Source organism: Delftia sp. PX-1, from assembly GCF_055797465.1.
On sequence record NZ_CP184763.1, the window covers coordinates 2512987 to 2568195 of the forward strand.

The 55209-nt window shown below is 68.6% G+C and carries 53 protein-coding genes (2 of these 53 cut by a window edge); 24 read left to right on the forward strand and 29 right to left on the reverse strand.

Features of this window, described 5'->3' with window-relative positions; genetic code table 11:
- A protein-coding gene (locus tag ACN20X_RS11530) for a Bug family tripartite tricarboxylate transporter substrate binding protein (protein WP_016453921.1) crosses the window boundary here: on the forward strand, positions 1–170 show its 3' end. The gene continues 835 nt to the left of window position 1, outside the view; the window shows 170 of its 1005 coding nt (coding positions 836–1005); its start codon lies beyond the left edge, outside the window; the stop codon is at positions 168–170.
- A 13-nt stretch (positions 171–183) separates the two neighbouring features.
- Complete coding sequence (locus tag ACN20X_RS11535; RefSeq protein WP_473210622.1) at positions 184–1305, forward strand: CaiB/BaiF CoA transferase family protein; 1122 nt, start codon at positions 184–186, stop codon at positions 1303–1305.
- Positions 1306–1319: 14 nt separating this feature from the next.
- On the opposite strand, the gene ACN20X_RS11540 is transcribed toward ACN20X_RS11535, so the two are convergent.
- Complete coding sequence (locus ACN20X_RS11540) at positions 1320–2975, reverse strand: GDYXXLXY domain-containing protein (RefSeq protein ID WP_473210623.1); 1656 nt, start codon at positions 2973–2975, stop codon at positions 1320–1322.
- The gene (locus tag ACN20X_RS11545) at positions 2972–3943 is read right to left on the reverse strand and encodes a DUF2157 domain-containing protein (protein ID WP_016453918.1); all 972 of its coding nucleotides are present in this window, start codon (positions 3941–3943) and stop codon (positions 2972–2974) included. Before ACN20X_RS11545 ends, ACN20X_RS11540 begins: the two co-directional genes overlap by 4 nt.
- Before the next feature lie 192 nt (positions 3944–4135).
- Between ACN20X_RS11545 and ACN20X_RS11550 the strand changes: the two genes are divergently transcribed.
- From ACN20X_RS11550 to ACN20X_RS11575, 6 genes are all read left to right on the forward strand, one after another.
- The gene (locus tag ACN20X_RS11550; RefSeq protein ID WP_034368158.1) at positions 4136–4711 is read left to right on the forward strand and encodes a hypothetical protein; all 576 of its coding nucleotides are present in this window, start codon (positions 4136–4138) and stop codon (positions 4709–4711) included.
- A gap of 136 nt (positions 4712–4847) precedes the next feature.
- A complete protein-coding gene (ccoG, locus tag ACN20X_RS11555) occupies positions 4848–6317 on the forward strand; it encodes a cytochrome c oxidase accessory protein CcoG (RefSeq protein WP_016450216.1) in 1470 nt (489 codons plus the stop codon).
- A gap of 297 nt (positions 6318–6614) precedes the next feature.
- The gene (locus ACN20X_RS11560) at positions 6615–6998 is read left to right on the forward strand and encodes a type II toxin-antitoxin system RelE/ParE family toxin (protein ID WP_016450217.1); all 384 of its coding nucleotides are present in this window, start codon (positions 6615–6617) and stop codon (positions 6996–6998) included.
- The gene (locus ACN20X_RS11565; RefSeq protein ID WP_016450218.1) at positions 6982–7284 is read left to right on the forward strand and encodes a helix-turn-helix domain-containing protein; all 303 of its coding nucleotides are present in this window, start codon (positions 6982–6984) and stop codon (positions 7282–7284) included. The genes ACN20X_RS11560 and ACN20X_RS11565 overlap by 17 nt, the downstream gene beginning before the upstream one ends.
- Positions 7285–7401: 117 nt before the next feature.
- Positions 7402–9264, forward strand: a complete 1863-nt coding sequence (gene ilvD / locus ACN20X_RS11570) for a dihydroxy-acid dehydratase (RefSeq protein WP_203399743.1) — start codon at positions 7402–7404, stop codon at positions 9262–9264.
- A gap of 82 nt (positions 9265–9346) precedes the next feature.
- Positions 9347–10339, forward strand: a complete 993-nt coding sequence (locus tag ACN20X_RS11575) for a Bug family tripartite tricarboxylate transporter substrate binding protein (protein ID WP_012204371.1) — start codon at positions 9347–9349, stop codon at positions 10337–10339.
- Between the two features lie 235 nt (positions 10340–10574).
- On the opposite strand, the gene ACN20X_RS11580 is transcribed toward ACN20X_RS11575, so the two are convergent.
- The 5 genes from ACN20X_RS11580 to ACN20X_RS11600 all read right to left on the reverse strand — a co-directional run bounded on the left by ACN20X_RS11580 (position 10575) and on the right by ACN20X_RS11600 (position 17763).
- Complete coding sequence (locus tag ACN20X_RS11580; protein ID WP_473210624.1) at positions 10575–12737, reverse strand: TonB-dependent receptor family protein; 2163 nt, start codon at positions 12735–12737, stop codon at positions 10575–10577.
- Positions 12738–12985: 248 nt separating this feature from the next.
- Positions 12986–14431 (reverse strand): aminotransferase-like domain-containing protein, encoded by a 1446-nt coding sequence (locus ACN20X_RS11585; protein WP_473210625.1) that lies wholly within the window; start codon positions 14429–14431, stop codon positions 12986–12988.
- Positions 14432–14456: 25 nt separating this feature from the next.
- On the reverse strand, positions 14457–15329 hold the full coding sequence (locus tag ACN20X_RS11590; protein ID WP_016450446.1) for a hypothetical protein: 873 nt from the start codon (positions 15327–15329) through the stop codon (positions 14457–14459).
- A 112-nt stretch (positions 15330–15441) separates the two neighbouring features.
- Entirely contained in the window at positions 15442–16830 is a 1389-nt protein-coding gene (trhP, locus tag ACN20X_RS11595; RefSeq protein WP_016453913.1) for a prephenate-dependent tRNA uridine(34) hydroxylase TrhP, read from the reverse strand.
- Positions 16831–16851: 21 nt separating this feature from the next.
- The gene (locus tag ACN20X_RS11600) at positions 16852–17763 is read right to left on the reverse strand and encodes a LysR family transcriptional regulator (protein ID WP_016453912.1); all 912 of its coding nucleotides are present in this window, start codon (positions 17761–17763) and stop codon (positions 16852–16854) included.
- A gap of 145 nt (positions 17764–17908) precedes the next feature.
- Between ACN20X_RS11600 and ACN20X_RS11605 the strand changes: the two genes are divergently transcribed.
- Positions 17909–18697: a TSUP family transporter gene (locus ACN20X_RS11605; RefSeq protein ID WP_473210809.1), complete on the forward strand. Its 789-nt coding sequence runs from the start codon at positions 17909–17911 to the stop codon at positions 18695–18697.
- Between the two features lie 11 nt (positions 18698–18708).
- On the opposite strand, the gene prfH is transcribed toward ACN20X_RS11605, so the two are convergent.
- The 11 genes from prfH to ACN20X_RS11660 form a co-directional block, all read right to left on the reverse strand.
- Entirely contained in the window at positions 18709–19308 is a 600-nt protein-coding gene (gene prfH / locus ACN20X_RS11610; protein ID WP_017406060.1) for a peptide chain release factor H, read from the reverse strand.
- Positions 19299–20585: an RNA ligase RtcB family protein gene (locus tag ACN20X_RS11615; protein WP_473210626.1), complete on the reverse strand. Its 1287-nt coding sequence runs from the start codon at positions 20583–20585 to the stop codon at positions 19299–19301. Before ACN20X_RS11615 ends, prfH begins: the two co-directional genes overlap by 10 nt.
- Before the next feature lie 399 nt (positions 20586–20984).
- The gene (tolA, locus tag ACN20X_RS11620; protein ID WP_473210627.1) at positions 20985–22127 is read right to left on the reverse strand and encodes a cell envelope integrity protein TolA; all 1143 of its coding nucleotides are present in this window, start codon (positions 22125–22127) and stop codon (positions 20985–20987) included.
- Between the two features lie 24 nt (positions 22128–22151).
- Entirely contained in the window at positions 22152–22577 is a 426-nt protein-coding gene (locus ACN20X_RS11625) for a biopolymer transporter ExbD (protein WP_016453907.1), read from the reverse strand.
- Between the two features lie 30 nt (positions 22578–22607).
- A complete protein-coding gene (tolQ, locus tag ACN20X_RS11630; RefSeq protein ID WP_016450454.1) occupies positions 22608–23312 on the reverse strand; it encodes a protein TolQ in 705 nt (234 codons plus the stop codon).
- Positions 23309–23725, reverse strand: coding sequence for a tol-pal system-associated acyl-CoA thioesterase (gene ybgC, locus ACN20X_RS11635; RefSeq protein ID WP_133074236.1), 417 nt, complete (start codon positions 23723–23725; stop codon positions 23309–23311). The genes tolQ and ybgC overlap by 4 nt, the downstream gene beginning before the upstream one ends.
- Before the next feature lie 12 nt (positions 23726–23737).
- On the reverse strand, positions 23738–24922 hold the full coding sequence (locus ACN20X_RS11640) for a pyridoxal phosphate-dependent aminotransferase (protein ID WP_016453905.1): 1185 nt from the start codon (positions 24920–24922) through the stop codon (positions 23738–23740).
- Positions 24923–25037: 115 nt separating this feature from the next.
- Positions 25038–25628 (reverse strand): transcription antitermination factor NusB, encoded by a 591-nt coding sequence (gene nusB / locus ACN20X_RS11645; protein ID WP_016453904.1) that lies wholly within the window; start codon positions 25626–25628, stop codon positions 25038–25040.
- Entirely contained in the window at positions 25625–26095 is a 471-nt protein-coding gene (gene ribH, locus ACN20X_RS11650; protein WP_016450458.1) for a 6,7-dimethyl-8-ribityllumazine synthase, read from the reverse strand. The genes nusB and ribH overlap by 4 nt, the downstream gene beginning before the upstream one ends.
- Before the next feature lie 3 nt (positions 26096–26098).
- Complete coding sequence (ribBA, locus tag ACN20X_RS11655) at positions 26099–27220, reverse strand: bifunctional 3,4-dihydroxy-2-butanone-4-phosphate synthase/GTP cyclohydrolase II (protein ID WP_473210628.1); 1122 nt, start codon at positions 27218–27220, stop codon at positions 26099–26101.
- A gap of 212 nt (positions 27221–27432) precedes the next feature.
- Entirely contained in the window at positions 27433–27747 is a 315-nt protein-coding gene (locus ACN20X_RS11660) for a 2Fe-2S iron-sulfur cluster-binding protein (RefSeq protein WP_013803407.1), read from the reverse strand.
- Positions 27748–27902: 155 nt separating this feature from the next.
- Here ACN20X_RS11660 and ACN20X_RS11665 point away from each other — a divergent pair, with 155 nt between their 5' ends.
- The 3 genes from ACN20X_RS11665 to gshA all read left to right on the forward strand — a co-directional run bounded on the left by ACN20X_RS11665 (position 27903) and on the right by gshA (position 31611).
- A complete protein-coding gene (locus tag ACN20X_RS11665) occupies positions 27903–28328 on the forward strand; it encodes a hypothetical protein (RefSeq protein ID WP_016453902.1) in 426 nt (141 codons plus the stop codon).
- Positions 28329–28903: 575 nt separating this feature from the next.
- Entirely contained in the window at positions 28904–29815 is a 912-nt protein-coding gene (locus tag ACN20X_RS11670; protein ID WP_473210629.1) for an SDR family NAD(P)-dependent oxidoreductase, read from the forward strand.
- 266 nt (positions 29816–30081) lie between these two features.
- Complete coding sequence (gene gshA / locus ACN20X_RS11675) at positions 30082–31611, forward strand: glutamate--cysteine ligase (protein ID WP_034348046.1); 1530 nt, start codon at positions 30082–30084, stop codon at positions 31609–31611.
- Between the two features lie 7 nt (positions 31612–31618).
- On the opposite strand, the gene ACN20X_RS11680 is transcribed toward gshA, so the two are convergent.
- The gene (locus tag ACN20X_RS11680; protein WP_016450464.1) at positions 31619–31831 is read right to left on the reverse strand and encodes an oxidoreductase-like domain-containing protein; all 213 of its coding nucleotides are present in this window, start codon (positions 31829–31831) and stop codon (positions 31619–31621) included.
- A 2-nt stretch (positions 31832–31833) separates the two neighbouring features.
- The gene (locus tag ACN20X_RS11685; RefSeq protein WP_013803403.1) at positions 31834–32076 is read right to left on the reverse strand and encodes a hypothetical protein; all 243 of its coding nucleotides are present in this window, start codon (positions 32074–32076) and stop codon (positions 31834–31836) included.
- Between the two features lie 168 nt (positions 32077–32244).
- Here ACN20X_RS11685 and ylqF point away from each other — a divergent pair, with 168 nt between their 5' ends.
- Together ylqF and ACN20X_RS11695 are read left to right on the forward strand one after the other, a co-directional pair.
- Positions 32245–33198: a ribosome biogenesis GTPase YlqF gene (ylqF, locus tag ACN20X_RS11690; protein ID WP_016453899.1), complete on the forward strand. Its 954-nt coding sequence runs from the start codon at positions 32245–32247 to the stop codon at positions 33196–33198.
- A gap of 126 nt (positions 33199–33324) precedes the next feature.
- Positions 33325–35613 (forward strand): putative bifunctional diguanylate cyclase/phosphodiesterase, encoded by a 2289-nt coding sequence (locus ACN20X_RS11695; RefSeq protein WP_026062425.1) that lies wholly within the window; start codon positions 33325–33327, stop codon positions 35611–35613.
- A gap of 42 nt (positions 35614–35655) precedes the next feature.
- Here ACN20X_RS11695 and ACN20X_RS11700 read toward each other — a convergent pair whose 3' ends face one another.
- Positions 35656–36864: a M20 aminoacylase family protein gene (locus tag ACN20X_RS11700; RefSeq protein WP_160855472.1), complete on the reverse strand. Its 1209-nt coding sequence runs from the start codon at positions 36862–36864 to the stop codon at positions 35656–35658.
- 233 nt (positions 36865–37097) lie between these two features.
- On the opposite strand from ACN20X_RS11700, the gene ACN20X_RS11705 reads away from it, so the two are divergent.
- On the forward strand, positions 37098–38090 hold the full coding sequence (locus ACN20X_RS11705) for a DHH family phosphoesterase (protein WP_473210630.1): 993 nt from the start codon (positions 37098–37100) through the stop codon (positions 38088–38090).
- On the opposite strand, the gene ACN20X_RS11710 is transcribed toward ACN20X_RS11705, so the two are convergent.
- Positions 38030–38899, reverse strand: coding sequence for a pseudouridine synthase (locus ACN20X_RS11710; protein ID WP_473210631.1), 870 nt, complete (start codon positions 38897–38899; stop codon positions 38030–38032). The two genes, ACN20X_RS11705 and ACN20X_RS11710, sit on opposite strands and share 61 nt — an antisense overlap.
- A gap of 228 nt (positions 38900–39127) precedes the next feature.
- Here ACN20X_RS11710 and ACN20X_RS11715 point away from each other — a divergent pair, with 228 nt between their 5' ends.
- The gene (locus ACN20X_RS11715; protein ID WP_126311692.1) at positions 39128–40126 is read left to right on the forward strand and encodes a diaminopimelate dehydrogenase; all 999 of its coding nucleotides are present in this window, start codon (positions 39128–39130) and stop codon (positions 40124–40126) included.
- Here ACN20X_RS11715 and ACN20X_RS11720 read toward each other — a convergent pair.
- Positions 40123–41496: an MFS transporter gene (locus ACN20X_RS11720; RefSeq protein ID WP_016453893.1), complete on the reverse strand. Its 1374-nt coding sequence runs from the start codon at positions 41494–41496 to the stop codon at positions 40123–40125. The two genes, ACN20X_RS11715 and ACN20X_RS11720, sit on opposite strands and share 4 nt — an antisense overlap.
- 90 nt (positions 41497–41586) lie before the next feature.
- On the opposite strand from ACN20X_RS11720, the gene ACN20X_RS11725 reads away from it, so the two are divergent.
- On the forward strand, positions 41587–41934 hold the full coding sequence (locus tag ACN20X_RS11725; RefSeq protein WP_012204400.1) for a MoaF-related domain-containing protein: 348 nt from the start codon (positions 41587–41589) through the stop codon (positions 41932–41934).
- A gap of 355 nt (positions 41935–42289) precedes the next feature.
- Positions 42290–43741: a cardiolipin synthase gene (gene cls / locus ACN20X_RS11730; RefSeq protein WP_016453891.1), complete on the forward strand. Its 1452-nt coding sequence runs from the start codon at positions 42290–42292 to the stop codon at positions 43739–43741.
- 64 nt (positions 43742–43805) lie between these two features.
- Here cls and ACN20X_RS11735 read toward each other — a convergent pair whose 3' ends face one another.
- Entirely contained in the window at positions 43806–44648 is an 843-nt protein-coding gene (locus ACN20X_RS11735) for an META and DUF4377 domain-containing protein (RefSeq protein ID WP_016450473.1), read from the reverse strand.
- A 330-nt stretch (positions 44649–44978) separates the two neighbouring features.
- Between ACN20X_RS11735 and ACN20X_RS11740 the strand changes: the two genes are divergently transcribed.
- On the forward strand, positions 44979–45557 hold the full coding sequence (locus tag ACN20X_RS11740; RefSeq protein WP_016453889.1) for a DUF2242 domain-containing protein: 579 nt from the start codon (positions 44979–44981) through the stop codon (positions 45555–45557).
- 24 nt (positions 45558–45581) lie between these two features.
- On the opposite strand, the gene ACN20X_RS11745 is transcribed toward ACN20X_RS11740, so the two are convergent.
- From ACN20X_RS11745 to ACN20X_RS11765, 5 genes are all read right to left on the reverse strand, one after another.
- A complete protein-coding gene (locus tag ACN20X_RS11745; RefSeq protein WP_016450475.1) occupies positions 45582–46463 on the reverse strand; it encodes a peptidoglycan DD-metalloendopeptidase family protein in 882 nt (293 codons plus the stop codon).
- A gap of 94 nt (positions 46464–46557) precedes the next feature.
- The gene (locus tag ACN20X_RS11750; protein WP_473210632.1) at positions 46558–48684 is read right to left on the reverse strand and encodes a DUF3300 domain-containing protein; all 2127 of its coding nucleotides are present in this window, start codon (positions 48682–48684) and stop codon (positions 46558–46560) included.
- A 161-nt stretch (positions 48685–48845) separates the two neighbouring features.
- A complete protein-coding gene (locus ACN20X_RS11755; RefSeq protein ID WP_392451312.1) occupies positions 48846–49163 on the reverse strand; it encodes a DUF2322 family protein in 318 nt (105 codons plus the stop codon).
- Positions 49164–49219: 56 nt separating this feature from the next.
- Positions 49220–49936, reverse strand: a complete 717-nt coding sequence (locus ACN20X_RS11760; RefSeq protein ID WP_047325724.1) for a class I SAM-dependent methyltransferase — start codon at positions 49934–49936, stop codon at positions 49220–49222.
- Positions 49937–50063: 127 nt separating this feature from the next.
- Complete coding sequence (locus ACN20X_RS11765; protein WP_473210633.1) at positions 50064–51872, reverse strand: glutamine--tRNA ligase/YqeY domain fusion protein; 1809 nt, start codon at positions 51870–51872, stop codon at positions 50064–50066.
- 230 nt (positions 51873–52102) lie between these two features.
- Between ACN20X_RS11765 and ACN20X_RS11770 the strand changes: the two genes are divergently transcribed.
- The 5 genes from ACN20X_RS11770 to ACN20X_RS11790 form a co-directional block, all read left to right on the forward strand.
- Positions 52103–52462 (forward strand): hypothetical protein, encoded by a 360-nt coding sequence (locus ACN20X_RS11770; protein WP_016450550.1) that lies wholly within the window; start codon positions 52103–52105, stop codon positions 52460–52462.
- Between the two features lie 125 nt (positions 52463–52587).
- On the forward strand, positions 52588–53031 hold the full coding sequence (aroQ, locus tag ACN20X_RS11775) for a type II 3-dehydroquinate dehydratase (protein WP_016450549.1): 444 nt from the start codon (positions 52588–52590) through the stop codon (positions 53029–53031).
- Positions 53028–53912: an alpha/beta fold hydrolase gene (locus ACN20X_RS11780; RefSeq protein WP_070081006.1), complete on the forward strand. Its 885-nt coding sequence runs from the start codon at positions 53028–53030 to the stop codon at positions 53910–53912. The genes aroQ and ACN20X_RS11780 overlap by 4 nt, the downstream gene beginning before the upstream one ends.
- Entirely contained in the window at positions 53905–54315 is a 411-nt protein-coding gene (gene arfB / locus ACN20X_RS11785) for an alternative ribosome rescue aminoacyl-tRNA hydrolase ArfB (RefSeq protein ID WP_473210634.1), read from the forward strand. The genes ACN20X_RS11780 and arfB overlap by 8 nt, the downstream gene beginning before the upstream one ends.
- Before the next feature lie 72 nt (positions 54316–54387).
- Positions 54388–55209 carry the 5' portion of a dioxygenase family protein gene (locus ACN20X_RS11790; RefSeq protein ID WP_473210635.1) on the forward strand. The gene runs 126 nt beyond the window's last position, so the window shows 822 of its 948 coding nt (coding positions 1–822); its start codon is at positions 54388–54390; the stop codon falls past the right edge of the window.

Sequence of the window (55209 nt, forward strand, 5' to 3'; positions counted from 1 at the left end):
ACGCGGTCTTCCGCAAGGCCCTGGGCAGCGAGCGCATCCGCAAGACCTTTGCCGACCAGGGGCTGGAGCCGGCATCGGATCTGTCGCCAGCAGGGCTGTCGACCTTCATCGCGCAGGAAGTGACCAAGTGGAAGGCCGTGGTCGATGCCTCCGGCGCGAAGCTCGACTGACGAGAGTATCCCCATGAACACAAATAGACGCGCGGGAGCGCTCCAGGGCATCCGTGTCCTCGACCTCTCCCGCATTCTTGGCGGCCCGCTGTGCGGCCAGATCCTGGGCGACCACGGCGCCGACGTGCTCAAGGTGGAGCCGCCGCAGGGCGACGATACGCGCGCCTGGGGGCCGCCGTTCCAGGACGGAGTGTCCTCCTACTACCGGGGCCTGAACCGCAACAAGCGGCTGCAGTTCCTGGACCTGTCCCAGCCCGAAGGCCAGCAGGCCGTGCTGGCGCTGATGGAGCAGGCCGACGTGGTGGTGGAGAACTTCAAGATCGGCACCATGGAAAAGTGGGGCATTGGCTGGGAGCAGGTGCGCGAGCGCTTTCCGCGCCTCATCTGGTGCCGCGTCAGCGGCTTCGGAGCCGATGGTCCGCTGGGTGCCTGGCCCGGCTATGACGCGGCCATCCAGGCCATGACGGGGCTGATGAGCGTCAACGGCGAGGCCGGCGGCGATCCGCTGCGCGTGGGCCTGCCCGTGGTGGACATGGTCACGGGCATGAACGGCGTCATCGGCGTGCTGCTGGCGCTGCAGGAGCGCCAGCGCAGCGGCCTGGGCCAGCTGGTCGATGTCTCGCTGTACGACAGCGGCATCTCGCTGCTGCACCCGCATGCGGGCAACTGGTTCATGAGCGGCAGGACGCCAGGGCGATCGGGCAACGCCCATCCCAACATCTATCCCTACGACAGCTTTGCCACGGGCACCACGCCGGTCTTCCTGGCCGTGGGCAACGACCGCCAGTTCCGCCTGCTGTGCGAGCATCTGGGATGCCCGCAACTGGTGGCCGACGAGCGCTTTGCCACGGCCGGCCAGCGCTCGCACCACCGCGATGCGCTCAAGCCGCTGCTGGAGCAGGCCCTGCAGTCCTGCGACGGCCCCGCGCTGGCCGATGCGCTGATGGCCATCGGCGTGCCCGCCGCGCCCGTGCTGGGCGTGGACGCGGCGCTCAACCACCCGCATACCCTGCACCGCGAGATGGTGGTGGAGATGGAGGGCGGCTACCGGGGCCTGGGCGCGCCCGTCAAGCTCAGCCGCACGCCGGCCAGCTACCGGCATGCGCCGCTGGCCGAGGGCGACAGTTTCGAGTGATTTGCGTGGTGCGCTCAGGGGACGATGGGGCGCAGTTGCGCGTCCGCCATGCCCACCAGCAGCGCGCGCCCGTCGGGCTCCACGCGGAACTCGCCGTAGCGGGCCTGCTCCCAGCGCTGGCCATCGCCTTCGCGGAAGTACCAGGCATCGGTCACCAGCGTCCACCGGCCGCCGCGCGGGGTGAGTTCAAAGCGCTGCTCGCCGGGCGCCAGCGGCTCGCTGGCCGTGCCGGTGCGCAGCCACTGCACCACGCCCTGCTCATCGAGCTTGCCGATGGCGTAGAGGCGTCCGCTGCGCAGATTCTCTTTCTCCACGTCCCTGTCCTCGGAAGGCAGGCGGAAGTTCAGGCGCATGTAGTCGCCCTGCATCAGGGAGCGCGGGTCCACCGGCGCCAATTCCACGAACACCTTGCGGCCCTGGGCGATGGTGCGCTCCTTCTGCGCAATGCCGATATTGGCCACCGCCAGCGTGCAGGCCGCCGTCAGCACCACCAGCCACGGCGCCCAGCGCTGCAGGAGCGCGGCGCCCGATGCGGCGGCGGTCTCCGCGCTGCCCGGCAGGACTGCGGCGCGCGGCCCTGCCCAGGCCAGCAGGCCCAGCAAGGCGCCGCAGCCGGCCAGCACCATGGCCTTCGTCGCCAATGGCCAGGCCAGCTGGTAGTAGAAGCTGCCCACGATCCAGGCCGCAGCCAGGGCGGCCGCTGCGGCCTGCCGCCAGCGGCCGCTGGTGCCGGTCACCGCCAGCGCCAGCAAGCAGGCGCCCAGCCAGGGCAGAAAGGCACTCAGCACGGCCAGCACCACGGCAGCCACGGCGGCGCGCGGCTGCCGCAGCGTGGGCCATGCGCGCTGGGCGAACCAGGCGGCTGCCAGGGCCAGCACGGCCGAGCCGGCCTGCGTCAGAACGCCCATGGAGATGTTCGGGGCGGCTTCCTGCGCCAGCTCGCCCGCCAGGCCGCCGCCCAGCACGCCGGCCACCATGAAGCTCCTGCCGGACAGAAAGGCCAGGCCAGCCAGCACCGCCAGCAGCCAGCCCGTGGCAAAGGGCTCCAGCGCCGCCGCCATGCGGGTCTGTGCTGCAGACTGCCCCAGAGCGCGCCACTGGGCTGCCAGCAGCAGCATCCAGAGCAGCAGCGCCGCATGCACGATGACCCAGGTCGGCAGGCCTGCGTACAGGGTGGATGGATCGTTGTCCGGCCAGAGCATGGTGCAAAACAGCAGCGCGCAGGCGGCGCCCAGCAGCACGCGCAGCCAGGGCCTTGCAATGGCGGCCGTGCAGGCCAGCGCAATGGCCAGGCCTATCGCGGCCGCAGCCTGCCCCGACAGGTCGCGCGCCAGGCCAAAGCCCAGCAGGCCGGCGCCGGTCAGCATGGCAGGCAGGGCCAACTGCTCCAGGAAGACGGGCAGCTCCTCGGCCCGCAGCACGGCCACCGCTGCGGCCAGCATCATGGCGCCGATCACATAGGTGCCGGCGCCGCGCTCTATCCAGTCGGACAGGGCAAACGCAAACAGAATCAGCAAGGGAAGAAGGGCCAGCCAGGCGCCCAGCGCCGTGAGCAGCACCACCGCCCAATGGCGGTCGTTGGCGGCAGGGCGGCGGTCCTGCAAGGCGGCAGGCGGCAGGATGCCCTGGTCCACGGCCTGGCGCAGCAGGGTGTCGTGCTCGTGGCTCATTGAAGGCCTCCTTCCGCGTTGCGTGACATTCGAAGCACCAGGCTGACCGTGGCCGCCAGCAGGCACGCAGCGCCCAGGCCGACGAGCAGCAGCATGCCCGTGAAGTCCGCCCCCAGTTTTTCCAGCAGCAGATAGACCAGGCCGCACACCAGCAGCACGTTCAGGCCCAGCGCCGCACCGCTGAGCAAAAAGATATCGAAATGCCTGCGCAGGCCCGCCAGCGCCGCCGCGCCTGCCAGCAGCACCAGCCCCAGCGGGTACTGCGGCGCCACCGTGCTGTGGAACAGCCCGCTGATGGCAGTGGAGGTGATCATCGCCAGCGCCAGTGCGCCCGCGCCGCGCAAGGCCCACAGCCCCGCGCCCGTGAAGCGCCGCAGGGCCGGTGCCATGACCGCGGTGACGGCAAGGGCGGCGCCCAGGGCCACGGCATGCACGCCCAGGTCGCGCGACTCCACCTCCCAGAACTGCGGCGTATGGGCCTGCGCCCATAGCGCAATGCCCGTCATGGCAACCACCACCCAGGGCACCCAGACGCCATCGCTGCGCGCCGCCAGGGCCAGCGGCAGGGTCAGCGCTGCCCACAGCGCAAACAGCTGCCAGGGGTCCGCTCCCGTCTGGTAGGTCTGCCCGAAAAAGGCGAACAGCGCACCCGTGCCCAGCAACGCCAGCACGGACAGCGGCACGCGCGCCGCCGCGCGCCATGCCGCGCCAAGACACATCACGAGCACGAAGCCCTGCAGCAGGGCAAAGCGCTGCATGCGGCCCATGCTCTCCCAATTGGCGGCAATCCACAGCACGATGCCCAGCCCGCCCAGCGCCGCGCCCAGCAAGGCCACCACGGGCCACAGGCGGGTTCTGAGGGCGGCCGGTTCCTGCTCGAATCCCGCCAGTGCAAACAGCTGCACGGCGGCCTTGCGGTCCAGGCCATGCTGGCGGACAAGCTCATGCAATAAGGGGCGCAGGTTCATGGTGTGGATGTTCCTTGGCTTGAAGATGCGGATGCCCGACTTTGCCAGAACCTGTCCGGGATGGATTGCAACGCGGCAGCCCGGTGCCGGTGCAACCTGCTATCTTCCTCCCACTCTCCGGAACACTGCCGCCATGCATCCTGCGCCTGCCCCTTTTTGCCGACCTCGCATGTGCCCCGCCAAGCCGCTGGCATGCCCTTTGAACGCAACGGCGTTGCTGGCGCCATGAAGCGCGGCGCCGACCTCGACGATTTCGACGACCCGGTCGAATGGACGCCGGTCACACGCCCTGCCGCCATCGCGCTGACGGCTTTCGGCGCCTGGATCATCTGGGGCCACTTCTTCAGCGAGGACCGCTGGCTGATGCTGCTGGACAACGCCAACCTCGCGCTGCACGAGGCCGGGCACCCGCTGGTGGCCCTGTTCTCGCAGCATCTCTCGGTCTACGGCGGCACGCTGTTCCAGTTGCTGTTCCCCGCCCTGTTCATGCGCCATTTCCGCAGGCAGGGCCAGCGCACGGGCTGGATCGCCTCGCTGATGTGGCTGGGCGAGAACCTGATGAACGTGGCCCGCTACATGAAGGACGCGCGCGCCCAGGTCCTGCCGCTGGTGGGCGGCGGCGACCATGACTGGACGGAGATCTTCAGCCGCTGGGGCGTGCTCCAGGCCGATGTGCGCATCGGCACGCTGACGTCGCTGCTGGGGCTGTGCCTGGTGGCGTGGGGGTTGCGGCTGGCGGTGCCGCGTCTTCGTGCTCCCCAGGCCTGAAGCTCCATCTGATACGGTCGAATTCACCGCATCTGCTGCTACCCGCGGAGCAGGGCGCTGGGCATAGTCCAGGCAGTCCCCGGCAATTCATGACAAGCCCGCATCACGGGCGCACCGGCCGGGGCGAAGGCCCCGCATGTCAGAACGACCGAAACCGCTTCCCGATGAAACCGCCGCAGCCCCCCGGCCGCGGCCCGCGCCGCGCAAGGTGATTCCCATCGCCGACGCCAGCGCGGATTCCCCGCTGTTCGAGTCTCGCCGCAAGATCCAGCCGCGCTCCATCTCGGGGCGCTTCGCCAACTGGCGCTGGGCCATGGTCTGGCTCACGCAGCTGTTCTTCTATGGCATTCCCTGGCTGCAGATCCACGGCCGGCAGGCCCTGCTGTTCGACCTGGAGCAGCGGCGCTTCTACATCTTCGGCTGGCTGCTGTATCCGCAGGATTTCATCTACCTGGCCGTGCTGCTCATCGTCTCGGCGCTGGCGCTGTTCCTGTTCACCACGGTGGCGGGTCGGCTGTGGTGCGGCTTTTCCTGCCCGCAGACGGTCTACACCGAGCTGTTCATGTGGGTGGAGCGCCGGCTGGAGGGCGACCGCAGCGCACGCCTGCGCCTGGATGCCAGCGGCTGGGGTCCGGAGAAGATCGCGCGGCGTGGCGGCAAGCATGCGCTGTGGCTGCTGATTGCGCTGTGGACGGGGCTGACCTTCGTGGGCTACTTCGTGCCCATCCGCAGCCTGCTGCCCGAGGTGCTGGCGCTGACCGGCGCGTGGCAGATCTTCTGGGTGCTGTTCTATGCGCTGGCCACCTACGGCAACGCGGGCTTCCTGCGCGAGCAGGTCTGCAAGCACATGTGCCCCTATGCGCGCTTCCAGAGCGCCATGTTCGACAAGGACACCCTGGTCGTCACCTACGACACCGCACGCGGCGAATCGCGCGGCCCGCGCCACAAGGGCGTGGACTACCGGGCCCAGGGCCTGGGCGACTGCATCGACTGCACGCTGTGCGTGCAGGTCTGCCCGGTGGGCATAGACATACGCGACGGCCTGCAGTACGAGTGCATCGGCTGCGGCCTGTGCATCGACGCCTGCAACAGCGTCATGGACCGCATGCACTACCCGCGCGGGCTGATCCGCCTGTCCACGCAGAACGGCGTGGCCCGGGGCTGGCGCCAGAGCGAGCTGGTGCGCCGCATCTTCCGCCCGCGCGTGCTCATCTACGGCACGGCGCTGGTGGCCATCTCCACGGCCATGGTGGCCAGCCTGGCGCTGCGCACGCCGCTGAAGGTGGACGTGGTGCGCGACCGGGGCACGCTGTCGCGCATCGTGGCCGGCGGCCAGATCGAGAACATCTACCGCGTGCAGATCGGCAATGCCACGGAGCAGGACCAGCGCTATGTGCTGTCGGCCTCGGGCATCGAAGGCCTGCGCGTGGCTTCGGAGACCGAGGTGGACGTGGGTGCGGCCCAGGACCGCTGGGTCGTGGTGCGGCTGCAGGCGCCCTATGGCGCGGCCGGCCCTGGCTCGCACGGCGTGGAGATCACGGCCACGGCGGTGGGTGATCCGGCGCTTTCCAAGCAGGCGCACAGCACGTTCCTGGTGCCGCGCTGAGGGGCCGGTTGGATGGATTGATTCACGAGTACAGCGCAGTTGTTGTGCACGATGCCTGGTCCGCTGCAGCGCGGGCTGGCATCGGTTTTGAGGCCCCGGAAGTTTGTTCCGGGGCCTTTTTTTATCGTGTCTTCCCGACAAGGCGGACAAGCGGGCTGGCAGTCAGGCCAAGGAGAAACGACAGGGGCTTGAATGAGGCAGGCACGAGGCAGCACTTCAAATTCGCAGGCTCTACCCTGTGGTGATATGTATGAAGGTGAAATACATACCCGTAACGGGTATAGTTGGGAGGCTGGCATGGCGCGCGTTCTCAAACGCAAGGACTTTTCCCGATGGCAGGCGAGCGAGAAACTGCCCGATACCGCGCTGTGCAAGGCGGTCAGGGAGATGGAAAGAGGGCTGATCGACGCGGACCTGGGGGGCTTTCTCTACAAGAAGCGGGTGGCGCGTCCAGGCGCTGGCAAGAGTGGGGGTTATCGAACGCTGTTGTCGGCACGAATCGGCAACCGATACATCTTCCTGCATGGTTTCACCAAGAACGACAAGGCGAACATCACACAGGAAGAACAGAGGGCTTTGAGGTTTGCAGGCAAGCTGTTTCTGGACCTGTCCACCCAGGCCTTGTCGGCGGCCTTGCAGTCAGGCGTTTTGTTGGAGGTGCATTGTGAGCAAGATCATTGAATCCCTGCGCGGCGATCTGGCTGCGCTGTACGAGGCGGGCGCCATCGACAAGGTGACGATGCGCGAGTTCGACGCGATCTGTCCTCCCCCGGTGCGGGAGTTCGAGGCGGCCGACATCAAACAGCTGCGCGAGACTTTGAAGTTCAGCCAACCGGTGTTTGCGCTGCATTTGCACACCACGGCTTCCACGGTGCGCAAATGGGAGCAGGGCGAAACCCGTCCCGCCGGACCGGCGCTCAAGCTGCTCAACGTCATCGCCGACAAAGGCCTTCAGGCCATCCTCTAAGCCGGGGCGACACAAGGGTGGTATGCGGGCGACTCCCGGGCGACACGATCTGGTGTAAATGCTCATAGGGAAATCCGCAGACCCCGCTATGGTGGGCGGCTGTTTTCCGTCCCGCGTATGAACAAGAAACCTGCCTCCCCCGACAACGTCTTTTCCGAGTCCAGCGCCTCCGCATCGCTGGCCGCCTCCACCACCACAGCCGGCATCACCAGCACCACCGGCGGCAGCCCGGCAGCGGCCACGCCCAAGCCCACGCCTTTTCGCTCCGCCCTGATCCGCTCCGGCACCATCCGTGCCACCACGCGCAGCTTCCTGCATGCCCTGGGCCAGGACGACGAAGACATGGAGCGCCCGCACATCGGCGTGTTCCACACGGGCGGGGAGATGAGCCCCTGCAACCTCAACCTGCGCGACCAGGCCCAGCATGCCAAGACCGGCATCTATGCCGGGGGCGGTACGCCGCATGAATGCCCGGTGGTGTCGGTCAGCGACGGGCTGACCATGGCGCATTCGGGCATGCGGTTCTCGCTGGTCTCGCGCGAGCTGATCGCCGACAGCGTGGAGGCCTCGGTGCGCGGCCACCAGTGGGATGGCATCTTCGCCATCGGCGCCTGCGACAAGAACCTGCCGGGGCTGATGATGGGCATGGTGCGCTGCAATGTGCCCAGCGTCTTCGTGCATGGCGGCTCGGCCCTGCCGGGACAGGCGCCCGGCGTGCACGGGCGCGACCTGAATGTGGTCGATACCTACGAGACCATCGGCCAGGTGCTGGCCGGCACCGCCACGGCGCAGGACCTGGAGGCCATGAGCCGCGCCTGCCTGCCCACGGCCGGCGCCTGCGCAGGCCAGTTCACGGCCAACACCATGGGCATGGTGAGCGAGGCGCTGGGCCTGGCGCCCATCGGCTCCAGCATGGTGCCCGCCGTGTTCAGCGAGCGCGCACCGCTGATGCGCCGCGCCGCGCGCCAGCTCATGCAGGCCGTGTGGGCCAGCGCCGAAGGCGGCGGCCCGCTGCCGCGCGACATCATCACGCGCCGGGCGCTGGAGAATGCCTGCGCCGTGGTCAGCGCCACGGGCGGATCGACCAATGCCGCCCTGCACCTGCCGGCCATCGCGCATGAGGCCGGCATCCGCTTCCACCTGGACGACGTGGCCGAAATCTTCGCGCGCACGCCGCTGATCGCCGACCTGCGCCCCGGCGGGCGCTTCCTGGCGCGCGACGTGTACTACATCGGCGGTGCCGGCGTGATCCTGCGCACGCTGATGGAGCAGGGCTTTGTCCACGGCGATGCGCTCACCTTCACGGGCCGCACCCTGGCCGAAGAACTGGCCGATGCCGCGCCGCCCGATGGCGAGGTGGTGCGCACGCCCGGCAACCCCATCACGCGCGACGGTGGCCTGACCGTGCTCAAGGGCAACCTCTGCCCCGATGGCGCGTTGCTGAAGACGGCCGGCCTCAAGACCCTGGTGCACCGGGGCCCCGCGCGCGTCTTCGAGTCCGAGGAACAGGCCCAGGCCGCCGTGCAGGCCATGCAGTACACGGCCGGCGATGTCATCGTCATCCGCAACGAAGGCCCGCGCGGCAGCCCCGGCATGCGCGAGATGCTGGGCATCACGGCACTGCTGTATGGCCAGGGCATGGGCGACAAGGTGGCCCTGCTGACCGATGGGCGCTTCTCCGGTGCCACGCGCGGCCTGTGCATCGGCTACGCAGGCCCCGAGGCCGCCGACAACGGCCCCATTGCCGCACTGCGCGACGGCGACCTCATCGCCATCGACGCCCGCGCCGATGCGCGCAGCATCACGGTGGAAATCGGCGAGGCCGAACTGGCCGCACGTCTGGAACAATCGGCCGCCGCGCGCCGCCAGATGCCGCCGCTGGGCGGCGTGCTGGAAAAATACGCGCTCACCGTGCGCCCGGCCCACCAGGGCGCGGTCACGCATTCGGGCCAGGTGGTCTGGCTGCGCGACGACAGTTGAAGCCGCCGGGCTGGCACGCATTTCCCCCGCTGTTCCCCCACTGTTTTTTTTCAGAGTTTCAATTTCAACCGGAGACATACGCATGAACATCGACCGCCGCCAATGGCTGGGCACCGCTGGAGCGGGTGCGCTGCTGGCCAGCCTGGGCCAGCAGGCCTGGGCGCAGGCCCAGGGCCCCATCGAGACCCTGAACATCATCACCGGCTTCGCGGCCGGAGGCACCTCGGACGCCATCTGCCGCCGCGTGGGCACCAAGCTGTCGGGCTATGCCAAGACCGCCGTGGTGGAAAACCGCACCGGCGCGGGCGGTCAGATCGCCATCAGCTACGTCAAGGGCCGGCCCGCAGACGGCGCCACCCTGCTGCAGACGCCCACGTCCATGCTGTCCATCTACCCGCACATCTACAAGAAGCTGCCCTATGACCCGGTGGCCGACCTGGCGCCGGTCACCGTGGGCTGCATATTCGACTTCGGCTTCGCCGTCGGCCCCGCCGTGCCCGCCAGCGTGACCACCGTGCCCGAATTCTTCGCCTGGGCCAAGGCCAACCCCGCAGGCGCCAACTTCGGCTCGCCTGCGCCCGGCTCCACGCCGCACTTCATCGGCGCCCTGCTGGGCCAGCATGCCGGTGTGGACTTCAAGCACGCCGGCTACCGCGGCACCCAGCCGGCGCTGCTGGACATGCTGGGCGGCAACGTCTCCGCCGTCTGCGGCCCCGTGGGCGACATGCTGCAGCACCTGGCCGGCGGCAAGATGCGCATCCTGGGCGTCAGCGGCGCCAAGCGCAGCCGCTTCGCACCCCAGGTGCCCACGCTGGTGGAGCAGGGCTACAAGGACATGGCGCACAGCGAATGGTTCGCCTTCTTCGTGCCAGCCAAGACCCCCGCCGAGACCGTGCAGCGCCTGAACGGCCACATGCGCAAGGCCCTGGCCACGCCCGACGTGGTGGACAGCCTGGCCACCTTCGGCCTGGACGCCCAATCCTCCACCCCCGCCGAACTGGCCGCGCTGCTGCAGTCCGAACTCGCCAAATGGGGACCCATCGTCAAGCGCGTGGGATTCACAGCAGAGGGCTAAAAAGAACAAAACGGGCCGAGCGAAGCGAAGGCCCGCTCCATGCCCACTCCCCACTCCCCGTATGTCAGCGCAGGTTGCCCGCAGCGAAGCGGAGGGTCGCGGACATTCGGGTCGCCTGCTTTGATCTGACCTTTCTTGGCGAATCAAGAAAGGGCAGTCGGCCGCCGGGCCGAGACCCGGCCTCAGAAAAATACCACCCGGCAGGGTCAAAAACAGACCCACGTAAACCAAAGCCTCAGAACGGCAACGTCCCCTGCACATACAACGTCCGAGGCATCCCCACATACTTGCCCCCGTTGTTGTCCGTAGACCGCGTGTAGTACCTGCGATCAAACAGATTCTTGACCCCCACGGCCACCCGCAGATTGCCCAGCGACTTGCCAAAGTCATAGCCCGCACGCAGGCCCACGGTCGCAAACCCGGGAATATCGCCCAGCCGCCCCGCAGCATCTTCCTGCGTCACATACTGCGTGCCCGACCCCGGAGAGCGCTGCTTCGATTGCGCGGCCAGGTCCGCATTCAGCGTCCACTGCCCCAGCGCATAGCGCGCCCACAGCTGGCCCGTGTGGCGCGAGTACAGCGGCAGGTCGCGCCCCGCGAAATCGCCGGCGCGCGAGACGGCCTCGGTGTAGGTATAGGACACACCCGCCGTCAGCCCCTTGAGCGCGGCATTCCACTGGCCCAGGTCGTAGCGCAGCGAGGACTCGATGCCGCGGTGGCGCGTGGCGCCCAGGTCGGTCCAGATGCCGTCCACGCCCACGCGGGTCAGCAGCAGTTCCTTGTCGAAGTCGATGTTGAACAGCGTCAGCTCGGCGTTCAGCGCCGGGCTGTTGTAGTGCGTGCCCACCTCATAGGTCTTGGCCGATTCGGGATGCAGGCCGCGCTCGGTCTGGGCCAGCTGCGCATACTGCTGCGGTCCGAAGGACTTGCCCGCGTTGGCGAACAGCGACCACTGCGCATTCATGCGGTAGAGCACGGACAGCGTGGGCAGGAGCTCGCGTGCCTCGGCCTTGGGGAACAGCTGGCTGGTGACGGTGCTGCCGTCGGCGCCCAGGTTGCTGACGTTGTTGAAGGAGTTGATGCGTTCGTAGCGCACGCCGGGGGTGATGGTCCAGTTGCCGATGTCGATGCGGTCATCGATGTAGAAGGCATGGGCCGTGGTGCCGCCCTGGCTGGTCTGGTAGGGCGTGATCGGCAGGGCCATGGCGTTGGCCATGGTGGCGGGGTTGTAGTAGGCGGTGCGCAGCGCGACCTCGGAGCTGCTTTCCTTGAGGTAGCGGTAGCCCACGCTGACTTCCTGCACCACGGAGCCGGTCTCGAACAGGCGCGAGTAGCGCGGCTCGATGCCGAAGTAGTGGTAGCTGCGCGGCGCGGCGGTCAGGCGGCGCTGGTTGGCGTTGTCCTGCTCGATGTGGCTGCCGCGGAACGAGTCCACGTAGTAGCCCAGCAGCTCGAAGTTGTTGCGCCCGTCCTTGTGGTTGTACTTGAACGAGGCATCGGTGCGGCGGCCGTCGAAGCTGTCGTAGGAGCGCGTGGACTGGAACGGGTCGGCCGCGTACTGCGCCGTGGTCAGGCCGCCGGGCATGCGGCCCGAGCCCTCGAAGTGGTGCAGCGAGACGGCGATGTCGTCCTGGGCCGAGATGCGGTAGGCGCCCTTGAGCAGGATGTCGTCGATATCGGTCTTGTCATTGCCTGCGCGCCAGCCGTCGCCATGCGTGCCCGAGTACAGCAGGGCCAGGCCCAGGCCGGATTCGCTGGTGCCGCCCACGAAGAGGCTGGGCGTGGTCTTGGCATTGCCGCCGTGGCTGTAGAACTCGGTGCCCACCGAGGCCTCGGCCGCGAAGGTCTTGGGAATGGCGCGCGTGACGAAGTTGATGATGCCGCCCACGTTCTGGGGGCCGTAGCGCACCGAGCCCGCGCCGCGGATCACGTCCACCGACTCCAGGTTGCCCAGCGAGACGGGCGCCAGCGACAGCTGGGGCTGGCCGTAGGGCGCGTAGGAGACGGGCACGCCGTCCATCAGCACATACGAGCGCGGCGACAGGCGTGCCGTCAGGCCGCGCACGCCGATGTTCAGCGACACATCGCTGCCGCCCGTGCCGTTGCTGTCCTGCACCTGCACGCCGGGCACCAGGCGCAGCACGTCGCGCAGGCTGGAGGCGCCGGTTTCCTCGATGCGCGCCCGCTCGACGATGGTGCGCGCGCCGGCATGGTCCAGCACTTTTTCCTCGCTGGGGTTGTCCAGCCAGTTGCCCGTGACGGTGATGGTGGACAGGCCGGCCTCGGGTGCGGTGGTGGTGGGCGATGGTGCCTGTGCCGACGCCTGCAGCGACAGCAGGGCGGCGGCGACAGCGGCCGCGCAGCGTGTGAGCGTGGCGCAGTGATTGCTGGAAACCATGGAAAACTTCCTTTGTGCCTCTGGGAATGGTGCAGCGCTGAAGGGTCGGCTGGCAGGCTGCAGGACGCGTGGCGGCGGGCGAGGCGGAAGCAGGAGACAAGGACCGGTCAGCATGCATGGCGGCAATGCCGGTTCGGTGCGCGAGTCTAAATGAGAATCATCCAGCCGGCACCAGGCTGGCAGCAGCTGCGCGGGGTCGCGTTGCCCGGGCGCTACAGCGCAGCAGGTGCCGCCAGCGCAGCGGGCGCTTACCCTGCTGCTTTTGCTGCTGGAAGGGACTGCATTGCGCGGGCCAGCTCGCCCAGCGTGGCCAGGGCCTGCCCGGTCTCGTCGCTCCAGTCATGGCCGTAGTTCAGCCGCAGGCAATGGCCGAAGGCCTGCGAGGCCGAGAAGATCGGCCCCGGCGCCACGCTGATGCCGCGCGCCAGCGCTGCGCGGTGCAGGGCCAGCGCATCGCAGTACGGCGGCAGCTCTATCCACATGAAGTAGCCGCCCTCGGGCCGCGTGGCCCGCGTGCCTTGTGGAAAGTGGTGGGCAATGGCCGATGCCATGTGGTCCCGCTGCAGGGCCAGGCTCTGGCGCAGGCGGCGCAGGTGGCGGTCCACGCCACCGCTTTCCAGGTAGTCGGCCAGCGCCTGCTGGCTGGGGGCATTGGTGGCCAGCGTGGTGGTGAGCTTTTGCCGCGCCACGGCGCGCGTGAAGCGGCCCGGAGCGGTCCAGCCCACGCGCCAGCCGGGCGCCAGGCACTTGGAGAACGAGGCGCAGTGCAGCACCCAGCCCTCGATGTCGAAGGCCTTGGCCGGTGGCGGGCGGTGTTCGCCAAAGTACAGCTCGCCGTAGACATCGTCCTCGATCAGCGGCAGCTGGTGGCGCGTGGCCAGTTCCACCAGGGCCTTCTTGCGCGCCTCGGGCATCAGGCTGCCCAGCGGATTCTGGAAGCTGGTCATCAACCAGATGGCCTGGGGCCGGTGGCGCTGCACGGCGGTCTCCAGCGCGGCCAGGTCCATGCCTTCGCCGGGATGCGTGGGCACCTCGATGGCGGACAGCCCCATGCGCTCCAGAGCCTGCAGCGCGCCATAGAAGCAGGGAGATTCGATGACCACGGCGCCACCGGGCCGCGTGACGGCGGCCAGACACAGGTTCAGTGCCTCCAGCGCGCCATTGGTGATGACCAGGTCGGACGGTGACAGTGCCAGACCGTCGGCCAGGTAGCGCCGCGCGATCTGGCGTCGCAATGCCATGCTGCCGGGCGTGAGGTCGTCGAGGGCGCTGTGCGGATCGGCCTGGCGCGCGGCGCGGGCCAGGGCCTGGCCCAGGCGCTGCAGCGGGAACAGGCGTGGCGAGGGAAAGGCCGAGCCCAGCGGCACGACATCGCGGTCCATGGACGATTCCAGAACCTCGAACACCCGCTCGCTCACATCGACCACGGCAAAGCGCTCGCCCGGGGGGGCCGACAGCTGCGTGGGCTCGGGCGGGGCGCTGTGCGGCCGCGCCGCGACGAAGTAGCCCGAGCGCTCGCGCGCGCGCACCAGGCCGCGTGCCTCCAGCAGATAGTAGGCCTGGAACACCGTGGAGGCGCTGACGCCGCGCCGCTCGCTGGTGTGACGCACGGAGGGCAGCTTGTCGCCCGCGCGCAGCACGCCCGCGGCGATGGAGGCCTCGATATCGTCGGCCAGTTCCTGGTAGCGCGTCATGCCTGGGGAGGTCGCGGCCCGGGGATCAGCCCTGTTCGGCCAGCAGTTCCTGCAAGGCCTTGATCTGCTGGCGCAGGCGCTCGTTCTCGGCTTCAAGTTCGTTCACGCGCTGCTGCAGTTCCTCGGGCGAGGCGGTCACGGCCGCACCTTCGCCGTCGGCAGCGTCGGCTTCGGGCTTGGCGGCCTTGGGCTTTTTCTTCGCATCGCGCACGCGCTTGGCGGCCTGCTTGAGTTCGTCGGCGCCGGCGGCGGCCACGGCCTGCTGCTCATCCACGGGCAGGCTGGCGACCACGGCGGCGGTGCTCAGCGAGATGTCGCCCGAGCGCACGGCTGCCACCACTTCGGGCGCGGCCTTTTGCTGGATGGTCTCGATCAGCTTGACCTGGCTGCTGGACAGGCGGGCCACGCGGGCCAGGGCCTCGCGCGTGTCCAGGGCCTCATCGGGCACCTTGGCCACGCTGGCCAGGGCGGCGGCGACCACGGGGTCGGTCTCGCCTTCCCAGGGCGCTTCGCCTTCGGGCTGGGCCGGCGCCTCGGCCTTGGCCGCCATCACGGCGGCGGCAGCGGCCGAGCGGCGGGCCGCAATGATCTCGCGCTTGCGCAGCGCCAGCACGCCGCGCTGGAAGTCGGACACGCTGCGGCGGCCCAGGTGCTGGTCGATCATCCACAGGTGCACGTCATCCATGTTCTTGAACTGCGTGGCCTGGATGGTGTTGAAGGGCAGGCCGTGCTTTTGGCAGATGGCGTAGCGGTTGTGGCCGTCGATGAGCAGGTCGTTCCAGAGCACGAGCGCATCGCGGCAGCCCTCGGCCAGGATGCTGCGCTCCAGCGCGTCGAGTTCATCGGGGGTCAGCGGGTCGATGTAGGCCTTGAGTTCTTCGTTGACGACGATGTCCATGGCAGTGCAGAAATGAGGAATGAAAGAAAAAGGCGCCCGCTCCAGGCCATTGCGGCAATGGACCTGGACGGCCGCCAAGAAGAAAAACTGGAAGCAGGGGCGAAGCCCGCCCTCAGAGCAGGCGCGAGATCAGCGCGCCTTCAGCCGGGCCTTCCAGGGGGATGCGCACGCGCACCGGGTTGCCCTGGGCCACCTGCACGGGCTCGCCGTCGAGGTTGAACATCTTCTCCAGCAGCACCTGGCGGTTGCCCTGGGGGTGGATGATCTCCAGCGTGTCGCCCACCGAGAAGCGGTTCTTGGTCTCCACCTCCGCCATGCCGTCGGCATAGCTGCGCACTTCGCCCACGAAGTGGCTGCGCTGCAGCACCGAGTGGCCGGTCTCGTAGTTCTGGTAGTCCTGCGAGGGACGGCGCTCCAGCAGGCCGCCCGTGTAGCCACGGTTGGCCAGGCCTTCGAGTTCGGTGATCAGGTGGGGGTTGAAGGGGCGGCCGGCCACGGCATCGTCGATGGCGCGGCGGTAGACCTGGGCCGTGCGGGCCACGTAGTACAGGCTCTTGGTGCGGCCCTCGATCTTGAGCGAGTCCACGCCGATCTTCACCAGGCGCTCCACATGCTCCACGGCGCGCAGGTCCTTGGAGTTCATGATGTAGGTGCCGTGCTCGTCTTCCATGATGGGCATCAGCTCGCCGGGGCGGCCCTTTTCCTCCAGCAGGTAGACCTGCTCGGCCTTGGGGTGGCGCGCGCCGTCGCCGCAGGTGCTGGTGAACTGGCTGTCGGCCTCCTCGCGGGCCTTCTCGAAGCTGAAGTCCTGCTCCATGGTCTGGGCCAGGGCCTCGCCGGTATTGGGGTCCACGGCCGCGTCATGCGTCTTGTAGTCCCAGCGGCAGGCATTGGTGCAGGTGCCCTGGTTGGGATCGCGCCGGTTGAAGTAGCCCGACAGCAGGCAGCGGCCCGAGTAGGCGATGCACAGGGCGCCGTGCACGAAGACCTCGATCTCCATGTCCGGGCATTCCTGGCGGATCTTCTCGATCTCGTCCAGCGACAGCTCGCGCGACAGGATGATGCGCGAGACGCCGGCCTTCTGCCAGAACTTCACCGTGGCCCAGTTGGTGGTGTTGGCCTGCACCGAGAGATGGACCTCGGTCTCGGGCCACTTTTCCTTGACCATCATGATCAGGCCGGGGTCGGCCATGATCAGCGCGTCGGGCTTGCACTCGATCACGGGCTCGATGTCGCGGATATAGGTGCGCACCTTGTCGTTGTGGGCGATCAGGTTGCTGGTGACGAAGAATTTCTTGCCCCGCGCATGCGCCTCGGAGATGCCCTGGGCGATCTGTTCGAGGCGGAATTCGTTGTTGCGTGCGCGCAGGCTGTAGCGGGGTTGCCCGGCGTAGATGGCGTCGGCGCCAAAGTCGTAGGCCGCGCGCATCTTGTCGAGCGAGCCGGCCGGCAGCAGCAGTTCGGGGGCTTTGAGGGTCATGATCCCCGTATTGTCCTGCATAGCGCTTTCCAACATGGTTCGCTAAGGCTCAGGCGAGCCAAGCCCTTGCAGATGCTCCAGCAACTGCCTGGCATGGGCGGGCAACTGGTCTTCCCGGGCCGTGCACAGCAGCAGCTGGCGCCGGGCCCAGGCATCGCTCAAGGGCACGGCGCGGGCGCCGCTGGCCGGGGCCAGGCGCTGCGCGGCTGCCGCCGGCATGACGGCCACGCCCACGCCCTGGCCCACCAGCTGGCAGATGCTGTCCAGGTGCTGCAGCTGGGCACGCCAGCGCAACTGCCCTTCCGACGGCCCCCCCAGCAAGGCGGCCTGCTGGCGCACCAGCATCTGCAGGGCGGCATCGTGCGGCAGGCCCACCCAGTCTTCGGCCAGCAGCTCCTGCAAGGCCAGGCGCGTGCGCCGGGCCAGGCGGTGGCCGCGCGGCAGCACGGCCACCAGCGGGTCGGGGCGCCAGGGCGTGGCCTGCAGGCCGGTGGTGTCCTGCGCATCGCTGGCCACGCCGATGTCGCACAGGCCCTGGCGCAGCCGGTCCAGCACTTCGGCGCTGCCGCATTCCTGCAGCTCCAGCGCCACGCGCGGGTGGCTGCGCAGAAAGCCCGCCACGGCCAGCGGCAGGTGCTCGCCCACGGCCGAGGTGTTGCCGCAGACGCGCACATGGCCGGCCAGCCCCGCGCCGTATTCGGCCATGTCGCCGCGCAGGCGCTGCATCTGGGCCAGCACGCTGCGCGCATGCTGGCCCAGCGTGTGGCCGGCCGCCGTGGGCCGTACGCCGCGCGCCTGGCGAGCGAGCAGGGCGCAGCCCAGTTGCGCCTCCATGCCGCGCACGCGCTCGCTGGCCGAGGCCAGCGTCATGTGCGCGCGCCCGGCCGCCGCGGTGAGCGTGCCGCAGTCGAGGATGTGGACGAACAGCTGCAGGTCGGTGAGGTCGAATCGCATGGCCTGTGGTGCTGAAGGATCAGGCCATGCCTGAGCCTTGGTTTGAAGATTCCCGATTGTGATCCCTTTGTTGGTGCACGAGCATGGCGCCATGAGGTTCAGGAAGGGCCTGAGCCAAGTCGGTGGAAAGTGCAGGGTGGCCGTGATGTGGGATGCGTGGTGGGTGCTGGCGGCGGCGGTGGCCGTGTTCGGGCTGGCCGGTGTCGTCAAGGGGGTGGTGGGCCTGGGCCTGCCCACGGTGTCCATGGCGCTGCTGGCGCTGTTCATGCCGGCCGGGCAGGCGGCGGCCTGGCTGCTGGTGCCGTCCCTGGTGACCAATGTGGTGCAGATGCGGCCCCTGCCATCGCTGTGGCCGCTGCTGCGGCGCCTGGGCTGGATGCAGCTGGGCATTGTCGCGGGCACGGTGGGCGGCATGCTGTGGTGGGGCCCGGTGGGCGAGGCCGCCGTGGCGCGCACGGCGCTGGGCGTGGCCCTGGTTGCGTATGCCCTGTGGGGCCTGTGGGGCCTGTGGGGCCTGTGGGGGCCGGGCCTGCAGTTGCCGCAGAGGCATCAGGCCTGGCTGGGCCTGTTGTGTGGTCTGCTGACGGGCGGGATCACGGCGCTGACCGGCGTGTTCGTGGTGCCGGCCGTGGCCTTTTTGCAATCGCTGGCGCTGGGCCGGCAGGCGCTGATGCAGGCCATGGGCCTGTGCTTCACGGTGTCCACGCTGGCGCTGGGCGCGGGCATGGCGCTGGCGCAGGGGCCGGGCCATGCCGCTTCGTCCTGGACGGGATGGGGTGCCACAGCCCTGGTTTCCGCGCTGATGCTGCTGCCCGCCCTGGCCGGCATGGCCTGGGGCGAGCGGCTGCGCCAGTCGCTGTCGCCCCAGGTCTTCAAGCGCGTGCTGATGCTGGGCCTGCTGGCCCTGGGCATCTACATGTGCGCCAGGGGCTAGCCCCGGGGCGTTCAGGCGCGGAACACCTTCACGGGGCTGCCGCGCTCCACCTCCCAGTGCAGCTGGCTGCGCGTGCGCCGGGCCTGGCCCTCGCCCTGCGCGTTGAGGCGCGCCAGCTTCAGGGCCAGCAGCTCGCGCGCCAGCCGCTTGTTGGCGTGCTGGCTGCGCTCGCTCATGACCTTCACCGAGATCCCGCTGGGCACATGCAGGGCATGGACGGCGGAGTCCGTGGTGTTGACATGCTGGCCGCCCTTGCCCGAGGCCTTGCAGGCCTGGAAGACGATTTCGCCGTCTGCCGGCAATTGCCGGGGCGGCTCGCACTGTTGCACGGCCACGAACCAGTTCCTGCGCGGGTGGTGGGGGCGCAGGGGACTGTCGAAGACCCACTGGATGGTGCCCAGCCAGGCGCCCAGCGTGCCGTGAAGCAGGCCGGTGTCGCCCTCGCAGCGCAGCAGCACGGACCTGTAGCCGGCCGGCGTGGGCGTTTCTTCCAGCACGTCCACGGTGATGCCGCTGGCAGCGCAGTCGCGCAGCAGCTCGCGCAGGGTCAGGCGCACGGCATGCTCGCACTCGGCGGGGCCGTGGGATGCGGTCAGCTGGATCAGCAGCATTGCATGGCTCCCTTCTTGTAGGTCAGCAGGGGGCGCAGCCGCGCCACCAGCTGCACCAGGCCGGCTTCCTGCAGGCTGGCGACGACGGAGTCCACGTCCTTGTAGGCCTGGGGGGCCTCCTCGTAGACCAGTTCGCGGTCGGCGCAGACCACGGCGCTGCCGAATTTTGTGCGCAGCAGTTCGTCCAGCGTGAAGCGCGGGCGCAGGCGGCCCATGCAATCGGTACGTGCCCACTTGCGGCCCGCGCCGTGCGCCAGCGAGTGCAGTGCCTCGTCACGCCCGGCCACGGGCCGCACAAGGTAGCTGTAGTCGCCGCGCGAACCCGGGATCACCACCAGACCCTGGTCGGCCGGCGTGGCGCCCTTGCGGTGCAAAAAGCCGTCTTCGCCGCGCCAGTGGTGGGCGATCACGTGGTTGTGGGTGATGTCCAGCAGGGCCTGGCCGCGCGTGCGCAGGGCGCGCAGCAGGCGTGCCGCAATGCTGGCGCGGTTCAGTTGGGCGAAGGCGATGGCGGCCGCGTGCTGGCGCAGGTACTGCGTGGCGGCATCGCTGCTGGCGGCCAGGCCGTCGTGGCTGAAGGCCTCCACATGGGCGCGCAGGATGGCGCCGCCCAGCCCGCGCGAGCCGCTGTGCACCATGAGGTGCACGCGCTTCCTGTCGAGCGCGCCGTCCTCGTACAGCGTGTCCACCACCTGCAGTTCGGCAAAGTGGTTGCCGCCGCCAATGGTGCCCAGGCTGTCCTGCAGATACGCCAGGTCGGCCACGCCGCTGGCCTGGGCGACGTGCTCCAGCTGCTGCATGTCCACGGCATCCAGCAGTTCCTGGGGCAGGGGGCCGTCGATGTTGCCCACCGCCTTTTCCAGCTTGGGGGCCGAGGTCTTGTGCGCTGCCAGCTCCGTGCTGTACAGCGACATGCCGCAGCCGATGTCGCCGCCGACCAGGGCCGGGTAGAAGCGGCCCACGGAAAAGAAGGCCGCCCCTACCGGGTAGCCCCGGCCCGGGTGCAGGTCCGGCAGGCCCACGGCTGCGCGCATGCCGGCCAGGTTGCGGGCCGTCGTTTGAAGTTGTTGGATGGCGGCGTCTTCAATCCAGACGCCGCGGTTGGCGAACACCTGAAGATGGATGTCCGGCCCCCCTGAGTCGCTGCGCGCCTTCCCCCCTCTCGCTTCGCGGGAGGAGACGACACCCTCGGTGCGGGGCGGCCCTTCCTCGGTGTCTCTGGCTTGAGTGATTGCGGGTGCCGCGTTTGCGCCACGGAATACTATGGAATTGCCCATGAATGGCTTTCGATCGAGTGCTTGGGGCACATTCCGGCAGATGCGGAATGCGCAATGGGCAGTCGCCGCAAGCTCGATGGACAGGCATCAGGAAAAGCGCACGCGCAGCCGAAAGCCGGGCCTCTTGCGGGGCCGGAAATCAGGTCTGCAGCGTGGCCTGGAGGCGCTAGGGCTTCAAGCGTGCACGACTGCAAAGGGACGTGTCGAATGGGACATGGGTTCTCTCCTTTGCGATGGTGGACGGGTGCCGCGAATGCGGCAAAGACGGGGATGCTAGGGACAAGCGGCCGGTGCCGCAAGCGAAGTCGCAGGCGCGTGGCGGATTGCATACAACGCAAGATGGAAAAAGCCCCGCCGGCAGGTACCGGCGGGGCTTTTTGATGAAGGGCCCGTGTCCGTTCAGTCCTGCGGGCGGAAGTCGATGACCAGATCCGAGGGCACGCGGCCATCGATGTCGCGCGGCAGCGTCTCGGTCTTTTGCAGCGCGCGGATGACGGCATCGTCCCAGGCCTTGTTGCCGCTGGATTTGGCGATGGTGGCACTCGTAATGGTGCCGTCGGGTGCTGCGCGCACGCGCACCTCGGCACGCGGGTTACCGCTGATGGCGTCCGGGTAGACGATGTTGGGCCTGACGCGCGCGGCCACCTTGGCACCATAGCCGGCCGAGGGGCCTCCGGCGGAGCTGCCCGAGCCGCCGCTCTTGCTGCCACCGGCGCCTTCGCCGGCCGAGCCGCCGCTGCCGGCCAGGCCCTGCATGCGGCGGATGTTCTCCAGGCGGCGTGCCTCGGCTTCCTTGGCCTCGCGCGCTTCCTTGGCGGCCTGTTCCTTCTTGCGCTTGTCCTCGGCGGCCTTCTTCTCGGCTTCTGCCTTGGCGGCCTTTTCTTTCTCCGCCTTCTCGGCTTTCTCGCGCTCGGCCTTGTCCTTGGCAGCTTTTTCCTTGTCCGCCTTTTCCTTTTCGGCCTTGTCCTTCTTTTGCTGCTCCAGGCGTTCCTTGCGGTCCTGCTCGGCCTTGTCCTTTTTCTGCTGCTCGAGCTTGTCGCGGCGGTCCTTCTCGGCTTTTTCCGCCTTCTCGCGCTCGGCCTTGTCCTTGGCCGCCTTGTCGGCCTTTTCCTTGTCCAGGCGCTCCTGGCGTTCCTTTTCGCGCTGCTCGCGGGCGGCCTGTTCGGCGCGCTCCTTCTTTTGCTGCTCGATCTTGCGCTTCTTCTCCAGCGCGATCTCGGCCTCGCGGTCGTCGTCCACGGCCTGCGGCTTGGGAGGTGGGGGCGGCGCAATCACGGGCGCGGGCGGCGGCGGTGGCGGCTGGGGAACGGGCTCGGGCGCAGGTGGCGGGGGAGGCGCGGGCACGGGCAGGGCAGGGGCCGGCGCGGCCGTGGACCAGAACTCGGCCTCGACCATGGGCTCGTCGGCCTGCTTCGGGGGGCGCACGGTCCACAGCATGGCGGCCACGAGCAGCCCGTGCGCGGCCACGGCCATGGCCCACGAACGGGTGCGGCCGCGCGTGCGCGGCGGTGCGAACTGGTCGTGGTCTTGCAGGTTGGGCATGGAGTCGAAGGCGGGCGGCGCTGCTTACTGGGAGGACTTGACGCCGAAGGCCACGCGCTTGACGCCGGCCGATTGCAGGGCCGACATGGCGGCCATCACGGTCTCGAAGGGCAGCTTCTTGTCGGCCGAGATCAGCACGGCGCTGTCGTCGCTTTGCTGGTCCTGCCAGCTCCTGGCGACCGCGCCCAGTTCCTGGATCGTGACGGTCTTGTCGGTGCTGCCGGCCTTGATGCGGATGCCGCCGTCCTTGTCGATCATCACGTCGGCGCGCTTCGGGGGCGTGCGCGCGGCCTTGCCGGCGCTGGGCACGTTGATGGAGCCCGGCGTGAGCATGGGCGCCGTCACCATGAAGATGATGAGCAGCACCAGCATCACGTCGATGAAGGGCACCATGTTGATCTCGTTGACGGTGCGGCGGCTGCGGCCGCCGCGCGAGGCTACTGCGGGCATGTGCTCACTCCTTGCAAACTGTGCGCGACTTCAATGGCCGGACGGGGTGCTGGAGCCGGTCGCACCCACGTTGCGCTGCAGGATGTTGGAGAACTCTTCGATGAAGGTTTCCTGCTGGCTGGCCACGCGGTCGATCTGGTGGGCGTAGCGGTTGTAGGCCGTGACGGCCGGGATGGCGGCGAACAGGCCCATGGCCGTGGCCACCAGCGCCTCGGCAATGCCGGGGGCCACGGTGGCCAGCGTGATCTGCTCCATGTTGGCAAAGCCGGTGAAGGCGTGCATCACGCCCCAGACGGTGCCGAACAGGCCCACGTAGGGAGAGACCGAGCCCACGGTGCCCAGGAAGGACAGGCCCGATTCGACCTCGTCCATCTCGCGCTGGAAGCTGGCGCGCATGGCGCGGCGCGTGCCGTCCATCAACTGGTTCACATCGGCGATGCGGCGCTCGCGCAGCTTCTGGTACTCGCGCATGCCGCTGGCGAAGATGCGTTCCATGGGGCCGCCCTGCTTGGCATGGTGGGCCGCCGAGGCATAGAGGTCGTTGAGGCTGGTGCCCGACCAGAAGTCCTGCTCGAAGCCGTCGTTGAGCGTGCGCACGCGCTTCAAGGTCTGCGACTTGCGGAAGATGGTGGCCCAACTGGCCACCGAGGCGCCCACAAGGATCAGCATGACCAGCTGCACGACCCAGCTGGCCTGCAGCACGAGGCTGAGTATGGACATGTCATGGGAGTTCATGAGAGTTGCTCCAGGATGCGGTTCGGAATTCTTGCGGGGCGCATGGTCGAGCCATCCACCCATCCAATGCGGATCGTGCCTTCGCACAACAGGGGCGGCGGCGCATTGCCATCGCCGGCGGATGCCAGCAGCGCCTGCTGGCGTATTGTCAGCGAAGCGCGGCCACTGCTTTGCAGCTCGGCGGTAACAAGGAGTTGGTCATCGAGCCGGGCCGCCCGCAGGTATTGCAGCTGGGCCTGGGTTACGACAAACATGCCGCCCGTTTGTTCCCGCAGCTGCTGCTGGCCTATGCCCAGGGCGCGCAGCCACTCGGTGCGGGCGCGCTCGAAGAACTTGAGGTAGTTGGCGTAGAACACGATGCCTCCGGCATCGGTGTCCTCCCAGTAGACGCGGATGGGAAATTCGAAGCCCATGTGCGGCGGGCCTCAGGCCAGCAGGCGCTGCAGGCGGCGCACGGCCTCCTGCAGCTGTTCCATGGAGTTGGCCGTCGAAAAGCGCACGAAGTCGGCGGTCTCGAACGTGCCGAAGTCGCGGCCCGGCGTGATGGCCAGGTGGGCGCGCTCCATGACGGCGTAGGCAAAGTCCCAGCTGCCCTGGACGCCGAGCCTGGCGGCAGCGGCACGGCAGTCGGCCCAGGCGTAGAAGGCGCCGTCGGGCTGTACGGGCACGGGCAGGCCCAGGGCCTCGAGCGCGGGGATGAAGAAGTCGCGCCGGGCCTTGAACTCGGCGCGGCGGCGTTCGTACTCGGCAATGGACTCGGGCTCGAAGCAGGCCAGGGCGGCGCGCTGCGAGACGGTGCTGGCGCAGATGAAGAGGTTCTGCGCCACGCGCTCGACCACGGGCACCATGGCCTCGGGCACCACCATCCAGCCCAGGCGCCAGCCCGTCATGTTGAAGTACTTGCTGAAGCTGTTGATGCTGATCACGTCCTCGCCCAGCGCCAGCGCGGTCTGGCCGAAAGCCGCATCGTACGAAAGGCCCAGGTAGATCTCGTCGATGATGGTCAGCCCGCCCCGGGCGCGCACCACGTCAAGGATGCGGCGCAGCTCGGCCGGTGCAATCGAGGTGCCGGTGGGGTTGGAGGGCGAGGCCAGCAGCACGCCGCGCGTGTGCGCGTTCCAGGCGGCCTCGACCTTGTCGGCGCTCAGCTGGTAGCGCTCGGCCGCCGTGGTCGGCACCATCACGGCCCGGCCTTCGGCTGCGCTCACGAAGTGGCGGTTGCAGGGATAGCTGGGGTCGGGCATGAGGATTTCGTCGCCCGCGTCGATGGTCGCCAGGCAGGCCAGCTGCAGCGCGGCCGAGGCGCCGGCCGTGACCACGATGCGCCGCGCCGGCACATCCACGCCGAAGCGCTGCGCATACCAGTGGCTGATGCGCTCGCGCAGCTGGGGCAGGCCCAGGGCCGGCGTGTACTGCGTGGCGCCGTCCTGCACGGCACGGGCCGCAGCCTCCTGCACCAGCGGGGGCGCGGTGAAGTCGGGCTCGCCGATGTTCAGGAAGATCATCGGCGTGTCGCTGTCCGCGCAGCCGCGCGCCATCTCCTGCGCCGCCTTGGCGATCTCCATCACGTAAAAGGGCTCAATGCGGTCGGCGCGGGTCGAAAACTTCATGACGGGTGAAATCCTGAAAGAGGCGCCCGCGCCCGGCAGGCGCGGGCGGGCCAGGGACGGCCGGATGCGGCGGGGCCTGTGCCCCGGTGGATGCAGGCGCGTGGCAGGACGCGCTTCAGCCGGCCTGGCCGGCCGCGTCGTCGGCCGCAGGCGCGGCCGGTGCAGCAGGCGCTGCGCTGCTCTTTGCGGCGCGGTCGTGTGCCACCTCATCGGCGCGCAGCGTGGGCGCCAGGCCGTTGAGCACGGCGTTCACGTACTTGTGGCCGTCGGTGCCGCCGAATTCCTTGGCCAGCTCGATGCACTCGTTGAGTACCACGCGCCAGGGCACGTCCATGCAGTGCTGGAATTCATAGACGCCTATCCACATGCTGGCGTGCTCGATGGGCGAGATCTCGGCCATGGTGCGGTCCAGCTTGGGGGCGATCAGTGCGTCCAGGTCCACCTGGGAGTTGATGCAGCCGCGCAGCAGCGCGTCGTAGTGCACCGAGTCGGCCTTGTGAAAGCCCGACAGGTCGCGCGTGAAGCGGTCGATGGCCTCCACGTCGTTGCCGCCCACCAGGTGCTGGTACAGGGCCTGCAGCGCGAATTCACGCGCGCGGCTGCGGTTGGACTTGGAGGCGGCCTTGCGCGCGCCGGTGCTGGTCAGGCCGGTGCGGCTCTGGCGGGGAGGGCGTGCGGAGGCCGGTGTGGAGTGTTCGTCGCTCATGGTCGGTCAATGGTTTGGAGCAGGTTGGCCATTTCCACGGCGACCCGGGCCGCGTCGCGTCCCTTTTCGGTCTGGCGTGCAATGGCCTGCTCGGTGTTCTCGGTGGTGATGATCGCGTTGGCGATCGGCAGCTGGTAGTCCAGGGCCAGGCGCGTGACACCCGCACCCGATTCGTTGGCCACCAGCTCGAAGTGGTATGTCTCCCCACGGATGATGCAGCCCAGCGCCACCAGGGCGTCGTAGCGGTCGGACTCGGCCATCGCCTGCAGCGCCACGGGCACTTCCAGGGCGCCGGGCACGGTGACGTGGTCGATGTTTCCGGCCTGCACGCCCAGGGCCAGCAGCTCTTCGCGGCAGGCCTGGGTCAGGCTGTTGGTGATGCTTTCATTGAAGCGGGCCTGCACGATGCCAATGCGCAGTTGCGCACCATCAAGATTCAGGGCCTGGCCCTTTTCTGCGTTCAACATTTCTTATTCCTTGGGGATGTAGCCGCTGATTTCGAGGCCGTAGCCGGCCATGCTGGGCAGGCGGCGCGGCTGGCCCATGAGCTGCATGCGCTGCACGCCGCACTCGCGCAGGATCTGCGCGCCCACGCCATAGGTGCGCAGGTCCATGCGGCCGCGCTCGGGCGCCTGGGCGGCGCGTGCGCTGCCGTCGAACTGGGCCAGCAGCTGGTCGCCGCTTTCGCCGCAGTTGAGCAGCACGGCCACGCCGTGGCCCTGGCGGGCGATGTATTCGAGGCTGGTGTCCAGGCTCCAGGAATGCAGGGTGCGGCCGGTCTCCAGCGCATCCAGCACGGACAGCGGCTCATGCACGCGCACGGGCACGGGCGTGTCGGCATCCCACTGGCCCTTGACCAGGGCCAGGTGCACGGACTGGCTGGGCAGGTCGCGGAAGGCATGGGCGATGAACTCGCCATGCGCCGTCTGCAGCGGGCGCTCGCCGACCTTGCTGAGCAGAGTTTCGTTGCGGCTGCGGTACTGGATCAGGTCGGCAATGGTGCCGATCTTCAGGCCGTGCTCGGCAGCGAACAGCTGCAGGTCGGGCAGGCGGGCCATGGTGCCGTCGTCCTTCATGATCTCGCAGATCACGGCGGCGGGGCTGCAGTCGGCCAGGGCGGCGAAGTCGCAGCCGGCCTCGGTGTGACCGGCGCGCATGAGCACGCCGCCGTCGACGGCCTGCAGCGGGAAGATGTGGCCCGGCTGGACCAGGTCCGTGGGCTTGGAGTCCTTGGCCACGGCGGCCTGCACGGTACGGGCGCGGTCGGCGGCGGAGATGCCGGTGGTCACGCCCTCGGCCGCTTCGATGGAGACGGTGAAGGCCGTGCTGTACACGGTGCCGTTGCGCGCGGCCATGGGCGGCAGCTTCAGGTATTCGCAGCGCTCGCGCGTGAGCGTCAGGCAGATCAGGCCGCGGCCGAAGCGCGCCATGAAGTTGATCGCCTCGGGGGTGACATGGTCGGCGGCCAGCACCAGGTCGCCTTCGTTCTCGCGATCTTCCTCATCGACGAGGATGACCATGCGGCCCGCGCGCATGTCGGCAATGATGTCTTCCACCGGCGAGATGGGCACGGGGGACGTGGAGTTGTTCATGGAGTGCCTTCTGGAGGAGCCGGGTCGTGCGGACGGGGCGCGGCACACGCGCCGGCTCCCTCGGCCTGGCAGGCGTCAGAAGTGGGCTTCCAAAGAACGTGTGGCGCGGCGCAGCCGCTGTCGGCAATCGGCATGACCCGGAATGACCTTGCGAAAGCGCACATTCTATTCCAGCGGCCATCGGCCGCAGGCGGCGCGGGCTTTGGCCGGATTCAGGGGCCGGGGTCCTGCAGCACCACATCGCCTTCGGGATAGGCGATGCAGGGCAGCACGCAGCCCTCGGCCCGCTCCTCGCGCGTCACGCCCGGCCATTCGATCTCGTAGCGCACGCTGCCCGACACCAGCTGCCCGATGCAGGTGCGGCAGGTGCCGTTGCGGCAGGAACTGGGCCAGTCCACGCCGCCCTGCTCCAGCGAGTGCAACAGCGGCTGGTCGGCCCAGGCATCGACCTGCAGGCCGCTGGGCGTGAGGCGGGCGGTGAAGAAGGGCGGGGCAAAAGGGGAGGAGGCGGGGGAATCCTGGCTCATGGTTATCAAGGGGGGCTGCAATTCTGTGGGGCGAAGGGTGTTTGTACCCTGTATCGGGCTCTGTATCGGGCCTATATCAGGCAATGTCTGGCGCCAGGGGCCGGGTTGAGGTGGGTCTCCCGGGCCGCGGTCAGCGGTGCGCTAGGCTTGGCTCCATGCATATCAAGCCCTACCTCCTGCCTGTGCTCGTTTTCCTGCTGGTCGGTCCCGGTGTGGGCGTGCTGACCGTGATGCTTGTGGGCGCGGACGGTGCGCCGGTCCTGCCGGTGAACTGGCTGCTCGTCGTGTTCGGCTATGGCATAGGTGCTGTTCCTGCCGCTTTGGCGGGGGTGATCTATGTGGTCGGCTGGCCTCTCAGGGGCCTGCTCCAGGTACTGAGCACCAGGGAGTTCGGCGCCGTGCTGGGTGCGGTGAGCGGTGTCGCCGCGCTGGCTGCATGCTTTTCAGCGACCTCCGGCACGCCGTTTCCCAAATCCCTCGGCGTCTATGTCTTTCCCCTGGTTGCCGGTGCCGTCTGCGGGGCGCTTGCAGCGCATGCGCGTGATGAGGCCTGTGAGGGGAGCGGGTCGCAAGGCGTTTGAACGCGTCCGGCTGCGACGCACAGGTTTGCCTGTTTTTTGAGCAATTGGCTGGCTTGTTTGTCAAATCAATGACTTATGTTGCGAATTCGGCATTTTTGGCGGCTTGTCCACATGCTTGTCCAGTACGAATGGGGGTAAATGCGTACATGCGGGTTGCGCGGTGGATAAGCGGGACGCAGCCCGAAAATCCGGGGTCTTCTGCCCATTTTTTAAGCGATCCTCCTGTTTTTCTTTTGAATCAATGACTTGCGTGCCTTATCCCGCCCGCTGTGAAAGTTGTTCACAAGATTGTTCAGGGTGAGGCGGGATAAGTCGGGCACACGACTTGTGGATTTGATTAAAAAATAGGCAAAACGAAAAAATCTAATCAAAACAATTACTTAACCAGCCAGTCCCGAGCCTGCACATGGTTTTCCACAGGCTTGTCACGAAATGATGGGGACAAGGCCGGCGGGCCTGCCGCAGTCGCTTCGGCAACCGGAATGCGGCCGGCGTCCGTCTACATTGCTGGGTGGCCGGTGCCCTGCCATCCGGAGGGCGCAACCGGCATCCAACGACACAAAGGGAGCATCTCCATGGCGATTGAGTTTGAAGGCCGCGTGGCCATCGTGACGGGGGCCGGCGGCGGCCTGGGGCGCCTGCATGCGCTGGCGCTGGCGGCGCGCGGCGCCAAGGTGCTGGTCAATGATCTGGGCGGCGCGGTCGATGGCAGCGGCGGTTCGGCCACGGCGGCCCAGGCTGTGGTGGACGAGATCCGCGCGGCGGGCGGCCAGGCGCTGGCCAACGGCGCATCGGTCACCGATTTCGAGGCCGTGCAGGCCATGGTGCAGCAGGCCGTCGATGCCTGGGGCCGCGTGGACATCCTGGTCAACAACGCCGGCATCCTGCGCGACAAGAGCTTTGCCAAGATGGGCATGGACGACTTCCGCCTGGTGGTGGAAGTGCACCTGATGGGCGCCGCGCATTGCTGCAAGGCCGTGTGGCCGCACATGCAGGCGCAGAACTACGGGCGCATCGTGATGACCACCTCGTCCACGGGCCTGTACGGCAACTTCGGCCAGACCAACTATGGCGCGGCCAAGCTGGCCCAGGTCGGCCTCATGCAGACCCTGGCCATCGAAGGCGCCAAGCACGGCATCCATGTGAATGCGCTGGCACCCACGGCGGCCACCCGCATGACGGAAGGCCTGATGCCCGAGGCCGTGCTGGCCGCCCTCAAGCCCGAGGCCGTGGTGCCCGCCATGCTGGTGCTGGCCCACGAAAGTGCGCCCACACGCACCACGCTGTGCGCAGGCGCGGGCGGCTTCGAGGCCGCCTTCATCACGCTGACCGAAGGCGTTTACCTGGGCCAGGGCGAGCAGGTGCCGGAACAGCTGGCCGCGCAGCTGGCCCAGGTGCTGGACCGCAGCGGCGAACAGGTGCCCGCCAGCGGCGCCGCCCAGGGCACGCTGGAAGTGGGCAAGGCCATGGCTGCAGCCCGTCGATGACCAGGGGCCGGTCAGAGATTTCGCCGCTGGCCGGCCGTCCCTTGCCCGGTATCAAGGCAGCGCCGGCCGGGAGGGAGAAACTCTGACATATTCCTTTCGCTCGCGGCGATCCCATGCGGGGCAACAGGCCAAAACGCGTGGTTAAGCGGACAGGCGCCATCGCGTTTCCTGCCGTTTCTCTATCATTCGGCGTCCGGGTCGGGTCCGCCGGGAATCCTGGTGGTTTCCGTGTGGGCCGATGCCCATCAACGAATCGGTAAACAAGAATGAAAACATCGCAGGCATCCATGGCGGTTCCCGGTCCTGAGCGGCTCAAGGGCATACGCCGTGGCATAGAAAAGGAGGGCCTGCGCGTGCTGCCTTCCGGCAGCCTGGCACTGACGCCGCATCCCCTGGCGCTGGGCTCGGCGCTCACGCATCCGCACATCACCACCGACTACAGCGAATCGCAGATCGAGCTGATCACCGGCGCGCGGCTGGGCGTGCAGGAATGCCTGGACGAGCTGGTGCAGATCCACCAGTTCGTGCTGCGCAGCCTGCGCGATGCGGGTGGCGAGATGCTGTGGTCGTCCAGCATGCCCTGCCAGCTGCCCACGGACGAGACGATTCCGCTGGCGCGCTACGGCTCCTCGCACTCGGGCCGCTCCAAGAGCGTGTACCGCATGGGGCTGGGCCACCGCTATGGTCGGCGCATGCAGACGATTTCGGGCATCCACTACAACTGGTCGCTGCCCGGCGTGACCAGCGACCAGTATTTCTCGCTCATCCGCAATTTCCGGCGCCATGCCTTCGTGCTGCTGTACCTGTATGGCGCTTCGCCCGCGCTGTGTCCCTGTTTCGTCGAGGGGCGCGAGCACCGGCTGCAGCCGCTGGGCAATACGGGCCAGGCGCTGTACCTGCCCCACGCCACCTCGCTGCGCATGGGACGCCTGGGCTACCAGAGCGATGCGCAGGCCAGCATCAACGTCAGCTACAACGGCCTGGAAGGCTATGCGAATTCGCTGTACGACGCGCTGACCCAGCCCTATCCCGCCTACGAGATGCTGGGCGTGCGCAACCCGGGCGGCGACTACAACCAGCTGGGCACGGGCCTGCTGCAGATCGAAAACGAGTTCTACGGCACCATCCGCCCCAAGCGCACCGTCAGCCGCGGCGAGCGCCCGCTGCACGCGCTGCGCGAGCGCGGCGTGGAGTATGTGGAGGTGCGCCTGATGGACCTCGATCCCTTCGAGGACGTGGGCATTGCCGCGCCCACCATGCGCATGCTGGACGTGTTCCTGCTGCACTGCCTGAACGCCGACAGCCCGCCGGATACGCCGGACGAGATCGCGGAACTCAAGCACAACCAGCACCTGACGGCCGAGCGCGGCCGCGAGCCGGGCCTGCAACTGGTGCGCGCCGGCCGAGAAGTGCCGCTGCGCGACTGGGCCCATGAAGTGCTGGACCAGTGCCGACCCTACGCCCAGGCGCTGGACAGCACCCACGGCACGCAGGACTACAGCGCCGCCCTGGCCCAGGCGCTGGAGCGCCTGGAGCACCCCGAGCGCACGCCGTCGGCCCATGTGCTGGGCGAGCTGACGGGCGCATACGGCAACAGCTTTGCGAACTTCACGCTGGCCCGGTCCGAGCAGGCCCGCGACTCGCTGCTGGCCCTGCCCTGGAGCCAGGCGCAGCAGCAGCGCTTCGAGCAATGGTCGGCGCAGTCCGTGCAGGAGCAGCGCGACATCGAGGCCGCGGACACGCTGTCGTTCGAGGAATGGCGCCTGCGCTACATGGCGCCGGAGAACCTGCGCTGAGCGCGCTTTAACCCCGCCCGGCGCCCAGCGCCTGGCCTGCGTCCTCGCACCAGAACAGCACGGCGTCGTAGAAGCCCTCCCAGACGCAGCCGTTGCAGCCGCGGCCGCAGCAGCTCGTGGGCTGGGGCGGCGCAGGGCGCAGTGCAATGCCTGCGGCCTGGGCGCGCTGCTGCCACAGCTGGATCTGCGACAGCGCCTGCTCCAGCGGCCCCTGCACCATGCTCAGCGCCGCGCCTTGCTGCGGCGCACCGCAAACAGCACGATGAAGGCCGTGCCCAGCAGCAGGGCGAACCAGCCGACCAGGTACGACTGGGCCATCATCTGCACGATGCCCCCGGGCGCCATGAACTGTGGCGCCAGCAGAATCACCAGCCCGATCACGGCGCAGGTCACGCCCTTGATCAGCAGTTCGATGTCTGCCTTGCGCGAGGCGGAGCGGGACGAGGGGGTATCGGGCAAGGACATGGGCAGTGAGGCTGGGCGTAAAAGCGGGGGACAATTGCGGCTTGCGCAAGAAAAAATGGAAGTCTGCGGGTTGCGCCGGGGCGCCGCGCGTTGTTGCATCCTGTCTGCGCAAGCCATGAATTATCCTTGCGCCCCTGCCAGTCCCCCCGTTTCCCAGAAAGTAATCCCATGGCCATACAGTGGTTCCCCGGTCACATGAATCTCACGCGCAAGGTGATCACCGAGCGCGTCAAGGAAATCGATGTGGTCATCGAAGTGCTGGATGCGCGCCTGCCGGGGTCGAGCAGCAACCCGCTGCTGCAGGAGCTGACGGGCCACAAGCCGCGCCTGCAGGTGCTCAACAAGCAGGACCTGGCCGATGCCGCGCGCACGCCGCTGTGGCTGGACTGGTACAACGCCCAGAGCGACACGCGCGCCATTGCGCTGGACGCCTCCGAGCCCGCGCCCACGCGCCGGCTGATCGAGGCCTGCAAGCTGCTGGCGCCGAACCGTGGCGGCATGGCCAAGCCCATGCGCGTGCTGATCTGCGGCATCCCCAACGTGGGCAAGTCCACGCTGATCAACTCCATGAGCGGCAAGCGGCAGGCCAAGACGGGGGACGAGGCCGGCATCACCAAGCTGGAGCAGCGCATCGTGCTGGCCGACGACTTCTACCTCTGGGACACGCCCGGCATGCTGTGGCCGCGCATCATCGTCGAGCAAAGCGGCTACAACCTGGCCGCCAGCGGCGCCGTGGGCCGCAACGCCTATGACGAGGAACTGGTGGCGCTGGAGCTGCTGGGCTATCTGCAGAAGAACTACGCGGACATGCTGGAGGCGCGCTACAAGCTGGGCCTGGACAACGAACGCATCGCCGCCCTGCACGACGACGAGCTGCTGGACGCCATCGGCCGGCGCCGCGGCGCCATGATGGGCGGCGGACGTGTCAATGTGCAAAAGGCGGCCGAGCTGGTGCTCACGGATTTCCGCGCAGCGGTCCTGGGCCGCATCACGCTGGAGACGCCCGAGGAGTACGCGCAATGGCTGGCCGTGGGCCAGCAGCGCGATGCCGAGCGCCAGGCGCGCAAGGACGCCGTCAAGGCGCGCAAGCGGCCGCCGCGCGAGCGCAAAAGCGCGCCCTGAACCGGCGCCCGCATACCCTGTTTGGTGCAAGAGCGCGTCCGACCGGGGCGGTGGCACAACCACCACAGCCGCAGGCGGCGCCGACCGCTAGCATGTTGAGTGTTCTTTCTCTGTTGGGGCTTTTTCATGCGGCGTCATCGAGTCGAGGCGGAAACCCATTTGTCCCTGCGCAGGGTGGTCCTGGTGGGCAGCATATGGATCACCAGCCTCACCGTGATGCTGGCCATGGCGCTGCTGATGCAGGACCCCGTTCCCTGGCTCAGCGTGCGGCTGAACCTGGTTGCCGCAGGCGTGAGCTTCGGTGCCGTGCTGCTGGGCTGGCGCCGGCACTGGCGGCTGGCCTCCAATGTGCTTGTCTGGGGCACCTGGACGGCGGCCGTGACCGTGGTGGCCGCCACGGGCGGCGTGCAAAGCGGCTCGGTGCTGGCCTTTCCTGCCCTGCTGGTCATGTGCGCCTGGGTGCTGGGCGTGCGCACCACGCTGGTCATGCTGGTCCTGTCCGTGCTGACCATGGCCGGTTTCTGGGTGGCGGGCCGGGAAGGCGTTGACTGGATCGGCCAGCGCGAGACCTCGCCCGTGTTCTCCATGCTCTACTTCGTGGGCATGCTGGGGCTGACGGGCACGGTCACGCTGATGGCGCGGCGCAGCCTGATCCGCCGCGCCCAGGAGCTGCAGGACACACTGGGCGCGCTGGAGCAGCACCAGGACGATCTGCGCAAGTTCTACCGCGCCGTGGAGCAGAACCCCGAGAGCATCGTCATCACCGACGTGCACCAGAACATCGTCTATGTGAACGAGGCCTTTTTGCAGCGCACGGGCTTTGCGCGCAACGAAGTCCTGGGCCAGCCCACGCACCGCTACTCCACCATGGGGCTGGATGCTCCGGCCTGGGAAGAGGCGCTGCACCAGCTGGGCCGGGGCGCGCTGTGGCGTGGCCAGATGACCAACCGCACGCGCCAGGGCGAGGACCTGCCCGAGGCCGTGCTCGTGGCGCCGATACGGGCCTCGGACGGCAGCATCGTCAACTATGTGGAGCTCAAGCAGGACCTGTCCGAGCGCATGCGCGCGGAGCGCCAGATCCATGCGCTGGCGCATTTCGATGCGCTCACCGGCCTGCCCAACCGCCTGTCGCTGACCCAGCGGCTGCGCGCGCTGGCGCGCGAGTTCCGCGAGGGCGGCAAGGGGGGCGAGCCGCGCCACGGCCTGCTGCTGCTGGACATGGACCGCTTCACGGCCTTCAACGACGTGCGCGGCACGGTGCGCGGCGACGCGCTGCTGGGCGCACTGGCGCTGCGCCTGGCCGATGCCCTGCCCGACGGCGTGCTGCTGGCCCGCATGGGCGCCGACGAATTCGCCGTGCTGCTGGAGAAGGCAGGCCACGAGGCCGCCGAGGTCGACCAGCACATGCGCGCCCTGGCCCAGGTGCTGCAGGACGCGCTGGAGCGGCCGCTGTGGCTGGAGGAAACCGGCGAGGAAGTGCAGGCCAGCTGCAGCATTGGCGCGGCCAGCTTTGCCGCCTCGCGCACCGACAGCGGTGGCCATGACGTGTTGCGCCGCGCCGGCGTGGCCCTGCACCAGGCCAAGCAGGCCGGTCTGGGCCAGGTCGTCATCTTCCAGCCCGACATGGCCGAGGCCGTGGGCAAGCGCTTTCGCATCGAAAAGGACCTGCGCCGCGCCATCCCTGCCGGTGAGCTGCAGCCCTACCTGCAGTCCCAGGTGGACCGCATGGGGCGCTGCGTGGGCGCCGAGGTGCTGGTGCGCTGGAACCATCCGCGCCTGGGCATGGTCGAGCCCGGCGACTTCATTGCCGTGGCAGAGGAGTCGGACCTGATCGTGCAGCTGGGAGACTGGATGCTGGAGCAGGCCTGCCGCATGCTGGTGCGGCCCGAATTCGTGCAGCACGGCTGGCGGCTGTCGGTCAACGTCAGCTGGCGGCAGTTCCGCCAGCCCGATGTGGTGAACAAGCTCAAGCGTATCCTGGCCACCACCGGCGCCGACCCGCGCCGGCTGACGCTGGAGGTCACGGAAAGCGTGGTCATGCGCGACGTGGACGAGGCGCGCGAGCGCATGACCGAGCTGCAGCTGCTGGGCGTGGAGATGGGGCTGGACGACTTCGGCACCGGCTATTCATCGCTGGCCTATCTGCAGCGGCTGCCGTTCCGTGAACTCAAGATCGACAAGTCCTTTGTGCAGGACTGCCATGCCTCGCCCGGCAATGCCGCCATGGTCGAGGCCATTTTGCTCATGGCCCGTCGCCTGCACCTGCGCGTGGTGGCCGAAGGCGTGGAGACCGAGGAGCAGGCCGGCACCCTGCGCGCCTGGAACCAGGATGTGCTGTTCCAGGGCTACCACTACGGCCGGCCGCTGCCTGCCGCCGAGTGGGTGGATCTTCAAGTGGGGGCGGCCGGCGTGTGAGGCCGTAGGCACGCCAGGGTCGCGGCCCTGGCGCGGCCTGTCTCAGTCCCTGGCCTGGTTGGCGGGCTGCTCCAGCCAGCGGCGCGCCAGCAGGTCCCAAAAGCGTGCGCCACGTCCCAGGTTGTCGTCGTTGAAGTCGTAGCCGGGATTGTGCAGGCCCACGCCGGGCTGGCCCGTGGCGGGACCGTTGCCTATCCAGCCATAGGCGCCGGGCACGGCCTCGAGCATGAAGCCGAAGTCCTCGGCCGTCATGGCCGGCAGGATGTCGGCGTGGGTGCGGTCCTCGCCCACCGCCTCGCGCATCACATCGGCCATGAAGCGGGCCTCGTGCGCGTGGTTGGTGGTGTTGGGATAGCCGGGCTTGAGGATGAACTCGGCGCGGCACAGATGGGCGGCCGCCACATGCTCGCTGATGCGCTGCATGCCTTCGATGAACATCTGCTGCGTCTCGGTCCTGAGGGCGCGCACCGTGCCGAAGATGCTGGCCTCGTCGGGAATGATGTTCTCCACCGTGCCGCTGGTGATCTTGCCCACGGTGAGCACGGCGCTGTCCAGCGGATCGGTGCTGCGCGACACCAGGGTCTGCAGCTGGCCGACGATGGCGCAGGCCACGGGAATCGGGTCCAGCGTGGTGTGGGGCATGGCAGCGTGCCCGCCCTTGCCGTGCACGCGGATCTCGAAACGCAGCGTGGACGCCATGATGGGCCCCACGCGCACCGCCATTTCGCCGGCAGGCAGGGCCGGCCAGTTGTGCAGGGCGAACACGGCCTCGCAGGGGAATCGCTCGAACAGGCCATCGTCCATCATGGCCTTGGCGCCTGCGCCGCCTTCCTCGGCGGGCTGGAAGATCAGGTGCACCGTGCCATCGAAATCGGGCTGCTGCGCCAGCAGCGTGGCCGCACCCAGCAGCATGGTGGTATGGCCGTCATGGCCGCAGGCATGCATGCAGCCCGGGTTCTGGCTGGCGTGGCCGAAGGCATTGAGTTCCGTCACCGGCAGCGCATCCATGTCGGCACGGATGCCGAGGCTGCGGCCCGGGTTGGCGGCGCTGCGCCCCCGGCCGTGGATGCTTGCCACCACGCCGGTCCTGCCCAGCCCGCGATGCACCTGCAGCCCCAGCGCCTGGAGATAGGCCGCCACCTTGTCGCCGGTGCGGTGCTCCTCGTAGCGCAGCTCGGGGTGGGCATGCAGGTCGTGGCGGAACTTCAGCAGGGAGCCGAGATGGGGGGTGATGTCGGGTGTGGATCGCATACAGGGGCCGCGACGGCCTGCACGCCAAGCGGGTCCGCAGGCGGTCGCAGCAATTCAATGACAAGGCGGACATGATAGGTCCTGGGGTTTGCCTATGCCGTCTGCCGCGCCGATAGGCCTTGTGCTGCCGAGGCTTTGCGCTACGTTCTTTGATAGCTGCCCGCGCAATGCCCTGGCCCGGGAGTTGGCGCAGATGCAGGGGAATGGCGCCAGGACCGACAATCGCCCCCATCATGAAAAACACCATCCTGCCCCTGCAATTGTTCGTGCGTCCCGAGCATGACGATCCCCAGCCCCTGATCCTGTACCACGGCCGCCGCTGCCCGGACGGCTATGGCGCGGCGCTGGCGGCCTGGCTGTTCTACGGCGGGCAGGCCGAATTCCGCGGACTGGACCATGGCGAGATCCAGAAGGCCGACGACCTGGGCGAGCTGGCCGGCCGCGCGGTCTACGTGCTGGACTTCGCCTTCGAGCCCGAGCTGATGGCCGAGATCGAGTCGCGCGTGTCCAAGCTCGTGGTGCTGGACCACCACAAGAGCGCTGCCGAAAAGCTCACCGGCTACCAGTGCCGCTGCGGCGTCGTGCACTTCGACATGAACAAGTCCGGCGCGCGCCTGGCCTGGGAGTTCTTCCAGGCCGACAAGCCCGTGCCGGGCCTGATCCGCTTCATCGAGGACCGCGACATCTGGAAGTGGGAATTCGCCGAGAGCGCGGGCTTTCTCGCGGCGCTGGACATGGAGCCGCGCAGCTTCGAGCGCTGGGCCGAGATCGCGGCCTTCACGCCCGAGCAGGAAGCTGCCTTCATGGCACGCGGCGGCGCCATGGACGAGAAATTCCAGAAGCTGTGCGCCGACATTTCCGAGTCCGCCCAGCCCCTGGTCTTCAACGGCATGCAGGGCCTGATGGTCAACTGCCCCGGCATGTTCCACAGCCAGGTCGGCGACCTGCTGGCGCGCCAGAGCGGCAGCTTCGCGCTGATGTGGCATGCCAGCACCAAGGGCGTGAAGGTCGGGCTGCGATCGCGCTCGGAGTTCAACTGCATTGCGCTGGCCGAAAGCTTCGGCGGCGGCGGCCATGCCCAGGCCTGCGGCTTCAAGATGGGCAACGAGCGCCTGGTGGAGCTGCTGTCGGGCGTGCTCAAGGCCGATGCCTCGGCCGACTACGCCTACGTGGCCGCGCCGCTGATGGAGCAGCCTGAAGCGGGCGCACCTGCCGAAGCTGCCTGATCCAGCCCGGCCGTCGTCGGCAGGCCCGCACAGGCCTGCCAGCCGGGCAGGGCACACAGCGCGCGCCAGTGCTGCACATCGGGCACATGGCCCAGCCGGCTCCAGTCGGCCTCGAAGCGCAGCGGCTCGCCCGTCATCGGGTGCGCCAGCTCCAGTGCATGGGCATGCAGCCACAGCCGCTGCAGGCCCAGGCGCTCGGCCCACCAGCGGTTCAGCGGCCCCTTGCCGTGCGTGGCGTCGCCAATGATGGGATGGGCCACATGCTTGAGATGGCGGCGTATCTGGTGGCGGCGGCCCGTGGCAGGCAGCGCCTGGACCAGCGAGATCCGCGTGGCCGCATGGCGCGGATCAAAGGCCTCGGGCCATTCGAGCCGGGCCAAGCAGCGCAGCGAAGTCCGTGCGGGCTGGGCTGGCGCGTCCTCGGGCGCATCGTCGGGTCGGAGGGCATGGTCCACCTCCACCGCATCGGGCAGCCAGCCGCGCACCAGCGCCAGGTATTGCTTGCGCACTTGCTGCCCGGCAAACGCCTGGCCCAGCCGCTGCGCGGCCTGGGCATGCAGGGCCATCACCAGCACGCCGCAGGTGCCCTTGTCCAGCCGGTGCGCAGGGTGCACATGGCAGCCCAGCTGGTCGCGCAAGGTCTGCAGCACGAAGCGCGTCTCGTGCGCGTCCAGTCCCGTGCGGTGCACCAGCCAGCCTGCGGGCTTGTAGACCGCCACCAGGTGCTCGTCGCGCCAGAGGATGTGCAGCGGTGCGTCGCCGCACTCCGAGGGCAGCGGCTGGGCGATGGGGGATGAGGGCTGGGACATGAGGGCGTGAGTGTAGGCGCTGCTGTCCACCACGGCCCACGACCCTCTCCCAATGCCCCTGCCCAACATCGCCGCTCAGTACCCCCGCGCAGGGCAACGCAGTGCTGCCCGGCAGTGCACGACTGGCGGCTCCGTGGCGATGCAAGATCGCGCCTGGTTCTGCGCTGGCGCATGAACCTCATTTTCGAGCCGCAGTTTTTGAACCTCATCGCAAAGGCACCGCACCGCATGGACCATCGCAGCACCGCTCCCATACGCATCGCCATCGTCGGCCACGGCAACCTGGGCCGTGGCGTGGAGGCGGCCATTGCCCGCAACCCCGACATGGTGCTGGCCGGCATCTACACCCGCCGCGATCCGGCGCAGCTGCGTCCGCTGCAGCCCGGCACGCCCGTGCACGACATGGACAGCCTGCTGGCCCATCGCGCAGGCATCGACGTGCTGGTGCTGTGCGGCGGCTCCAAGGACGACCTGCCGCAGCAGTCCCCCGCGCTGGCCGCACATTTCAGCCTGGTGGACAGCTTTGACACGCATGCGCGCATTCCCGGGCATTTCGAGCTGGTCGACGCGGCGGCCCGCGCGGCGGGCACCACGGCGCTGATCTCGGCCGGCTGGGACCCGGGCATGTTCTCCCTGCAGCGCCTCATGGGCGAGGCCCTGCTGCCCGATGGCGCCACCTACACCTTCTGGGGCAAGGGCCTGAGCCAGGGTCACTCCGACGCCATCCGCCGCATTCCCGGCGTGGCCGGCGGCGTGCAGTACACCATTCCCGTGGACGAGGCCGTGCAGCGCGTGCGCAGCGGCGTGCGGCCCGAACTGTCTGCGCGCGAGCGGCACCGGCGCGAGTGCTTTGTGGTGCTGGAGCATGGGGCCGATGCCGACGGCGTGCGCCAGGCCATCACCGGCATGCCGCATTACTTCGACGAGTACGACACCACGGTGCACTTCATCAGCGCGCAGGAGCTGGCCCGTGACCATGCGGCCATGCCGCATGGCGGCTTCGTCATCCGCAGCGGCAGCAGCTCCGATGGGCTGCGCCATTCCATCGAATACCGGCTGCAGCTGGACAGCAACCCGGAGTTCACGGCCAGCGTGCTCGTGGCCTATGCGCGCGCCGTGCACCGGCTGCAGCAATCGGGGCAGACGGGCTGCAGGACCGTCTTTGACGTCGCGCCCGGCCTGTTGTCGCCCAAAACTGCGCAGCAGCTGCGGGCCGAGCTGCTTTAGCCCTGGCCCACGCGGGCCGCGTCTTCCAGCCGGTCCACGTCGCGCAGCGGCTTGAACAGGGTCATCCAGCTGCCGACCACGCCCAGCGTGCACAGGCTGCCCACCACGGCAGCGGGCACCGCGCCCAGCCAGGCGGCGCTGGTGCCGGCACGGAACTCGCCCAGTTCGTTGGACGAGCCGATGAACAGCATGTTCACCGCGTTCACGCGCCCGCGCATGGAGTCGGGCGTGGAAAACTGCACCAGGGCCGAGCGGATGTACACGCTCACCATGTCGGCCGCACCCGCCAGCATCAGCGCCGCCATGGACAGCCAGAACCAGTGCGACAGCGCAAACACCAGATTGGCCACGCCGAAGATGGCCACGGCGGCGAACATCACGCGGCCCACATGGCGCTGTATGGGGCGGGCCGACAGCCACAGGCCCATGGCCACCTCGCCCACGGTCATGGACGAGCGCAGCAGGCCCAGGCCTTCGGGCCCGACCTTGAGCACCTCGTGCGCGTACACGGGAAGCAGGGCCACCACGCCGCCCAGCAGCACGGCGAACAGGTCCAGCGAAATCGTGCCCAGGATGATGGGGCGCGTGCGGATGAAGTGGATGCCTTCGCCAAAGCGCAGCCACAGCGAGCCGCCGGCCGGCGCCATGGCTTCGGCATAGCGCACGGGCACCGTGCCCAGCAGCAGCACGGCCAGCACCAGGGACACGCCGCAGACCGCATAGGTCAGCACGGCGCCGCCCCAGGCGTAGAGCAGGCCGCCCAGCACGGGCGCCGCGATGGCGGCCGTGCGCATCAGCATGCTGTTGGTGGCCAGCGCCTGGGCCAGCTGCTCGCGCGGCACGATCTGCGGCAGCAGGCTTTGCAGGGCCGGCCCCGTGAAGGCGCGGCTGCAGCCGAACAGCACCAGCACGGCGTAGATCCAGTGCACATCGTGCGCGGCAGCGCCTTCGTGCCAGGACAGCCACAGCAGCAGCAGGGAGCACAGCGCCGCCACGGCCCAGCTGCCCGACAGCAGGCGCTTGCGGCTCATGCGGTCGCTGAGGTCGCCTGCCGGAATCAGCAGCGCCAGCATGGGCAGGAACTGGGCCAGTCCCACATAGGCCAGGGACATGGGGTCGCGCGTCAGGTCGTAGACCTGCCAGGCGACGACCACGGCCTGCATCTGCTGGGCGAACATGGACAGCATGCGCGCCATGACGAAAGGGACGAAGGCGCTGTTGCGCAGGCCGGCGGCGGGGCTGTCGGCCGAAGAGGGGGGAAGCGGGGAGGAGGGCAAGATCGGAAGTCCGTGGCAGAGCACGCGCAGTATCTGCGAAATGCCGCCGCCCTGCAGGCCGGACCGCCTGCGCCATGCTGCCGACGAAGGCATGCGGCCTGCTCCCACAAACACCGGGGACGCGGCGCGTGAACATGCCATCACGGGTCAGGCCAGAACCCCGCATCAGAGGAGCAACACACCATGTCCATGTTGTCCATGCAATACGCCGGCACCTTGATCGGGCGCGAAGCGGTCATCGATTTCCCCGATAGCAAGGCTGATGTGCGGTACACGCCGCAGGGCCAGATGGTCTGGCATGTGGTCGATTCCCTGGGCCATGTGTCCGACGGCTGCGAACGGCTCAGCTACCTGCAGGTCAGCGACAGCCTGCACTTCCTCAACTGGATCGAGAAAACCGGTTTCACCGTCAGCCAGGTCATAGACACGGCGCAGGGAACGGTGCAGGCCTTCTGGTCCTTTGCCGATCCGGCCAGCGAGGGCGGCCACCGGTCCTCCATGTTCGTCGAAGGCCGTTTCCGCTTTCGCTGAGAACCCTGCCGGTGCTGCGTGAAACATTGCGGCGGCGGCGCAACATGCCTGTTTTTTGAGCGCCACCGGCAAAGCCAAGGCTGGCGCCGCAAACACGGGTTGTCCCGAAGCTTGTCCACAGGCAGGCCCACAGTCGCTGGGCATAACCGTCACGCCATCGTCATTTTCTTCATCCAACGGAAAAGTTCCGTGGGATGTGTGCGTGTACTTTCGTCATGATTCAGGTTTTTCGTGGAATTCTGTTCCTGTATCCATGACCGGTGTGCAGCCGCCCGCCGCAGATCAAGGCCCGTGCCCCCGTGAAACATTGCGCGCCTGAGAAACAGGTCCGCAATGCCGCCGCTATGCTGGCCGCATGACCTGGCTGCTTATCGCATTGCATCTGCTGCTCATCGCGGGTTTCGGCCTGCGCATCCTTTTGCGTGACGATGTGCGCCCCGACGTTCGCATGGGCTGGCTCACCGTCATCGTGCTGCTGCCCTACGTCAGTTGCGCGCTGTACTACCTGTTTGGCGAAGTCACGCTGCGCCGCCGCGGCCGGGCCCGGTACCGCAAGGTGCAGGACTTCGCCGCAGGCGCTGCCATGGACCACGGCGCCGCCGTGCCGATAGCGGGCATCGCCCCGCAGTGGCAGGCTGCCTTCGGCTATGCGGCCTCCATCAACCGCTTTGCCGCGCAGCCGGGCCACACCGCGCAGCTCATGGCCGATGGCGCCGAGGCCCGCGCCCGCATGCTGGCCGACATGGACGCCGCCCAGCATGAAATCAACGTGCTGTACTACATCTGGCTGGCTGATCACACGGGCACGGCCGTGGCCCAGGCGCTGGTGCGCGCGGCACGGCGTGGCGTGGTCTGCCGCGCCATGGTGGACGGCCTGGGCTCGCGCGCGCTGCTGCGCACCGACCTCTGGCAGCAGATGGCCCAGGCGGGCGTGCAACTGGCCGTGGCCCTGCCCACCAGCCATCCGATCCGCGTGATGTTCACCAGCCGCCTGGACCTGCGCAACCACCGCAAGATCACCGTGATCGACCAGCGCATCACCTACTGCGGCAGCCAGAACTGCGCGGATGAAGCCTTTGCCGTCAAGGCCCGCTATGCGCCCTGGGTCGATGTCATGCTGCGCATGCAGGGTCCGGTGGTGGCGCAGATGCAGCAGGTGTTCGCCAGCGACTGGGCGCAGGCACGCAGCGTCGCCCAGGTTCCTCCCATGCCGTTGGCTGTCCGGTCCGCAAACGGTCTGCCCGACCGGCCTGCAGACGGCTTTGCCGCCGTCGTCATTGCCGAAGGCCCGGCCGAGCGGCCCCGCTCCACCTCGCAGCTCGTGTCCACGCTGCTGGCCAGCGCACGGCGCGAGGTCGTGATCTCCACCCCTTACTTCATTCCCGACGCCACGGTGCTCGAGGCCCTGTGCGCCGCCGCCTGGCGCGGCGTGCAGGTCAGTCTCATCCTGCCCGCGCGCAACGATTCGTGGATCGTGGGCGCGGCCAGCCGCAGCACCTACCGCTACCTGCTGCGTGCCGGCGTCATGCTCCATGAATTCCGCCCCGGCCTGCTGCATGCCAAGACCCTGTGCGTGGACGGGCAGGTGGCTTTGCTGGGCTCCACCAACCTGGACCTGCGCAGCTTCGACCTGAACTTCGAGAACAATGTGCTGCTGCAGGACGAGGCCGTGACCCAGGCCATCCGCCGGCGCCAGGCCGACTACATCCGCCAGTCCGACCGCATCACCGCCGCCCAGGTCCACGCCTGGCCCTGGGGCCGGCGCATCTGGAACAACCTGCTGGCGATGCTCAGTCCGGTGCTGTGAGGCGCAGCCCACAAAAAAGGCCTGCGCAGTGCAGGCCTTCAGGGCTGTGGGGCAGCAGGCGCGCTCAGCGGCCCACGCGCTCGCTCTCGACCACCATGTCCAGCACATAGGCGTAGGCCGATGCGTCGGCCGGCACGTTCTGGCGCTTGTAGCGCTGGATGCGCAGCACGTTGCGGATGCCGGGCTCGTGCTTGTAGCCCTCGATCTCGCTGTAGAAGTTCTCCCACTCGCCGGTGGAGGTCTTCACGCCGTTGTCGCCGTAGCGGATCTCGCGCACGCGCAGGCACTGGAAGTCCTTGATCAGCGGGTGGTTGCAGGCCGTGCGCTGGGGCGCCACTTCCAGGAAGATGCGTTCGCCTGCGCTGCCGTACTGGGTCTGTGCCGTGGGCGAGCCGTCGAGCTGCCAGCGCGTGCCGTCGATGAAGGTGAGCGTCAGGCGCGCAGGCTGCTTGCCTTCGCCCAGTTGCACGGACCATTGCTTGGCCGTGGGCAGGATGCGGGCCACCTTTTGCTCCAGCGCCATCAGCTGGTCGTCATCGCAGGCCATCAGCGTGCTGGCGGCGCGCTGGGTGGCGATGCGGTTGCCTTCGGTGCGGTAGCCCGTGGTCACCACGTTGCACAGGTTCTTGACGGCCAGGCGCTGGTCGGCGAACTCCAGTTGCAGGGGCCGCTTGCGCGAGGCGGCCGTCAGGAACCAGCTCTGGTCTTCGGTGCCCTGGGGCGTGAAGGCCTGGCGAAGACTCCAGTGGTAGGCGGTCAGCGATTGGGCGTCACCGGGCGGGCCGGCAGGAGCCGACACCTGGGGCTTGGCGCCGTCTTCGGCGTTGCCGCCCTTGTCGATATGGCTGCAGGCGCCGAGCCCCATGGTGACGATCACGGGCAGGCACCAGGTCCAGCTTGGCTTCATGTTGAGTTCCTTGGTTGATGGGTACAGGTACAGGCGCAGCGGCGGCAGGCTTGGGCAGCCCGGGTGCGGCATGAGCCGCACCGGCCCTGGCCGAACCGGGGCACCATAACGCAGATGCGCGGCGGCGCTTGTCAGAACGGGGCGCTATTCACATTCGTTTGCATCTATTTGATGCAGACGGAAAAACCGATTGCTGCAAAGTTGCCGGCCATTGCATTGCGCTCGGGTGAGAATAGGCGGCCAGCCGCCATGCCATCCGCAGGCAGCGGCACCGGAGCAAGGAGCAGGTTCGTGTATCGACGTTGGAGTGCAGCAAACAGGGTGCGTGGCATGCGCTGCGCAGGGGCTTTGGCCGTCATCATGGTGCTGGCGGGCTGCGGCTCGACGATTCCCCAGCATGTGCCGGTGCAGGAGAGCTTCGGCTCCACCGAGACCTTCTCGCGCATGTTCGATGCCTCGCCGGCCCAGACCTGCGAGGCCGCGCGCCGCGCGCTGCTGAGCCAGGGCTACATCGCCATGGCGCGCACGGCCGAACTCATAGAAGGCAGCAAGAGCTTCCAGCCCGACCCGGAGCTGAACCTGCAGATGAACATCCGCGTGGTCTGCGTGCCGGAGACCGCCGACGGCCAGGTCAGCATCGGCTTTGTCACGGCGCTGCAGGACCGCTATACCCTGAAGAAGAGCGCCAACTCGGCCAGCCTGGGCGTGGGTGCGCTGGGGTCCGTGTCGCTGCCGTTCTCCTCGGGCAGCGACTCCATGGTCAAGGTGGGCAGCGAGACGATTGCCAAGAGCGGCTTCTACGACAGCTTCTTCGAGCTGGTCTCGCGCTACCTGGCGCAGGACCGCGACTCCATCGCCGTGCCCACGCCGGTGGCGCCGCAGAACAGCATTCCCTCGGCCGACCACTGACGCCGGCGGGCGCCACAGCTCCGTTCACGCCGCCAGGAACAGCGCCGGGTCCACCATGCTGCGGTTGAGCATCACGCCCCAGTGCAGGTGCGGGCCGGTGACGCGGCCCGTGGCGCCGACCTTGCAGAAGGCCTCTCCCGTGTCCAGCTGATCGCCCAGCTTGCACTGCACGCTGCTCAGGTGGCAGTACATGCTCAGCAGGCCGCCGCCGTGGTCCAGCCACACGGTGCCGCCGTTGAAGAAATAGTCGCCCACGTCCACCACCTTGCCCGGCAGCGGCGCGACGACGTTGGTGCCGGTGGCTGCCGCGATGTCCATGCCGCTGTGCGGATTGCGCGGCTGGCCGTTGAACACGCGGCGCAGGCCGAAGCTGCTGCTGCGCCGGCCCGGCACGGGCTGGCGCATGCGCAGGTCGCCGGGGCGTGCGGGCGGCTCGGTGAACAGCGCCATGATGGTCTGCTGGTGGGCGCGCTCACGCTGGTAGCGCGCATCGTCCTCGGGCGACAGGTCCACGGTCTTGGGCGAGACCTTCAGGCGCTGCTCGGTGTACTTCTTGTCACGCACCTCGTAGGCCAGGGAGCGCGCTGCGCCTTCGCCCTTCACGGTCACGCTGTGGGTGCCAGGTGCGGCCGACAGCGCAATGCCGACCACGGCCGTCCATTCGATCATGTCGCCCACCACCAGCACGGGCACGTCGCCGGCCAGTACCTGGGGCCGCTGGGATGCGGGCCCCAGCGACAGGCGGGCCACGCCGCCGGGCACGCGGCTGTCATGGGGCCAGGGGGATTCGCTGGAGGGCGCTGCGGCCTTGGCGGCCCAGGAGGGAAGGATCAGGCCCGCGCCCGAGGCGCACAGGGATTGCACGAACAGTCGGCGGGAGCGGGGATTCGTCGTCGGTATCTGCATGGATGAAGCGGCGGGCTTGGCGCCGGCATGGGGCCGTTATCGATCGCCCCATTGTCCGCCAAGCGTGCGCCAAGCCAAACCTCTGCCGGGCCGTTCAGCGGTCCCGGCGTTCGTCACGTCCGCCGCGCCGTTCCTGCGGGTGGGATGCGTTGGCCATGCGCTGCTGCTGTTGGCGCTGCTCCTGCTGCGCGCGGGCCTGCTGCTGCTGGGCGCGCGCCTGGGCCTGCTGTGCCTGCTGGAGCTGCATGCGTTGCTGCTGCGCCTGACGCTCCTGCATCTGGGCCTGTCGTTGCGCTTGCTGCTGCGCCTGTTGTTGGGCCTGCATTCTGGCCTGCATCTGTTCCTGCGCACGGGCTTGTTGCTGTTGCTGTTGTTGCTGCAACTGCTGCTGGCGGGCCTGCATCTGCGCCTGTTCGCGGGCCTGGTCCCTGGCCTGCATCTGCATCTGTGCCTGGCGCTGGGCCTGTTGTTGCTGCCGTTGTTGCTGTTGCTGTTGCTGCCGCGACTGCTCCTCGCCACGCAGGCGGGCGGTCTGCATCTCCATCTGCTGTTGCTGCTGCTGGCGCATGCGCGCGGCATCGGCCATGGAACGGTCGCGGTCCTGCCGGTCCTGCTGCCGCATGCCCTGCTGCGCGGCGGCAGACGACCACGAAGGCACGCGGGAATCGCGGCCCCGCTCGCCCGGCATGGCGGCAGCGGGCAGGGCGGCTGGCGGGCGCTGCACCCCTGCAGCCTGGGTCGAATGCGGAGTCTGCGGCCACTTGCCGAACTGGCCCGGCTGCGAGGCCGGCACCGGGTTCATCCTGGGCTGCAACGCTGCCTGCGGCCGGTCATCGGGCCGCAGGCCCGGGCGGCCGCGATCGGCGCCGTCATGCCGGGCAGATCCTTGCGTGGCGCCGGGCGGCAGCATGCCTTGGGAAGACGCCGGCGGGCCGCCCTGCGGTGGCCTCAGGCCCAGCCGCTGCGGCATGCCGCCATGCGCTGCGGCGGCCGCGCCTGCCATGCCGGCGGCGCCGGCCAGGGCCGCCGCGGCCATGCCGCCCGGGCGCGGATCGCCGCCCTGTGGCGGGTTGGGCGGGTTGCCGGCAGGGCGGGGCTCGACGTGCGGGTTGTTCGCGATGTGGGTGACGTTGCCACCGTTGTTGATCTGCGTGTTGCGGATGTTCTGCACCACCGTGGTCGAGCGCGTCACATAGGTGTTGTTGTTGTAGATCACGGCTGGCCGGCGCGAGGGCGGTGGCGGCGGCTCGTTGCGGTGCCAGCGGTAGCCGGGCTCGCCCCAGCGCATGCCCCAGGAGTTCCAGCCCCAGGGGCGGCGGTCCACGGACTCGGCCAGGATCACGCCTGCGCCGAAGCCGATCAGCCCCGCCACCACGGGCGCGGCCGAACTGCCCACATACACGGGTTGCGGCGCCACGATGGGGCGGTATCCGCCGTACATCGGCACCGGCTCGCCATAGACCACGCCCGGGTCGTACTGCGGCACGTAGACGGTGTCGGGCTGGGCGGGAGTGATCTCGATGAACTGCGAGGGCGCATCGATCACCGGCACCGGCAGCATGGACGACAGGGGCTCGCCCATGTCCTGGGGCGCTGGCTGGGGATCGCGCGGCGGGGCATCGGCCGCGGCCACGGCCACCTTGAGCCGGCTGGAGTCCTTGAGCGTACCGGCCTTGTAGGCGCGCTGGCGCATCACCTGGATGGCGTTCATCACGTCGGCCGGATCGTTGTAGTAGGCCCTGCCCAGGGCCGTGGTCCAGGGAATGTTGGAAGACAGCTGCGCCAGCACGTTGGGAAACTGGGCCAGGGACTTGACCGACGGGTCCCAGTCCTGGCCGTTGACGGCGTCCTGCAGTTCCTGGGGCTTGAGGCCCGGGTTCTGCCCCAGCCAGACCTCGGCGGCGCCGACCTGGTCGGGATAGGTGGAGGCGGCCAGCACCTGGGCCACAAGCTTGTCGGGGTACAGCGCAATGGGCGCCACCATCTGGTAGAGCGTCTCGGCCGACGGCGGCACATAGGCCACGGGCGTGGCGACGGGCTGGGCGCTTTCGGTGGCAGGCGGCAGCGGCGCGCTGGCGGCCTGCGGGGGCTTGTCCTGGGATTCGTTGCAGGCGCTCAGCGCCAGGGCGGCGGCCAGGCCCAGCACGCTCAGGCGCAGGGCGCCGGCGTGGGAAGCTGAGGGGGCCATGGTGCGTGCTCTGGGCACGGCGGATTGCGGCATTGCGTTCTCCTGGGCAGGAACGCCTTGCGCGCCGAAGCGGCAAGGCACATGTCATTTGAACGCCAAAGTGCACGCTGCGTTGACACCGGCGTGTCAGCCGATGCCCCCAGTCCGCGCAACTTCTGTGACGCGGTGTTTACCCAGGCGGAATCAGGCTGCGATCAAGCCGCGAGCAGGTGGGCCTGGTAGCTCTCGGCGCCCTTGGACCAGGCCAGCAGGCGGTCGATGTTGGGGTGCTTGCCGGGGAAGGCGATGGCGTCCTGCGTGTGCTCGGCATACCACTCCAGGCCCAGTTCGGCGGCGGCCGGCGTGATGCTGCCGCCGTAGAGGGCGGCCAGCGCGTGGTACACGGCCAGGGAGCCGGTCTGGCCGGGCTTGTTCTCGATGGTGGCCACGACCTGGCCCTGGGCATCGGCCAGCTGCAGCGCGGCGAGGTGGGTGACGGTGGGCAGTTGCTGAAGGCGTGCGGAGAAGTTCATGCTGAAAGGCAAATCAAAGAAAGGAAGGCGGAGAAAGAACGATCGGCTCGGGACGATCAGGCCTTGGCGGCAATCCACGCACACCAGAACAGGCTGGAGAAAAAGCGCTTGGCCTGAACGAAGCCGGCCTGGGCCAGCATCTGCTCCACTGCCTCTTCCGAGGCGGGTGGAACCGCGCCCTGCCGGATCTTGCCGAGTTTCGCATGGACGGCGGCCTCGTCCGCGCCTGCCATGCGCCAGCGCATGGCCCAGGCTTCGAGAAACAGCGGCTCGCTGTCGTAGCGATGGCGATTGCAGGCCAGGATGAAGGGCGCACCCGGCGCCAGCCTGGCCGACAGGGCCTGCAGCAGCCTGAGCTTGTCCGCATCGTCAGGAATGTGGTGCAGCACGCCGATCAGCGTGGCCGCGTCGAACACCGTGCCGGCGGGCAGGTCTTCCACCGCACAGGGTGCTGCACGCACCTGGGCCGACAGGCCGGCGGCTGCGATGCGGTCCATGGTCTGGTCCAGCATGGGGGCCGAAGGGTCGGCGGCCGTGAATGTCCACTGCGGCCTGAGCCGCGCCGTGGCCAGGATTTCCTGGCCCGTGCCACCGGCGCCGCCAATCAGCACGGACTTCGGCCCGGCATCCAGGCTGGCTGCCAGCAGGCAGGCCGCCAGCTCGTGGCAGGCGTCGTAGCCGGCCAGGGCGATGCGGCTTTGCGTCTCGTACTCGGCCGCGCGGGAGGTGTCGAACTTGGCGGCGGAAGCCGCCTGTGGCAAGGCTTGGTTCATGGCCTGGAATTGTGCTGAGGCCATGGTCACTGCAAAAGCGCCGATGTGCGATGGCCCACCCCTGCAAAGCAGGATGGTGGGCCATCTTCGGGGGAGCGGTGCAGGTGCCCGCCAGCGGGCCGTGCGCCTACTTGCCCCAGGAGTCCTTGAGACCCGTTGCGCGGTTGAACACGGGCTTGCCCGGTGCGTGGTCCTTGCGGTCGGCCACGAAGTAGCCGAAGCGCTCGAACTGGAACTTGTCGTCAGGCTGTGCCTGGGCCAGCGACGGCTCCACGTAGGCCGTCACGACCTTGAGGCTGTCCGGGTTGAGCAGGGCCAGGAAGTCCTTGCCGCCCGCATCGGGCTGCGGGTCGGTGAACAGGCGGTCGTACAGGCGCACTTCGGCCTGCACGCCGTCGGCCGCGCCCACCCAGGTGATGGCGGCCTTGACCTTGACGCTGTCGGCGCCCGGCGTGCCGCTCTTGGTGTCGGGCACCACGGTGGCCAGCACCTTGGTGACGTTGCCCTCGGCATCCTTCTCGCAGCCCGTGCACTCGATCACGTAGCCGCCCTTCAGGCGCACCTTGTTGCCGGGGAAAAGGCGCTTGTAGCCCTTGGGCGGCACTTCGGCGAAGTCCTCGCGCTCGATCCACACCTCGCGGCCCAGCGTGAAGCGGCGCACCGGCACCTGCTGGCCTTCGGCGGCGTGGGGCAGGGCAGGCAGCTCGCAGGCTTCCAGGTGGTCGGCGCTGCTGAAGACCTCGGCCCAGTTGGTCAGCTCCAGCTTCAGCGGGTCCAGGGCCACCATGCCGCGATGGGCCTGGTTCTCCAGGTCTTCGCGCAGGCAGCCTTCCAGCGTGGAGTAGTCGATCCAGGCGTAGTCCTTGGTCACGCCGATGCGCTCGCAGAAGGCCTGGATGCTCTGCGGCGTGTAGCCACGGCGGCGCAGGCCGACGATGGTGGGCATGCGCGGATCGTCCCAGCCGCTGACGATGCCGTTGTCCACCAGGTGCTTGAGCTTGCGCTTGCTGGTGATCACATAGGTCAGGTGCAGGCGCGAGAACTCGTACTGGCGCGGCTGCGGGGCAGCGATCAGGCCGCCTGCGCGCAGGTGGTCCAGCAGCCAGTCGTAGAACGGGCGCTGGTCCTCGAACTCCAGCGTGCAGATGCTGTGGGTGATGTGCTCCAGCGCGTCCTCGATGGGATGGGCGAAGGTGTACATCGGGTAGATGCACCACTGGTTGCCGGTGTTGTGGTGCTCGGCATGGCGCACGCGGTAGATGGCGGGATCGCGCAGATTGATGTTGGGCGATGCCATGTCGATCTTTGCGCGCAGCACGGCAGCGCCATCGGGCAGCTTGCCGTCGCGCATTTCGCGAAAGCGCGCCAGGTTCTCGGCCACCGTGCGGTTGCGGAACGGGCTGTCCACGCCGGGGCGCGAGAAATCGCCGCGGTTGGCCTTCATGTCGTCGGCGCTTTGCTCGTCCACATAGGCCAGGCCCTGCTCGATCAGGTACTCGGCCGCGCGGTACATGAAGTCGAAGTAGTTGCTGGCGAAGTACAGGTTCTCGTGACCGTCGGCTTCCTTCCAGCCGAAGCCCAGCCAATGGACGGCATCGATGATGCTGTCCACGTACTCCTGGTCTTCCTTCTCGGGATTGGTGTCGTCGAAACGCAGGTGGCAGGCACCTTGGTAGTCGCGCGCCAGGCCGAAGTTCAGGCAGATGGCCTTGGCGTGGCCCACGTGCAGGTAGCCGTTGGGCTCGGGCGGGAAGCGTGTGCGGATCTTCGCCACGTCCACCTGGCCCTGGTTGTGGTGGTCGCCATCACCGGGGCTTCCACCCCAGCGGCGCTGGGCGTAGGTACCGTTGGCCAGGTCGGCCTCGATGATTTGGCGCAGAAAGTTACTCGGTTTGACCGGATCTTTGGAGATGGGGGAGGCGTCAGCAGAGCTCATCGCAGCATTGTAGGCGCGCGCCTGCCGACCCGCTCCGGACGGCTTTGGGACAGCCGCGCCGGGCAAGGGTTGAGGCATTTGGAAACAAACTTGTATAAAAGCCTGCCATCCGTAGACCCCTGTCGCGCGTTGAGAATGCAGGGCGTATGCCGTCCCCCTGTGCCAAAGTGCGGGAAGGCGGCACCAGCGGCAATGCCTGCCACGCCTGTCCAACTTCGAGGAGAGACACCATGACAACGACAGCTTCCCCGTGGGTTGCAAGAGCAGCAGCAGCCGGCCTCGCATTGGCCGCCCTGGTGGCTTCGGGCGCCGCCCAGGCCCGGGGCGATGTGCACTGGTCCATCAGCCTGAATTCGCCGGGCATGTATGGCCCGCCCGTTTATGTGGCGCCGGCCCCCGTCTATGTGGCGCCGCCCCAGCCCATCTACTACGCTCCCCCGCCTCCGGTCTACTACGCGCCGCGCGCCGTCTACCGTGCGCCGCCCGTCGTGGTCGTTCCCGGCTATGGATACGGCTATCGCGGCGGCTACCGTGGCGGATACCGCCATGGCCATGGTCACGGTCACGGTCACGGTCACTGGCGCCGTTGAGCCGGACCGGGCTGGATTGACTTGTGCCGCCCTCCGGGGCGGCTTTTTCCGTGGTGCCAGCGTTGCGGCCGGGCCCGGGATGGCCCGCATAATCCAGCCCGTTGGAAACCTGGAGTGTCCCCGCCGTGAAAACCGTCTATGTCCTCAATGGCCCGAACCTGAACCTGCTGGGCCTGCGTGAACCCGCCATCTATGGCTCCCAGACCTTGGCCGATGTGCGTGCGCTGTGCGAAGCCGCCTGTGCGCGCTACGGTCTGGCCCTGGAGTTCCGCCAGAGCAACCATGAAGGCGAGCTGGTGGACTGGATCCACGAGGCCGGCCGCGTGCACGCCGAAGGCCGCCTGGCCGGCCTGATCTTCAACGCCGCCGCCTACACCCACACCAGCGTGGCCCTGCTGGATGCCGTCAAGGGCACGGGCGTGCCGCTGGTGGAGCTGCACATCAGCAATGTGCATGCGCGCGAGAGCTTCCGCCACCACTCCTACCTGTCGGCGGCCGCGCGCGCCGTGATGTGCGGCTTTGGCGTGGCCGGCTACGGCCTGGCCATCGACGCCGTGGCCCAGTGGTGAACACGCCTGTCGCCATAGAGCGCCTGCGCGCCCGTGCTCGGCGCCTGACCACGCCGCTGTCTGCCGCGCGGCCCGACGACGGCCACATGGTCTGGCATGTCTGGGGCGAGGCGCGCGCGGGCGTGCTGCCGGTGGTCATGCTGCACGGCGGCAGCGGCAGCTGGACGCACTGGCTGCGCTGCATGGACGCTCTGCTGGCCCAGGGCCGCCAGCTGTGGATACCGGACCTGCCGGGCTTTGGCGATTCCGATGGGGTGCCAGGCGGCCAGGATGCCGACACCCTGGTCGAGCCGCTGCGCCAGGGCCTGCGGCAGCTGCTGGCCGATGGCGGAGCGCCCGCCGCCCCGCTGTGCGATCTGGTCGGCTTCTCTTTTGGCGGCATGACGGCCGGCATGCTGGCGGCTGCCGACGGCACGTTGGCTCGGCGCCTGGTGCTGGCCGGGGCGCCCGGCATGGGCGTGGGCAAGGGCCTGGCCGTGCGGCTCAAGGGCTGGCGCCACCTGGCCACGCCCGAGGCGCAGGCCGTGGCCCACCGCTACAACCTGCAGGCGCTGATGCTGCATGACGCCAGCCTCATCGACGAGGACACGCTGGCCCTGCATGTGCTCAATGTGGAGCGCGACCGCCTTCCGCGCCGCCGCCTCTCGCACACCGATGTGCTGGCCCGCGCCCTGCAGGCCGTGGACGGCCCCGTATGGGCCATCTATGGCGAGCACGACGCGCTCTACCCGGGACCGATGATGCAGGAGCTGGCCCAGGCCTTTGCACGCCATGCGCGCGACTTCCGGGGGCTGGCCCTGGTGCCTGGCGCGGGCCACTGGGTCATGCATGAGCGTCCCGATGCCTTTGTGGCGGCATTGGCCGCTGCGCTGGATGCCTGAGCGCATGCGCCCCATCGAGCTGCACGAGGTGCAGTGGACCGCCATGCGCGCCCAGGGCGCGGGCGGCCAGAACGTGAACAAGGTCTCCAGCGCCGTACACCTGCGCTTCGACGTGCGCGCCTCGCGCCTGCCCGAGGCCGTGCAGCAGCGCCTGCTGGCCCTGCGCGACGGCCGCATCACCAACGAGGGCGTGGTCGTCATCAAGGCCCAGCAATACCGCACTCAGGAGCAGAACCTGCGCGCCGCGCTGCAGCGGCTCAACGCGCTGGTGGCTGCCGCCTATCCCGAACCCATTCTTCGCCGCGCCACCCGGCCCACGCTGGGATCGCAGCGGCGGCGCCTGGACAGCAAGAGCCGGCACGGCGCCACCAAGGCCCTGCGGGGCCGCCCGCGCGACGATTGAGCCGGCCAGCGCAACAATGTGTGCCGCCTTTGGCGGCTTGGCGCGGCCCGCTTGCGTCCCTACATTAGGGGAATGCAAGATTTCCACGCTTCCCTCGATTCCGGCGCCTCCTCCATAGCCGCTTCGGCCGGCACTCGGCTGCCCGTGCTCTATGTCTCCCACGGCTCGCCCATGTTCGCGCTGGAGCCGGGCGAAACCGGCCCCGTGCTCGCGCGATGGGGCAGGGCGCTGCGCCAGGCCCACGGCCCGCTGCGCGGCGTGGTCATCATGTCGCCGCACTGGATGTCGCATGGCGTGGAAGTCATGACCGGAGCCACGCCCTCCACCTGGCACGACTTCGGCGGCTTCCCGCCCGCGCTCTACGAACTGCAGTACCCGGCCCCCGGCGCGCCCCAGCTGGCGCAGGAAGTCATGAAGCGCCTGCAGGCCGCAGGCATTGCCTCCACCGCCAACGCGCAGCGGCCCTTCGACCACGGCGCCTGGGTGCCGCTGATGCATTTGCTGCCCGATGCCGACCTGCCAGTGATCCAGCTGTCCCTTCCCGCCTCGGCCGGGCCGGCCGAAACCCATGCGCTGGGCGCGGCCCTGGCGGCGCTGCGCGATGAGGGGGTGCTCATCGTCGGCTCCGGCAGCATGACGCACAACCTGGCCGAATTCCGGGGCGGCACGGGCGAGGCCACGGTGTGGGTGGACGACGCCGTGCAGGCCCTGCGCAGCCAGGATGGCCTGCAGGACGACCATGCCGTCGGCGGCTCCAGCGCCTCCTCGCCCTACGTGCAGGATTTCAGCCGCTGGATCGAGTCGCGCCTGCAGGCGCAGGACCTGCCCGCGCTGCTGGACTACCGCGCACGCGCTCCCTCGGCCCGGCGCGCCCATCCCAGCGAAGAGCACTTC

Bases quoted from the DNA above. Each gene is read 5' to 3' on its own strand.
- ACN20X_RS11535 (WP_473210622.1), top strand. From the start codon at position 184: ATGAACACAAATAGACGCGCGGGAGCGCTCCAGGGCATCCGTGTCCTC.
- ACN20X_RS11540 (WP_473210623.1), bottom strand. From the start codon at position 2,975: ATGAGCCACGAGCACGACACCCTGCTGCGCCAGGCCGTGGACCAGGGC.
- ACN20X_RS11545 (WP_016453918.1), bottom strand. From the start codon at position 3,943: ATGAACCTGCGCCCCTTATTGCATGAGCTTGTCCGCCAGCATGGCCTG.
- ACN20X_RS11550 (WP_034368158.1), top strand. From the start codon at position 4,136: ATGCCCTTTGAACGCAACGGCGTTGCTGGCGCCATGAAGCGCGGCGCC.
- ccoG (WP_016450216.1), top strand. From the start codon at position 4,848: ATGTCAGAACGACCGAAACCGCTTCCCGATGAAACCGCCGCAGCCCCC.
- ACN20X_RS11560 (WP_016450217.1), top strand. From the start codon at position 6,615: ATGGCGCGCGTTCTCAAACGCAAGGACTTTTCCCGATGGCAGGCGAGC.
- ilvD (WP_203399743.1), top strand. From the start codon at position 7,402: ATGAACAAGAAACCTGCCTCCCCCGACAACGTCTTTTCCGAGTCCAGC.
- ACN20X_RS11575 (WP_012204371.1), top strand. From the start codon at position 9,347: ATGAACATCGACCGCCGCCAATGGCTGGGCACCGCTGGAGCGGGTGCG.
- ACN20X_RS11580 (WP_473210624.1), bottom strand. From the start codon at position 12,737: ATGGTTTCCAGCAATCACTGCGCCACGCTCACACGCTGCGCGGCCGCT.
- ACN20X_RS11585 (WP_473210625.1), bottom strand. From the start codon at position 14,431: ATGACGCGCTACCAGGAACTGGCCGACGATATCGAGGCCTCCATCGCC.
- ACN20X_RS11590 (WP_016450446.1), bottom strand. From the start codon at position 15,329: ATGGACATCGTCGTCAACGAAGAACTCAAGGCCTACATCGACCCGCTG.
- trhP (WP_016453913.1), bottom strand. From the start codon at position 16,830: ATGCAGGACAATACGGGGATCATGACCCTCAAAGCCCCCGAACTGCTG.
- ACN20X_RS11600 (WP_016453912.1), bottom strand. From the start codon at position 17,763: ATGCGATTCGACCTCACCGACCTGCAGCTGTTCGTCCACATCCTCGAC.
- ACN20X_RS11605 (WP_473210809.1), top strand. From the start codon at position 17,909: ATGTGGGATGCGTGGTGGGTGCTGGCGGCGGCGGTGGCCGTGTTCGGG.
- prfH (WP_017406060.1), bottom strand. From the start codon at position 19,308: ATGCTGCTGATCCAGCTGACCGCATCCCACGGCCCCGCCGAGTGCGAG.
- ACN20X_RS11615 (WP_473210626.1), bottom strand. From the start codon at position 20,585: ATGGGCAATTCCATAGTATTCCGTGGCGCAAACGCGGCACCCGCAATC.
- tolA (WP_473210627.1), bottom strand. From the start codon at position 22,127: ATGCCCAACCTGCAAGACCACGACCAGTTCGCACCGCCGCGCACGCGC.
- ACN20X_RS11625 (WP_016453907.1), bottom strand. From the start codon at position 22,577: ATGCCCGCAGTAGCCTCGCGCGGCGGCCGCAGCCGCCGCACCGTCAAC.
- tolQ (WP_016450454.1), bottom strand. From the start codon at position 23,312: ATGAACTCCCATGACATGTCCATACTCAGCCTCGTGCTGCAGGCCAGC.
- ybgC (WP_133074236.1), bottom strand. From the start codon at position 23,725: ATGGGCTTCGAATTTCCCATCCGCGTCTACTGGGAGGACACCGATGCC.
- ACN20X_RS11640 (WP_016453905.1), bottom strand. From the start codon at position 24,922: ATGAAGTTTTCGACCCGCGCCGACCGCATTGAGCCCTTTTACGTGATG.
- nusB (WP_016453904.1), bottom strand. From the start codon at position 25,628: ATGAGCGACGAACACTCCACACCGGCCTCCGCACGCCCTCCCCGCCAG.
- ribH (WP_016450458.1), bottom strand. From the start codon at position 26,095: ATGTTGAACGCAGAAAAGGGCCAGGCCCTGAATCTTGATGGTGCGCAA.
- ribBA (WP_473210628.1), bottom strand. From the start codon at position 27,220: ATGAACAACTCCACGTCCCCCGTGCCCATCTCGCCGGTGGAAGACATC.
- ACN20X_RS11660 (WP_013803407.1), bottom strand. From the start codon at position 27,747: ATGAGCCAGGATTCCCCCGCCTCCTCCCCTTTTGCCCCGCCCTTCTTC.
- ACN20X_RS11665 (WP_016453902.1), top strand. From the start codon at position 27,903: ATGCATATCAAGCCCTACCTCCTGCCTGTGCTCGTTTTCCTGCTGGTC.
- ACN20X_RS11670 (WP_473210629.1), top strand. From the start codon at position 28,904: ATGGCGATTGAGTTTGAAGGCCGCGTGGCCATCGTGACGGGGGCCGGC.
- gshA (WP_034348046.1), top strand. From the start codon at position 30,082: ATGAAAACATCGCAGGCATCCATGGCGGTTCCCGGTCCTGAGCGGCTC.
- ACN20X_RS11680 (WP_016450464.1), bottom strand. From the start codon at position 31,831: ATGGTGCAGGGGCCGCTGGAGCAGGCGCTGTCGCAGATCCAGCTGTGG.
- ACN20X_RS11685 (WP_013803403.1), bottom strand. From the start codon at position 32,076: ATGTCCTTGCCCGATACCCCCTCGTCCCGCTCCGCCTCGCGCAAGGCA.
- ylqF (WP_016453899.1), top strand. From the start codon at position 32,245: ATGGCCATACAGTGGTTCCCCGGTCACATGAATCTCACGCGCAAGGTG.
- ACN20X_RS11695 (WP_026062425.1), top strand. From the start codon at position 33,325: ATGCGGCGTCATCGAGTCGAGGCGGAAACCCATTTGTCCCTGCGCAGG.
- ACN20X_RS11700 (WP_160855472.1), bottom strand. From the start codon at position 36,864: ATGCGATCCACACCCGACATCACCCCCCATCTCGGCTCCCTGCTGAAG.
- ACN20X_RS11705 (WP_473210630.1), top strand. From the start codon at position 37,098: ATGAAAAACACCATCCTGCCCCTGCAATTGTTCGTGCGTCCCGAGCAT.
- ACN20X_RS11710 (WP_473210631.1), bottom strand. From the start codon at position 38,899: ATGTCCCAGCCCTCATCCCCCATCGCCCAGCCGCTGCCCTCGGAGTGC.
- ACN20X_RS11715 (WP_126311692.1), top strand. From the start codon at position 39,128: ATGGACCATCGCAGCACCGCTCCCATACGCATCGCCATCGTCGGCCAC.
- ACN20X_RS11720 (WP_016453893.1), bottom strand. From the start codon at position 41,496: ATGCCTTCGTCGGCAGCATGGCGCAGGCGGTCCGGCCTGCAGGGCGGC.
- ACN20X_RS11725 (WP_012204400.1), top strand. From the start codon at position 41,587: ATGTCCATGTTGTCCATGCAATACGCCGGCACCTTGATCGGGCGCGAA.
- cls (WP_016453891.1), top strand. From the start codon at position 42,290: ATGACCTGGCTGCTTATCGCATTGCATCTGCTGCTCATCGCGGGTTTC.
- ACN20X_RS11735 (WP_016450473.1), bottom strand. From the start codon at position 44,648: ATGAAGCCAAGCTGGACCTGGTGCCTGCCCGTGATCGTCACCATGGGG.
- ACN20X_RS11740 (WP_016453889.1), top strand. From the start codon at position 44,979: ATGCGCTGCGCAGGGGCTTTGGCCGTCATCATGGTGCTGGCGGGCTGC.
- ACN20X_RS11745 (WP_016450475.1), bottom strand. From the start codon at position 46,463: ATGCAGATACCGACGACGAATCCCCGCTCCCGCCGACTGTTCGTGCAA.
- ACN20X_RS11750 (WP_473210632.1), bottom strand. From the start codon at position 48,684: ATGCCGCAATCCGCCGTGCCCAGAGCACGCACCATGGCCCCCTCAGCT.
- ACN20X_RS11755 (WP_392451312.1), bottom strand. From the start codon at position 49,163: ATGAACTTCTCCGCACGCCTTCAGCAACTGCCCACCGTCACCCACCTC.
- ACN20X_RS11760 (WP_047325724.1), bottom strand. From the start codon at position 49,936: ATGAACCAAGCCTTGCCACAGGCGGCTTCCGCCGCCAAGTTCGACACC.
- ACN20X_RS11765 (WP_473210633.1), bottom strand. From the start codon at position 51,872: ATGAGCTCTGCTGACGCCTCCCCCATCTCCAAAGATCCGGTCAAACCG.
- ACN20X_RS11770 (WP_016450550.1), top strand. From the start codon at position 52,103: ATGACAACGACAGCTTCCCCGTGGGTTGCAAGAGCAGCAGCAGCCGGC.
- arfB (WP_473210634.1), top strand. From the start codon at position 53,905: ATGCCTGAGCGCATGCGCCCCATCGAGCTGCACGAGGTGCAGTGGACC.